This is a genomic window from Myxococcales bacterium (genome assembly GCA_023898405.1).
In the GTDB taxonomy this organism is placed as follows: domain Bacteria; phylum Myxococcota; class UBA727; order UBA727; family JABDBI01.
This window is the reverse complement of the sequence record CP060221.1, coordinates 1,432,844-1,490,514: the sequence shown is the minus strand read 5'-3', so window position 1 is coordinate 1,490,514 and position 57,671 is coordinate 1,432,844. Positions and strand designations below refer to the sequence as shown.

Here is a 57,671-nt window from a genome sequence, read left to right as displayed (position 1 = left end):
AATCGAAAAAAGTCCCGCCAGTTGGTAGGTTTTTTTGACCTCTGCGTAAACGAAGGAACAGCATCGCAACAGCAAACGATAAAAATTGCAGCCACTCCAACCGCTCCTCTCTCGCCACTAAAGCTACCTGATCTATCACAAGAAAGCCTTAAAAGCATCGACGTGCTATTTCTTGTCAATTGCGATGATGAAAACAAGGCCTTAGAATTTCAGGCAACAGTGCCTGCAATAGCAGATTGGATCAATAAAGGTGGCCGCTTGGTGTTTCATGATCAATTGAAGGATAGCGCTAAAACAGCTCTTCCCAACTTAGCTCAGCTTGATTTAAGTTCTGATATTGAAGAAATTCGTAACATTGAGATTGCTACATCGGATACCCGTATCACCAAAGGGCCTCGGGGAGTCCTCACAAGCGAAAGCCTCGATGGCTCCAATCTAGCTCAAGGTTTTGCTTATAAGAACACGCTTCCTCAAAACTCCAAAAGCATTCTTACCACGAGCGATCCTGAACATGTGATTACCTTTTCCTATTGCTCTGGTCTGGGCGGGGTTGTCTATTCCACAATTCCTCTTGATATGACGCTTGCCGAAGATACTAAAGAGGAGGGAGACTCTGTTTTCGATACTATAAAAAATGTATACGCTCCAAATGTGGTAGCTTATGCTGCTCATGACAAATTGTGCCTCTAACTCAGGACTAGTGGCTTAACAGGCTTGCTGTAGCTAGTTGCGGAATACTTTTTTAAGATAGTTCCGCAGCAGTTTGCCGCTTTCAACTGTAGTGCAATAATGAGGGCCCAATAAACCAAAGCTTTATTCAAATGCAGACAATACTAAGGTTTTGAGTTGTGGCCCATGTTTTTTGTAGCGTGCCCAGCAGCTATGCTGCTTTTAAAAAAAACTTCAGACATTCCTTAGGGCGATACTAAAAAGAGTACCCCACGTCAAAATATAACGATGGCAAAATTATCGCCACAGAGCTCGTACTTATTTTTGAACCCTCAAGTTGGTGAGCAAACTGAGCCACATAGCCTTTAATTCCCGATTTAATAAACCAATTATTATCAAATAAATGTTGATAAAATATTTCAACCATCAAAGGAAAGAGCAAAAAGGTCCCTTTATTGTGCACATAGATGTCACCTTTTTTTTTCCATAAACATATTTTGATTAAAATCTGCCAAATAGTGAAAACCACCACCCAGACCTACACCAAATCCTTTAGAGAAATCTTTATTTCCAAAATTATAAAGCATAGCCTGCAAAGATATATCTAAGCCCCCTGAATGAGTTGGCCCTTGCCCTAAAAACATTACGCCAAAATTATAATTGCCATTAATTTCCAACGCAAAATTTCTATGAAACGCGAATTGATAGACCATGCCAGACGAAGCTCCACCACCACTAAGTAAAAATATGCCACCCAGTTGAGCACCAACCCTGTGAGCTAGTTCAGTATTAGCCTGAAAACTTAATATTATTGAGACCAATAAAGTGCCTAAAATTTTCTTCATGATATCAACAACCTTTTTAAAAAGTTAAAATCTAACAAAGCAATCTCCTGCTACCATAATGGATTAACAAATCCGAACATACAATAAATGCCTTAGTGGTTTTTGTCAGCGATGAGAAAAAGCAACTTCTTCTTTAAAGCTTTTGCCGAAGTCGCTAAAGGATGCTACAGGTAGCTGCTAAATAATATTTAGCAGCAATATCGTGGCTCGATTGCCTTGGACTTTAATATTGAAACAAAATTTTTTTTACAAAAAAACTGTCAAAAGTTTTTCAGTTAATATCAACAATTCAATCAATCATTAAAAATTGCCAAAAAATTTCAATAAGCTAGTTGTGACGAGCATCTTATTCACCAAAAACAGAAAAATTCAGCTCCTTTGGGCTTTAAATCTTAAAATCAAAAAAAATAGATTCTTGTACGGGTATTTAGTATTTGGTTTTTTTGTGCATATAAAATAGGGCGTAATTTCGCTGTAACAAACAAAGGTAGCAATACCCATCAAGCTGCCAGTTTTTAAGTGATTTAGTCAATGCATGAATAAACCGCAATTAAAGGGGTAAAAAATGGCAAAAAGCCCACTTAAAGATAAAGACTTCATTCCTGACGATGCCTCTTTATCCGCAATTTTAGGCAATCGTTGGCCCCGTTACCAAGAAACGGTCAAAGCTTTAGAAGAAAGAAAACTCTATCCAGAAATGTACTGGTATGGACCTTCAAGTGGCTGGGCTCCAAGGTTTTGCATTGGCGAAGTAACCGTATGCGGAATTTATTTGGCTCAAAACCCATTGATGGGACTTGTTGGTGTTGGAGATAAAGTCGGCAGCTACCTTGATAAGGACGACAAACTTTCTCCTCGAGCGCGAGCGCTCTACGAAATGACACCCAAAAAAGGTCCTCTGCGCTGGATAGAAGCCCAACTTGCCACTCGAGGCGACCTAGAGGCTTTTCTATCACTCGTAGACGGAAAGCTCAGAGCGCTTGCTAAAGAAGGAGTAAAACCAAAAGATGGCCCCCCTCCTCCGCGCATCAAAAAACGCGATCCTGGGCCTGCAAAGGCGCCTGGCAAACCAGGACGCAAGCCATTAAAAATTGCTCCCCCAAAAGAGCTCCCTACACAGATGGGGCCTCCAAAGCAATTTTCTCTCAGTGTTATTTTAAAAGGAGGAAGAGGTTGATAAACCCTTTATTCCTGGCTTCCCCTATCGTGGGGAGGCTCTAAGTTAAATAATTATCGTGAACCAAATTACTTTTATGATAAAGTCTTCTTCTATTTATTTCTGTGTAAAAACAGCATTAATGTTGCCTGGTAGATAGAAAAAACTCGACCTAGCCAATTCACCTCGAAGCCACACGGTGCAGTATTCTAACTAAGAGCAGATAGCCTTTAAGCTCTTTATTCCAAATCAAACGCTCACTAGATTTCATTCAAAACGGTCTCTAACAGACTGTTTTTTATTATCCCAAATCATGAGTAGGAATTTTTTCCACCGTAGCAATATCACCGCCAAAAATTTCTAAAGTTTTTTTAACGATTGGATGAGAACTCGCCTCATCATAAAGCGCCTGCTCCGCTGCCTTTATTTGCTGCTCTTCGTGTTGAGCTACAGTCTTTGCTGATTCTTTGGTTTGTGGTTCAGCACTTTTTAATAGCTCTAGAGATATTTCTAGAGATTGCTCGTAAATTTTTCTGACAAGTTTCAATAGCTGTGGATGACTTTTGTATTGCTGTGCAAACTCATAATGCAGCGACAAAGAAAAACTTAAATGCAAAACTCCATCTCGAACACTGGGCTGAGCATGGCGCAGATGGCTTGCAAGGCTTGGCGCAATTTCACTCAATTGATTAAGCAAAACACTAAAAAGCTCCAAAACATTAGCACTCTTCACTTCTGGCTTGGGAGTATCTTTTTTAGGTGGCTGAGCTTTCATCTGCTCCCCATGTTCCTTAGGCAACTCCAAAGGCACAGGGCGATTATGCAAAATGGCATCGAGTTTATTGAGGCAAAAATTGATGGTAGTGGCCTCGCTCATAGGCGGCCGCATAGCCAATCTCAAAACCAAAAGCTCCAAAGCCAAGAGAGGTTTTTTTGCTTGAAACACCTGAGCCATTCCATCGAGAGCCATGGCAAAAAGCCGTTTTAAGTCAGCTCGCTCAAAACTGTGGGCTTCATTAAATTCTTCTTCTTCAAGACCGGTAATTAAAGTTGATGCTTCTTTGAAATCATCCAGATGAGCCGATAAAGAAAGAACACGAAATCGAGCGGCAAGTGCATCACTCAGCTGACACAGATCAAGACCACTCTCATATACTTCTTTTACAATAGCAAGCGCAGGCCCGACTTCTTGCTCGATGAGGTGATAAGCTAACTGTCTAACAGCCTGATGACTTACCACCCCTAAAATCTCTGCTATAACTTTTGATGAATATACTTCTCGCTCGGAGGTAATAACTTGCTCCAAAATACTCAGAGCATCGCGCATGCCACCATCCGCCAACTCTGAGATCAACAGCAATGCATCATCGGCAAAGTTTAAAGCCTCTTTTTTGACAATATCTCTAAGCGCCTTTTGAATAACGGCAACAGCAACTCGCTTGAAATCATAACGCTGACACCGCGACAAAATAGTTTTTGGAATTTTATGAGCTTCGGTTGTTGCAAAAATGAAGATCACATGAGCCGGCGGTTCTTCAAGAATTTTTAATAGGGCATTGAATGCACTGATCGAAAGCATGTGCACTTCATCAATGATAAAAATTTTATATTTGGCAGACGTTGGCTGGTAGCGTGCGCTATCCCGAAGCTCTCGCACATCATCAACACCAGTATGCGAAGCTCCATCAATTTCAATCACATCCAAGGAAGAAAAATTATCGATCGCACTGCATTGAGCACATTTCCCGCAGGGTTCAGCCCCATCTCTCTGGGTACACACAAGGGCTTTAGCCACCAGACGAGCGATCGTTGTTTTTCCTACGCCTCTGCTGCCTGTGAACAACATAGCATGGGCAATGCGATTTTTTTCTATAGCTGCTTTAATGGTTGAAACAACAACTTCCTGACCCACCACTTGCTCAAAAAACTGTGGCCGATACTTGCGGGCTAAAACTAGGTGACTCACACTCATGCCTCAAAAAAAAATGCCGTGCACCCCTATTTGCTTTCTACCGTTGCTCCCTTCCGGGCCTGGCGGGGTTTGAAAGTAATAAGTCGCACAGCAATGGCGGAGAGAGAGGGATTCGAACCCTCGATACCTGTTACAGTATACACGATTTCCAATCGTGCGCCTTCAGCCTCTCGGCCACCTCTCCAAATACCACCAAAGGTGTGTTGGCGGACAGCGAGGGATTCGAACCCCCGAGACCCAAAAAGAGCCTGCCTGATTTCGAATCAGGTGCCTTCAACCGCTCGGCCAGCTGTCCAATACATCGATCGACAACTGCTCAAAAAAAAAACGATTAGGCAACCCCCTACGGAAATCATCCCAAATATTTCCTACGGAAATAACATCCTCGCACTCTACTTATCCAAACTATTCAACTCAACAAAATTTCTTTGTAGTTTGCACAAAAATTTTTTTCGAGCGAATTGAAACAGAAGGTGCAAACTTAACCAGCTATTCAAAGAATACAACTCCCTAAATAATCTTTTCATTTCCACAGGCGCTTAAACTCAAGGGTAGTAAAAGAGTCTTTGGCAATGATCAAAGAATTTCTGAAAGAGCGCTTCTTGCGAGGAGTTTTCTTAGGTCTTAAAATATTCGCTGCCTTTGGCTCATGCTCTACTTTACAAATAATATCTAATTCCCATTCTTCAGTGCTCATTTTTACGGGTTGAAAAATGTCTTCATGTAATGGATTAAAACGAAACGCACTAATAATTCTGCTATCAATACTACTATTTACTTTATAAATTTTAACCACCCAATCACCATCAAAATCTTTCACAATAACAAATGGCCCTATCTCTTTAATTTCTTTGTGTTTTTCTGAAGTTAATTCTTGAGCATGAGAAATTTGATAATTCCATTTTTTTTTCAAACGCTTCTCAAGATAAAAATCGGCCGAACAATAAAAATCGGCACGGGAAATCGGTGAAATAAATACTGCAACTAAGCAAAAATAAAAGGCAAATTGACACATAAGCAGATCTCCCACTCAATATTAGTAAGATTTAATTCGACCGTGAATTAAATTGGTTGTTTTAGCAGAAGCGATCACTCATCCTTCCTTTGGCCCAGCCTCACACGAGTTTGCAGCCATGATTGCGCTAGAAATTTGATTCATGAGCTCGCTTAAACTGCCTGGAGAGTGTGGCAAAAAAACTGTATTTGATTTACCTAATGTACCGATCTCTTTTAATGTATCTAAATACTGAATCATAATAACAAGCTTCATGACATCATCAGCACTTGATCCAGCAATAGCCTTTTGAAATAACTCTACCGACTGTTGAAGACCATCAATGATAGCACGTCTTTGATTGGCAATCCCTTTGCCCTGAAGCTCCTTACTCTGGGCTTCCCCTTCTGCTTTTTTCACAGCCAAAATTCGCTCTGCCTCTCCTCGTTCATTGGCGGCTATTCTTTCTCTTTGAGCAGCATTGATGTCATTCATGGCCAACTTAACTTTTTTATCAGGATCGATTTCCGTAATTAATGTCGTTTGGATTTCATAGCCAAATTGATTCATGGAATGGCTTAAATCATTTTTTACGGTTAACGCAATAATATCTTTATTCTCAAATACCAAATCAAGTTCCATCTTAGGAACTTGTCCTCGCACAATATCAAGCACATGAGACTGAATCTGAGAAACAGGATTGCTCAAACGATAAAAGGCATCGATAATATTATTCTCTAATACGTAATACTGCACAGCAATATGCATTCTCACAAAGACATTATCTTTGGTCTTGGTCTCAACCTCAACAACCATCTGCTGAATCCTAAGGTCGATCACCTTAGCAACTTTTTCGATCAAAGGAATCTTAAAATTTAAACCCGTACTGGCTGTTCTGACAAATCTACCAAAACGCTCTACCGAACCAATAGTCTGCTGCCTAACCGTAAAAAATGAATCATACAGTAAAACACATAAAATTAACGCAGCAATAATTAGTATAATAGTTCCCATCTTAACCTCTCACAAATAACACTATTGAATTCAAAGCGCGCTTTAGTCTGCACATTAATAACAAGCTTTTAATTTTCAAAACCATGTCTCCCCCAAAAAACCGGGGGTCGCATAATTAAATTTGCCTGTTAGAGTTGTCCTTACTTTTTATATAGTGGAGTATCAGATGCGCAACGACGGCCGCAGCAATGACCAACTTAGACCCATCAAATTTGAAATCGCTTATTTAAAACATCACCCTGGCTCAGTCATGGTGAGTATGGGCAACACAAAAGTCCTTGTGGTAGCAACCAGTGAAACTCGCGTACCTCACCATCGCCTTGACGCCGGTGGATGGCTTTCAGCTGAATACAATATGCTTCCAGGCTCGACCGTTCAAAGAAAACCGCGTGCCATAGCCAAGCTTAAAAATGATGGTCGTTCGGTTGAAATTTCTCGTCTCATCGGTCGCTCCCTGCGCCAAGCCGTAAATCTTGATGCCTTAGGTCAACGCTCCCTCCTTATAGACTGCGATGTTATTCAGGCTGATGCCGGCACACGGGCAGCTTCCATTACAGGAGCTTACGTGGCTGTATGTGCTCATGTGGCAAGTCTGCTAAAAAATGGGCAGCTTAAAATGAAAACCATGGAAGATATCATCGTGCGCCCGGTTGCAGCGGTTTCTTTAGGAATTGTCAAAGATCAAGTGCTGCTCGATCTCAACTATCAAGAAGATGTTCAAGCTGATACGGACTGTAACTTAGTGGGATCGAATGGTGAACAGGTCATTGAATTTCAATGTACTGCCGAGCGAACACCTATGAACAAAGCACACATTGATCAGATTTATGCTCTAGGACAAAGAGCTCTCAGCGAGATCATCGCTTTGCAAAATAAAGAGCTTTTAAAACAGTGCGGCATTATGTTTCATAGATAAGAATACTTTGCCTAATTTTTTGTTAGGCGAATATATTTAAGCTTTGAATAATCAAAATGCCCACGGGGTAAAGGAAAATTACCCTGTACAAATTTCATATCAATATTCATGAGCGAAAAACTCTTCTTTAAAAGTTCGCGTTTATTTTCATCGTACTCGGATACAACTTTCAGCCATTGTTCATCTTCAGCTGAAGAAAGTTTTTGGTAAAATTTAATATTAAAGTCTACAGCACTCAGAGTTGTAAATCCATATATTCCAGCAGGCCTATCACTGCTAAACTTAGCAAGCACAGTTTTTACTAGCCTTAGGCTTTCTTTGGCTCGAGCGAGAGCATCATTAAATTCATGATTTGTTTTAATTGTTGCGCCTATCTGAAATGGATTTTCATCATACCAAAGAGCCATATGCCCATTCTTTTTAAGCATTCTCAAAAGTTGAAAAATATGATTCCACCTAAAATCCCTAACCAATCGTGTAACCGAATAATCTATGGCAATAAGATTAAATCTATCACTTAGCTGATCAGCAAGTTTGGTCAAATGATAGAGGTCTCCCACGTCCATATGCAAAAAATCAGGTCCATTAGCCACACCGTTAATATCCAACAAAACCCAATCATGACACTCATTGTAAAATCTTCTTAGTTCTGCATTCCGATTGCTAACCCCTACAGCAAGTTTCAATTCTTTCTTGGTATTTTTTACATAATCAATAGTTTTTTGGGTTCTTTGATCGGGATAAGTTTGCGGGTTTCCAAGATCAAGCCCATCGACAAATTCTTTAACACAAAGAGGCGTATTTTTTTTCTCATCACTATTTTGCGTGGAGTTGTTCGCTTGTTTTGAACTTGGCAATGGAGAGTTTTCGTTACTTAAGACGCATGAAAAACATTGAAATAGGAATATTAAAAACAAAAATTTCATCGAAAACCTCTTAATAATATTTCCTAGAATCACCAACATAGCTTTACCCTCTGCTTTATACAAGAATTGCAGGAGATGAGACATTTTTTGGAAAAACTATGATTAATTATAATTTTTTGAACATCTCACATAAATTCATACATGAAAAACGGAAACCATGGTCGATAAGTTTTTGGGGAACCGCACGTGTCGAAGACAATAACAACGTGCTTTGTTCTCCTAAGCTTTTTAAGAACCATGTCGGAAGCGAAAGCCAATTTGAGCGATTAAATTTTTCACCCAACATGCGGGTAAATTCATTATTGGTAACGGACTCTGGTGCCACCACGTTTACTGGTCCTTCCATTTTTTTTTCGCTGAGGGCAAATATAATAGCGGAAATCACATCATCAAGATCGACCAAAGACATGTATTGATGCCCTGCTCCAAGCCTCCCACCCAAACCAAATTTAAAGAGTGGAATAATTTGCTTGAGCATGCCTCCTCGCGGACTTATCACTATACCAAAACGCAAGTTCACCACCCTTACTCCTGCTAAGCGTGCAGATGCTGTGGCTTTTTCCCATGCCTGGCACAAGGTGGATAAAAAACCTTTGCCAGGTTTTGCATGCTCATCGACCTCTTTCTCGCCACTGTCGCCATAAAATCCAACCGCAGACGCACATAAAAACACTCTTGGGCCATGCTCAATAATTGTTTTGGCAATCAACTGGGTAGATAAAACTCTGCTTTCAAAGATTTCTTTTTTAACACGAGGTGTCCAAATGCCCGACAAAATATTTTTACCCGCCAAATGAATAACCGCATCACACATTTTTAACTTATCTGCTTCGATAAAATTACTTTGATAATCGTAGGCAATTTGTCGCGGGCCCAGCCTTCCTTTACTTCTCACCAAGGGCCACACTTCATAGTCTTGCTCTTCTAATTTTTTTTTGAGCTGTGAGCCTATCAATCCATGTGCTCCTGAAAGAGCTATAATTTTAATCGCCACTTAGTCTCCTACAGCAAAATTAAAATCCCTTGAGACTCGATTTTTAATGACCTTAAATAGACCTTGGTCGGTCGCATAATACCAGTCATCACCATAAGCAGCTGCATCATAAAAATCAGTGCCATCATCGGGTACATCACCAACATTACCACCTTTGTAATTATTGATGTCAAAGGGCCGAGCTCTTTTCGTTTTCAGATCGATCCTATCCCTCAAAAGATTATTCGAACTCAACTCAACAGTAATTTTTCCATCTTTAAAACTGTAAATATTATGTGGGCTTATGATGCGCGCCTCATAAGCATTGGTCACAATCTTAAATGACTTGTGCATGGAATAATGAAAATTATTAATAAAGACAAAAGGTTTTTTGCTGGTATCTGCATAGCTAAGGAAGCTATTTCCTTTAGCATCACGTACAAGAATCAATAAAAATTGCTCTGCAACCAGGGCCATATCGACCACGCCCTCTAACTGCGTTCCCATGGCAAAATCTGCGCTCCATTGTTTTGGATGACTATTATCCAAAGCATCTCCTGCATCTTGCTCTATAAAAGCTTTTTTTCTTACTCTGATAGCGCGATCAGGAATGTTCATTAGAGCATCTGGTGCCGCCAAAAAAATTCCATAGTGCTGGTGCCAAGCTAAAGCTCCAATAAGATTCTTTGTTGAAAGGCGTACTCCATTTTTGTGAGTGATACGATTTCGTTCACGCTCACCCACCCCGTTAAAAAACATACTGCGTTCATGATGCAGGCTAGATATCACATAACGCTTGCCCTCATAACCTTGAGCCTTAAGCTCGACTACAGCGGTGATATGAGCTCCATCTGGGCTTGGCACTTCAATAATGTCGTGGAGTTTGGACGATTGCACTTGAACAAGATTGGGCTTAGCAAATGCCTTCGACCACATTGCTTGCGAGCTTTTTCCGTTGAAAAAAGCAACGCCTCCAAGCTTTGAAGCATGTGCTCTTTGTTCTTGGTCATCGCTTATAACCGCCAGCACTCCATCAACGCTGCAGCCAAGTTTCTCGATACGTCGCATTCCCAAATTCAAATTGTAGCGGGAGTAGTCATCTTTACCTTGAAAATTATCCAGCTTTATCCACGAACGCTCATGATTTGTGCTTGCCATATTCCAAGCATAAAAATGTTGTGGATCGCCATCAGAACAATAAAGCGTACTTCCACTAACTTGAAGCATGGTCGGTATATGATCATTAAAATTAAATTCTTGACCATCGATCTTATAAAAGCTTTTTATATCAACCGATTTTTGCACAACTCTTTCATTGGATTTAGTAATCTTGAGCGGGCTTTCAAATTTGGAACAGGCGTTCATCAAAATTACGAGAGTACACAGCAGCATTGTTTTATTGCTTTTAAAAACAGCCGTCATAAAAAAACCCAATCATCAAGCATGCGCAATAAAAAACACCAGCATGATACTGGTGTTTTTTGCATGATAAAAATATCAAGAGATATTATTTAGAACCGACAAAAAGTCCTTCTTGAGTAAGAGCAACAATCTTGTCACCTGCAAACTGAGCTTTTATAGCATTGTCAAGACCTTCAACTTCAAGTGCATCGCCCTTAGAACCATCAGCACCTACAGCAAGCAATCCTTCTTTAGTAACTGCGTAAACATTGCTGCCATTCACCGCCAAATCACGCACAAAGGTTCCAGTCCATGCTTCCAAAACTTTGGCATCAGCCATTACAAGACTTGCTGCTTTGCCTTCAGCTGCTGGAGTGTAACTATAGACAATCACGCCACCAGTAGCATCAGCGTTATCTTTGGTAGATCGCAGACCAATGTAAAGTTTACCGTCAGCAAATTTAACTGCGCTTACACTATTGTTCGTTTTACCTTTGAGATTCCAGGCTTTGACTGCTGCTGCTGGATTGAAAGTTTCAGTATTTGGATTGTTCGTATTGAACGAAGCCTTTGGAAACAAGCGTACCTCGAAGTTTGCATCAACGATCAAAGCATCTTCACCCGCCATTGTAGCAAAAACATTATTGCTAAAACTACTAGTACTCTTAAGACCGATCCATTTGTCAAGCTTAGCATCAGCCTTGCCATAGAGAAAATATCCATAGTCGCGTTTGAAAAGCAAAGGCATTTCATCTTCTCCGCTCACCAAAGTAGCAACTGCTTTCAGCGCTTTATTATAAGCATCTGATCTAGCTGTAGCACCACCAAAAGCGACATGGGCTCCAGCTTTGCTGTTATCCCAAGCAGCTACCCAGTTTCCGCCTTCAACCAGACCTACACCATTACCCTCGTTTGGGGTTCCCTTGGCATCAACAGCGACTTCAACCAAAGCACCGGTAGAAGTTGGCACCACCTTGTTCACTACAACAGCACCAGCCAGTTTTGACTTTCCTGGAGTTCCATCCAATCCAGTGTCACCAAGATTTACTTGAGCATATTTATCTGCTGCTGCTGCATCCGCGCCTGCAACCTTGAATAGTTTTGTGCCATCATTTGTTGCTACATAAACGTCGCCGTTGCCGCTTACAGCAAGACCCCTAAAATCTGCAGCGTCAGGAATTGCAACCTTATTAAATTTATATGATCCAGCGGCTTCATCACTCTTATTGCCCTTATCGCCACCTTCTTCTTTTTTACCTGGGCCGTCTGTTGGTGTATCTTTGCAACCACTTACCATAGAAACGGCAACTAAGCCTGCAATGACACAAGACCAAATGCTTTTATAAGTATTTCTCATTTTTTTTCTCCACTTTCAAAAATCTTTATTAACCGTGCGTTCAACCTAGAGCACTTAAGTGCGTCACATTTTTGCTGGTTAAACAGTCACCAATATTTTGCCTTCCCACGCGCGCAATCGTCGTTATTCTAAGACTTTGTGTGAGGCTGTCAACACAGGGTTTGAGAATATTTTTATAAAATAATGAGCCTGATCTTTTTTAGACTAAATTATTAGAGAGCTGAGCATATTGGTCATACATTTTGTTGCGCCCCTTACTAGAATTTTTTATACCAAACGATCTGGAATACGGGGCACAAAAAACTACACTCAGGCCGCAGCCTGCAATTCAGGGCTCAACTTACGATATGCGGCTAAATCTTTTGGACCATCGCCATAAACGCAGGCTGGCATCTTAATGACACCTTCCTTCACTGCATAATCGAAAAGCTGGTCTTGTAAAAGGCGCCTTCCCCGAAACAACCTACTCATTACTGTTCCAATAGGGATCTCTACTCGGCGCGCAATTTCCTTATATGAATACCCATAAATATCACTCAAAACCACCACTAAACGAAAATCAATGGGTACTTTTTCCAAAGCACGCAATACTTCGTCGGACAAAAACCGATCAGCAAGATCGCTTTCTGGAGTATGCCCCTTACCAAAATGCTCTGAGATATCCTGGGCTTTTTGTGTTATGGCGCGAAACTCATTGTCTAATATTTCACGCTCTTTGACTTTTCTTCGATATTTGTTGATGAAGGTGTTTGTCAAAATGCGAAACAACCACGCTTTACAATTAGTGCCGACTTCAAACTGCGCAAAAGAACGAAATGCTTTCAAATACGTCTCTTGCACTAAATCCTCGGCCTCAGAAGAAGATCTTGTTAAGCGTAGGGCAGCCCCAAATAGGGTATGAATGTGGGGCATTACCTCCTTTTCAAAAGGGGTTTCGTCAATAAACTTGGCGTCACAACCAGCAAAGCGGGCAGTTTGAGCCATAAGGCACACCTCGAATTGTCGTTTTTACATAAGCTTTTTGTTAAACGCCAAGCTTATGAAATTTATTTCGAGAAAACGCTCAACCCCGATCATTTTACGTCGCTATTTTTTAATTTCTATACCCGAATCTGTTGTTTATTTTTCTTAGTTTTTTTTTCGTGTTTTTTTTGAAATTGTTCCCTAAATATCGAAGATTTACTTGCCTCGATTTCATAGATAAGCCCTCGTATTTTTGGTTCCGCTCTTTCCATGAAACGTGCAGCAAGCTCTAAACGCTCATTTTTAATTTTTTGATCTTTAATTCTCAAAGCCTGCTGTAGCAATGCCTTAGACATCCAAAGTTTGGCAGTTATTTGGCAAAAACGTTCAGCATGCAATAATCCAAAAGAAAAATCAGTTTTTGGATCCCACGTTTTAAGAAAGGCACTTTTCCAATCGGCAAGCGGTTTATCTTTCAGGTCACCAAATTTATCGGCCACCATACGTGTCATTATGGTCTGCATACTCGAATAATAAAGCGACTCCAAACGAGCCAACTGTCTTTCTTGCGAAGATTTAGCACTTATTATCTCCAGTTTTACAGAAGCTAACTTAGAAATAAATTTAGCAGGATTACGCATCGCATATTGCAGATGATCTTTGAGCACCATCAATGCCTGAATCTGACTAGTTCCCTCATAGATCGGCAAAATTAATGAGTCGCGCATTAGCTTCTCGGCATAGTATTCCTGCATATAACCAACACCACCCATGATCTGCATGGTGAGCCTCGCTGCGCGTACAGCAAATTCCGATGCATGATATTTCACCAATGGAGTTGCAAGACGTGCTTGCCATTTATGTTTTTTAAGCTCTTCCTCTTTACGTTTAAGATCCTGGTCAGAAAGACTGGTATCAACCTTGAGATATGATTTCAGCCTGTTAGCCATTTCCTCATGAAAGCCTGCATTAAAAGCAAGGCATCTGAGTGCTTTTATCTCTACATCCATCTCATCGAGATAATCAGCTATAAGTTCATGGTCGGCAATTTTTTTGCCCATGGAGAAACGGTCTTCTGCAAATGCCTTAGCCATGCGATAGGCTTTTTCACTCAAACCTATGCCTTCATAACCGACTAAAAGCCTCGCATCATTCATAACCAGCAGCATATTGCGGAAGCCATGCCCTCTTTGTCCAACCAGCTCTCCTCGTGAGTCTTCGTAGTTCAGCGTTACCGTGACCGAAGAATGCTGCCCCATTTTTTTTTCTTGGCCACCGATCTCAAAATTACGCACCTTCGTGCCATTTTTCTCGATGTGAGCTGGAACATAAAATAGCGATAACCCTTTCAGCCCTGGTGAAACTGCAGAATCTTCAGAGCGTGCAAGCACCAAATGATGTTCGCCGTGCCCACAGGTAATCCAAATTTTTTGACCATTGAGGTACCAGTATCCATCTGAATCCAAACGAGCAGTTGTACGGATTTGCCCCAAATCCGATCCTGCCTGAGGTTCAGTTAAGCACATAGCACCACAAGTTTTGCCTGCTACCAAATCCTTGATAACATGATCAAATCGAGTAGAGGTTATTTTTTTACCATCTGCAGTAAAGCTTCCCTCATCCACGGCAAAAAATTGGAAGGCAAGACCAATACCAGAAAAAAAACCGTAATATGTCATCAAAGAAACATCAGCACGGGCTGTCATTTCACAAACCGCATTGGCCACCAGCCACGGTAAATTATAGCCCCCGACGTGGCGTGAGAATGGCATCGCCATTGCCCCCATGTCTGAAAGACCTTTGATAAATTCCTGCATCGCCGGAGCGTCAATCATCTCACCATTTTCTAGCGTTGGGTGCTGTTGATCGAGCAGGTGAGCTTTAGGATCGATTTGTTCGGCGATAAATTCTCCCAAGGATTGTAAAAATTCATGGTAGAGAACCTTAGCTTCTTTAACATTGCGTGGTGATTCAGGATCGGAAGTATCAGGCTCAACCAGAGCAAAAAGTTCATCCCAGCTTTGTTGTTCAATGTTAAGGCGTAGATCGTCGTTGTCGAGGTAAAAATTTGCCATATCACTCACCAAGTTTTATGTGTCATCAGATACAACAATAAATCATGCACTCTTTATTCAGGGATTTGTTAAAGATAAAAAGTCTTGTGCACACCAGAATGTATTATTTTAAGAATTTGAAGCTGTGTGAAAAAATAAATCTTATGAGACTGTTTTCTAAACAGCCTCTGAGAACATATCGAGCTCAAGCCCACTCTACGGAACTTAAGGGAGGAAGTTTAGGCCACTGTGCACCTGCTTGCCACTGAGCACGGTAATAATACAAAAATGCTTTATCTGAAGTACTTAACATTTTTTCTTCGATCAAACGCTCATCAAAAGGACAAAAGGTGAGAGGCAAAACCCTAACAAAACGCTCATCTTCAGGATCCGGAACAATGGTAGCTAAATTTTCGATTCTAACTCCGCCAAGATCTTCGAAATACAACCCAGGCTCGATAGAAAAAACATGACCGGGTTCAAGCACACTGGTTGAAGAGGGAGCAACACGAGGAGGAAATTCGTGCACATTAATACCCACACCATGGCCAGTTCCGTGAGCAAAATCCAAACCTTGCTGCCACAGTGGTTGGCGCACAATGGCATCAAGCTGCATTCCTAAAGTTCCTCGTCTTATTCGTGCAGAAAGCCCTCGAATACTAGCCATCAAAACTAGTGTGAACATTTCACGCTGCCAATCCTTGGCAGATTCATTTTGTGAGGCAGCTAAAAAAGTGCGGGTCAAGTCCGTGGCATATCCGCCTTGATAATAAGCTCCGCAGTCAAGTAAGAAGAGCGATCCCCTTTCAATGTAATTTTTAGAATCGGGAGTGCCGTAGTGAATGATCGCACCATTTTTTCCGCTGGCACAAATCGGACGAAAGGATAACTCGGTGGCTTTTGATGCAAAGAATGATTTTTGAACGTACGCGTCAACGTCACTTTCGCAAATGGCTTGCTCTTTTTCAAAACATTCGACGACATAACGGTGCGTTTGATCGACCACTTGATCGGCCTTGTAAAAGGCTTCACGCATGTGCGCAAGCTCCCTTTCATTCTTCACCGCCTTTAAATCCATGATGGGATTCATGACGCTTCTAAAGCTTATTTCCTTCTCACGCAAGCCGCCTTCATGGGCCTGTGATGTTTCTCTCTCATCAATAGCTATCACCGAATCCTTGGTAAGCTCACTCTTAAGGCGCTGAAAGAATTCACTTTCTTTTACAAGTTCACATTTCGGCAAAGTTATGTCTAGAGTTTTAAGACCTTCGGGTAACCCCAATATAATTTTTTTGTTGACCACTGCAGCAATGCCAGGAACAGAACTTTGAAATGGATAGCGGTTGCTTCTGATATTGAGCAACCATGCAATATCATCAAGTTTTACTATCAATAATGCGTTTAAGTTCATGGCATCAAGAGCCAAATGTATCCTGTCAATTTTTTCTTCAGTACCCAAGCCTGTAATATCTTGTGAAATGGCGTTGATTTCCCAAGCTTTTGGCTCAACATTCACTAAAACGCCCTCAATAATCGAGCGGCCAGCAGAACTGAGAGAAAACCCACTATCATTTGAAATATCGCGAAGTTTCTTAAATAGTTTCAGATCGATAGTAGCGGGATCAAAGGCTAAGGCTTGGCCAGGCAAGATAATTTTATTCAGAGCACTAAGCCAGTTATTTTCTATACTTTGGTTATGGCTGCAAACATGAACGCTATAATCTGAAGCCTGCGATTTTGCTTGCAAATTATAACGTCCATCAACAAAAAGATAAGCTCCTTCAAGCGTAATTATTGCGTCACCAACAGAACCATCAAAACCAGTAATTAAAGCCCTAGGACTCTCATTTTTTGGAATATACTCATTAAAGTAACGATCGGTAGAACGGATAAGAACGCCACTTAATTCTCTTTTTTTTAACTCGTTTCTAATGTGTGATAATGATAAAGATGAGCTTTCAGCCATGATTTTTCGCCTTATTGCCTAGCTTTGATGGAAAATATATATGGAGCTTGACCGTCTTTGCAACAACTGGGAATAAGCGAATATGTCAAAGAATTTATTTTTCATTCGTCTTGCGTTAGGGTTTCTTTTTTTAGCTCTGCTGATGAATGTGATTGCTTGCGACCCATGTTATGAACTTGGTCGATCATTGTGTGAGTGTGAAGAGACCGAAGAAAAAAGAAAGGAATGTTTAGCCGGCCTTTCTCTGGCAAAGTCCGATAATTTTTTCAAAAAAGCGAGTAACCCGAAACTGTGCCAAGCGGCTTTAGAAGAATGTGGTTCGTGCAAGGCGGTCAAAGAAGGAAAAGACGGTAAGTGCGGATCTTATAGCATAAGCTTGACCGGCCAAGAAGGAAAATAGGATGACTGAGATACAAAAACCTAGCGTTCTCAAAAGATTTCGCAAATTTGAGCTAAGACGTGCCTTATTTATACTTCCCAACGCTTTTACCATGGCAAGTATTTTTTGCGGAATTTACGCTATTCTCCATACAGTTTTGCACTCAGACCCTGAAGCGCTTTACCACGCAGCAATGGCGATATTTTTTGCAGGTTTTTTTGATATGTGCGACGGCCGCGTAGCCCGCCTCACTAAAACTCAAAGCGAATTTGGTATTGAATTTGACTCCTTGGCCGACATCATCAGTTTTGGCGTGGCACCTGCAGTCATCGTCTATCGTTGGGCCCTTTGGTCAATCGGTCCTATTGGAATTTTAGCAGCCATTTGTTTTGCATCCTGCGGAGCTATCAGATTGGCTCGTTTCAACGTGCTAGCCCGAAGAGCAGGTGCTAGTTCTGGCGATTTTTTTATGGGACTACCCATTCCTATCGCGGCTAGCATGGTGGTGGCTTTGGTTATCGCTCACTTTCGCATTTTTGAGGGCATGCCGGTCACCCGCAATGCATTGGTGCTTGGGCTTGTGATCACTCTTGCCCTCTTAATGGTGAGCAGCGTATCTTTTTGGACTTTTAAAAATGTTAAGTTTGGCAAAAAAACTATCTACATAATGTTCATCTCTGCCATTGGTTTTTTTATTGCTGGCATGAAATTTCCGGTCAGCGTGATTTTAGTTCTTGTGATTGGCTCTTATATTCTGGCTGGCATTGCCCGTGAAATTATTCATATGACAAAAAAAATCCACTCATAAAAAGTGGAATTTTTGGCAACCAGTACAGTCTGTTAAAAGATTAAAAAGATCCCAGTATTTTTCTAACCATCGTGGAGAGCGATTGGTGATTGAGTGTACGAAGCGCTCTAGTGGAAAGTGCCAATCTAACAAAACGCCCGGTTTCCATGTCAAAAACGCGTTTTTTCTTTATGTTAGGCTTACAGGCGCGCTTGGTCTTGATGTTCGAGTGAGAAACCTTGTGACCTTTCATCTGTTTTTTGCCGGTCAATGCACAAATTGCCATAACTAACTCCAAAAATAACTTTTTCAGCCCAGCTCTACTCCATTCATTAGGGCCATGCAAGAGCGCCCAGGCTTTGATTAACCATTTTTTTGGCCAAAAATAACTCAATTACAGAGTGGAGCTGAAAAAAACTTGGCTTTCCTTACTTGCTGCTTGATTTTAATACACCTATGAAACACTAAAATACTACCAGAATATGTTGTTCTAAGTTTTTGCTCTGGCGGCTTAACATAAAGTTTCAAATGTATTGAGGCGAATTCTTAAATAAAATTAGCAAATTATTTTAAGACTTTTGACTCATCAAAAAGCATAGAGCAGGGCTATGATTCGCTCAAACCAGGCAAAAGCCCGTAATATTTTTCTAAACTATTTCTGGCTAAAATTTTGCATACAAGGCAACAAGTGAGGTTCTTTGGTGTCAGATAATCGACCCATTGCTATTTTGGATACGGGCGCAGGTGGACTAAGTGTAGTCACTGCTTTAAGAAATATTGCTCCTCATGAACAAATTCATTATTTTGCAGATTATGCCCATCTTCCCTACGGGCTTAAGAGCCCAAAGCTCATTCAAAAGCTTGCCCTTAAGGCGGTACAAAATTTTCTAGAACTATCCGATTACAAAATTCTTGTCATCGCCTGTCACACCATATCGGTATGGCATCTCAAAGAAATTCAACAAAGCCTTTCAATTCCTGTGATTGGTATGTTTGAACCGAGCGTTATGGGGCTAAAAAATTATTTATTACAAAACGACATAAAAACTTTGGGAATTATTTCCACCAAAGCGACGCTCGACTCAGGCGCTTACCATAATTTTTGGCCAGCAATAGATCCACATAGAAAAACTACCCTGGTTGAACAGGCCTGTAGCTCCCTTGTAAGCCTAATAGAAGAAAATAACCTGGCCAAACCACAACTGCAAATAATCATTGAACAGCTTCTTCATGACAAAATCAAAAATGCAGATGGAGTAATGCTAGGCTGCACTCACTTTAAAGCCCTGGTTCCTGTACTAAAAAATGTACTCAAAGAAAATTGTCATATTATTGACGCGGCCCAATTTGTTGCGACACAAGTTCATCAGAATCTAAAAGCTAGCAATCAACTTACAGACATCACACGCTCAGAACCAATTAAGGTGGTTGTCAGTGATAATCCACAACGCTTCCTAAATGTCGCACAAAGCTTTATGAGTGAAACACCAGAAGTAGAAGAGTTGATGATCGCACAGGAATGAGGACACTATGTTTTTTTTCAAATTAGTTACGCTTAGTGCTTTACTGATCACGATTAATTCGTGCGTAACCACTCAAAGCCTGCGCAAACACGAAGGCAGTTATCTTGAGAGTGTAAAACTTAATTTTGATGCGGGTGAAAAAGCTTTGAAAGATGGCGAATTTGAAAAAGCGATTGGTTATTTTCAATTCGTGAGAAGCAAATATCCTTTTTCGAAATTTGCGGCCTTAAGTGATTTAAGAATAGCCGACACTAAATACGCTCAAAAAAAATGGCTTGATTCTGCTTCAGCTTATGAAATCTTTGTGCGTCTTCACCCTCGACATCCAGAAGTTCCCTATGCAACTTATCGAATCGGTATAAGCTATTTTTACGCGGTTCCCACAGATTTTTTTCTTCTCCCAAGCTCAACTACGCGAGATCAAACTTTTACCAAAGAGGCACTATCGGCACTCGATCGATTTTTGTTAAAATTTCCAAACTCTGAGCAGGCAAAAGATGCACTGGATAAACGAGCATTACTATTTTCATATTTGGCCAAACACAGCATGAATATCGCTGATTACTATGAGCGCCGCAGTCTATACCAAGCCGCAGTCCAAAGATTTTTAAATATCAATAATGATTTCCCCAACAGCGATATCTCAGCAGAAGCCCTATGGCGTGCTGCAAATATTTTTAGTTACAAAATCAAAGACTTGAACAAGGCAGAAGAAATCTACCAACAAATTGTTGAGCAAAAAAATAATTCAAATTTTTTTGAAGCGGCAAAAGAAAAGCTTAAAGAGATAAAAAAGAAGTTAAACAGCGTTCATGATTTAACTGGCGGCAATAAAATTTCTTAGCTGGAGCTTCTAAAAATAAAACTTACGCTTCGAGAATATAAGCTATTTCATGGAGCATTGCGCTTGCTATTAGGTCTTTGATGTCGCTTTTTTTACAAGCAAGATTCTCAATATTTTTTTGAAAGAGATAGATAGTATTAAGCTCTGATTTTTCTTCAAACCAAACACAGGCCAACGGCGATAGCAAAGATTTTTTTTCTTCCAATATTTTCTGAGGCACTATTTGCTCGATTCGCACCGAACTCTTATAGACAAAATCGCGTATTTCTTTTGGTAAAACTAAAATAGCCTGTTCAAAATAATTAAAGAATTGACTTTGTGATAAGCGAACCGGCCGGTGATAGCGTCTATCAATTTTATTTGCTTCGGCAAAATAGCTATCAGCCTTTTCAAAAGAGCCCATAGCGCAATAAAGCTGCCCCAATACCCACAAAAAATCGCTTTTTTCGTGATCTTTACTAGGGTCAAGTAAATCCATGGCCTTAGAAAAATTACCCAGCTCCAGCAAAGCAGTGGCAAAAGATAAAATAGCCGCTTCGTCTTTTGAATTAATATCGATAGCATGCTGCGCATGCTCAAGAGCTTGGTTAAAATTATTTTTCAGACGGAAACAATCGCTCAACAAGAGATATACATCCACCAAAAGAGCCTCATCGTAGTCCTTCTTTAACTGCGAAAGTGGGCTATCCTTAAATTTTTTCTTGATTTGTTTAAGAATGGCAAATGCTTCATCAACATCTTCAAAGTTATCAAGCAAAATAGATGCTTTTTTTAATAAAAGAGCTTCATCATCTGGATGATATTTGAGCCCTTGTTCGATCCAGTTGAGAGACTGTTCAAAAAGAGCTTTTTCTTCAAAAACTTCAGAAAGAAGCAAAAAAGATTCAACATCTTTAGGGGCTTTGGCTAAAATATCCATTGCCCGCAATACCGCCACATCGGCATCGGCTTCATCAAGAGTAGCGTAAACTTCATCGGCTAAAGCACGGATCTCACTTCTTTTCAAAATAAGCCTCTTTAATTTTTCGAACTAAATATTACTTCACCAACGGACACTTCGCTACTTGAAGCTTTCTTTCGAGCAGACTCAAGAGCTTTTAATTCAGCTTCAATCATTTCAAAACGATAATTAAGCTCGGCATCATTTGTATCAAGCTCGCCTCCAAGACGAATTATTTCTTTGGTAAATTCCCTATCATCAACCTGAGCCCGAGCTTGTTCAACCCACGCTTTCTTAAGCTCTTCTTCTTTAACCCCACGTCTTCCCATTTTGCTCAAAATAGCGCGCAAAATACCTCGTTTGCCATTTTTTACATTGACTTGATGCTTTTTCATTGGACGGTTGAGAGCGCGAAAGAGCGGAATTAAAAAAAGTGTAGCAGAAAAAATCAGAGGCACCCATCCTAGGAGCAGCGGTACCCCTTGAGGTGGCGGAGTGAGCAGTTCAGGCACCATGTGACTCTTGGCAAGCGTCAAATAATAGCTCAGTTTTTCAACAGTCCACCCATTAGAAATAGCTACTGAGCTCATGATCATATTGAATCCATTGAGCCCTGCAATCAACATATTGGATCCAGCAGGATTACCGGTAAATTCAGGAACAACTTCTCGTTTCTGCCAAATAGGCGGCACCGAGACATTGATCTCGCTTTGGGAACTTTTACGCATCGAAACAAATTCGTAAAAAATTCCTCCCTCTTCGCTTACGATCACATCCCCATCATAATCAAGCATAAGCTTGGCCATAAAAGGATCTGCCTCTTCTTTGCTAAAGCCTGTCACACGCATGACATCAAGAATACCAATACGACCTTTTTGCGCCCGTATTTCCTGTAAAACAAGTTTGCTAACATCCTCTTTACTTAATTGTTTTTCTTCAGGACCAAAGAAAAATCGATTGACCCGTTCATAAAAAGGCATTTTTTTCGCCCTGGGCCGGTAATAATAATCGTAGGGATCATAAACAACACTAAAGGGTGAAAAAGGATGAAAGGTCCAAAACAAAGAATCAAAAATTAATCTAAGCAGCGTATGAAACATTAACGTGCCAGAAAAACTTGATGAATTATCGTCGCGATCATTGCCCTTAGAAAACGTAAGAGCCAATAAAATGAGTGCAAAAATCACCACATAGGCGATCATGACAATGCTTATCCAAGCTCGAACAATAAATTTTAATGCACCAAGACCAGCCTTTTTTATTTTTGCTCCCCACTCTTCAAGCAACTCTTTTTTGTGCCATGGTTTGGTAAAACCGGTGGGAAAGGAATATAAAATTTCACCTTCAGATGTCACTGAAAGCGCGCCCCGATATTCGGCAGTCAAATAATTAAGACCAAGTTTTGCATCGTTGAGTGAAAGTCCACTTTTGGTAGATGCGTCTGCCAAGCTAAAGGGCTTTTGCACAGCATTAAGCGAATCCATCAATTTTTCAATTATGCTGGTCTTTGGAGTGCTACTCATATGAAAAACCCCTTAATTGGTTTTATTTGGCCCTAGGTATATTTAAAAATTCTTTGGCAATTATTAGCGTAAATACTGCGCTATGCCACCCATTATTTTAGCCTAATAGCAGCAATTCAACCGATTTTGAAACATAAAAACACAAGAAAAATATTTTCACAAGGATAGATAACTTGGGCTATACATGATTTTTTATGCATCGCATCTTCTAAAAACAGCCCGGCCTATTTATAAGCCGGATTTACATATTTTTAGCTGGATCAATGGAGATTATTATTGGGGTTAAACATGGAGTATCTACTTTTTATATTATGCTTAATCTCATCTTCCTTAGGTAAAAACTTGCCCCCGCTAATGGAGATAACTTTAGATCTTTCCTTATTTCTTAAGCTTATTGCTTTATTTTCCCGTAAAATTCTTACAATTTCATTATCTTCAGCCAAATCCAAAGCTGTTTGACTATGGCTATTAACCGCATTTATCAGTGGGTTAAATTTAAGCAGTAGTTGAACAATGTCCGCATTTTTTGTCAGCGTAGCAAACATAAGTGGAGTTGCCTCTTCAGCATCAAGATTGTCAACATCAGCTCTGGACATTAGCAAAAACTCTATCATTTCATAAGCTTTTTTTGGCGATAGAGTATCCCTCACAGAATTACTGTTCATTTCATCATTTATTTGAGTTTTTATTATTAAACTCAAAGCGGAATTACCAAAATTATCTTTTTCATCAAGTAAAGCTCCGCTCCCTATGAGCAGCTGAACAATTTCTATATTTCCTGCTAAAGCAGCTTTCATGAGAGGCGTTAGTCCTGTTTTATCTTTTACATTTGTATCAGCTCCCCATTTTATAAGTCCTTTAATCACATCCAAAATATTCTCGTGTTGTATCAACTCACCTAAATCTCTCACATACTTATTTTGTATTTGAGTTCCTATAGCTAAGCTTAAAGCAGTCTTGCCATTCGCATCTTTCTCGTTGATATCAAGTTGATGAGCGCAAGATAAATCTTCGAAACTCAATAATTCTTGAAGAGCGTCTTTATTTCCTAGAATAGAGGCAACCATAAGTGGTGTTAACCCGAAAGGGCTGAAAGAAGGGTCTGCTCCCGCTTTCAAAAGTATATTTATAAGCCTCGGTGAACAACGTTCCTGGATTGCTAAAACAAGCAAGGTAGTCCCCTCATTAACCATCAAATTTGGCTCAGCTTTATTAGCTAATAAAACACTGGTTAATTCTTCATTATCATTGATTACCGCAATACTAAGAGGAGTACCTCCTTCTTCATTTTTCTTGTTTACATCATATCCATTTTTAATTTCTTCTTTGACCCATTCTAAGATTTTAGTCTTAATTGGCTTCTGTTCTGAGCAAAAATTGCTCTTAGCCAACTGCCCAAAGCAAAAAGTTTCTTTGGCAAATTTTAGCGTTTGAAGTCCTTTTGACATTGCCAAAACTTCACTGGAAAAAACTGAGGTTAAAAATAAAGCAAGGAGTAGGCATGTCTTTGTGGATTTTTTCATTTGGCCTCCTAAAGTGCATCGAAGGATAGCTGTGATTTTGCAATGATCAAGCAGTCCTTTGCAGCTATAGAGGTGAGTGCAAGACTGAAAGCATTAAAAAAATGCACCAGATCTCTTGGACTTTTTAAAACAACAGGTATAAGGGGTGAAGTATTGATATGCCGTGGTGGCGGAATGGTAGACGCAGGCGACTTAAAATCGCCCGGGTTATCCCGTGCGGGTTCGAGTCCCGCCCTCGGCATTATTTTTTGAATGCTTATGAGCTTACCGTACGTGCTCTGCTCAAATTTCACGAACGTTTTTTTACTGTATCAAGCACCGCATTAACATGGGTTTTTACGCGCACTTTATACCAGGACTTGATAATATCGCCCTTTTCATCGATAAAAAAGGTGCTGCGTATCACTCCCACAGAAGTTTTACCATACATAACTTTCGTTCCGTAGGCTCCATACTGTTGATGCACTGCTAAATCTGGATCACTCAATAAAAGCATTCTAAGATTGTGAGCACTTTTAAAACGCAAATGAGAGGCCAAGGGATCTTTTGAAATGCCTACTATGGATACTGAATATTTAGAGAATTCTTCAAAGGCTGCGCTAAAGTCACATGCTTCAGTCGTGCAACCTGGGGTGAGATCTTTTGGATAAAAAAATAGTACCAAAGGTTTATTTTTAAAATTTGCCAAACTATAAAGTTGCCCATCATCACCGCGCAAAGAAAAATTTGGCGCTTTATCTCCACTTACCAACACAATTTGCTCTCCCATAGTAATCACCGCGATATTACTACTCGACTTTAAGAAACCTACGATAGGGCTCTCTCTGCTCAAGTATTTTTTTGCGCTTTGCTTCTATATTTTTTTGATCAAAAAGCCAAAGAGGCTTTTCTGATACGCCTATCTCCAAACTTTGTCCAAGGGGAAGCAACAGTGATTTATGGGGGCCATCGATAAATAATCGAGCATCACTCATGTTACTGGTAATTTTTAGAGTTTGCTCTTGAGTTATTGTGCCTGACAACAAAGAAGGTGCATCGCTATTGCTCCAGTATGGTTCACGAACTCGAAAAACAGCTTTTTTCTTTGAAAAGTCAAACGCTTGTGCTCCCGATGAATATATACCGCCGGTTGATCCAGCACCCGTTGCTACCCAAATCCCGCTTGAACGATGAGACTCTATAATATTTCCCAGACTTAGATAAAAACGCGATAAAGCCGCTGGGTTTTTGTGACAATAAAGAATGTCATTGAGTGGCTTTAAAAGTTTTTTTTGGCCATTTAAGCGCAAAGATAATCGCGTCACCGGCATCGGAATTATTTTTTCATCATAGATATCTTGCATTATGGATAAAAAATTATTTGCAGTTGCTGCACACAGTGCACCAATAGAGTTTTTTGGATCGGAGTTAACACCTAAAACAGGTGTATCCACACAATAGTGACTAGCATCAAGCAAAGTTCCATCACCACCAACACAAATCACAAAGCTATTTTTTAAATCCGAAGGCTTTACTTCAGAACGGCAAAAAATCGAATAATCAACAGCAAGTTTTTTTAGATCGTCTTCCACTTTTTTAATGCAAAAAATATTTTCCTCATGTGCTCTGAAAAGTTCTTTGCTTATAATATCGGAATGTTTTTTTAAATAATTTTTCTGTTTGTTTGAGCGTTGCTGCGCAGCATAAACATATCGTGAATGTTTGTAGACAACGCTAACCCTAAGGCTACCGATATCTTTAATGGGTGATATTTTTTTCATAATGCCTTTCCTATTCACCATATTTACTGTTTCGGAAAAAGAGCGTAGTTTTGACTTCTTGCTTAGCTTATTAATTTTCGTCAGTCATGTCTCTCTAAAAGCAGTGAAAACAAAAAGGGAAATAGTTGGTCAGTTTTATGAAAGTTCGCGGCGAAAATAATCTACTCGGAACAAAAAATATTCGTAGAACGAATTGTCTTGCCTTATCATTTATCTTGCATATCACTATGCTCGCCGTGTTTTCATATTTCATGAAAGATACTCCCATTTACTCTAACCACTACAAGCCTCAACACTCGGTAAGCATCTCCTTTTCTAAAAAAAAGTTCGATAAGGAAAGTAATCAGGCATCTTTTCCTGTCAAAAAACAGGCACCCATAAAACTTGTTACAACTGACAAAGCAAAAAATAATAATAAAAATCACCAAGGCCTACAAAGCCAAAAAAGCTCTCAAAATAGTATAGTGCCCTCTCAAAACTTGCCAACTAATCTTGTTTCCGAACAAAACACAAAGAATAATTCTTATGGGACTCGCAGCAAACCTTTCTTGCTCAATGCTCAAGACATAAAGGTTCCATACCCAGAACAAGCTCGCATAAAACGAATTGAAGGAACAGTTAAAATAAAATTAACTGTCGCTCAAAGCGGCAAAGTAATCAAAGCCGATATCATCAGTGGACCAGCGTATGGACTCCGACAGGCTGCATTAATTGTGGCAAGAAAATTATTTTTCTTACCTGCCACCGATGATCTTGGAAGAGCACAAGTAGCTCAAATTGAACATGAAGTTATTTTTAAACTGACTCAGTCGTCTTAGAGACTGCGCGATTCAACAACAAAATCACGATCCATAACTGTTTTTCGATTGTCACTTTGAGCTCTACAGATGGCCTTATCACAATGAAGGCGAATAATATCAGACAATCGCTCTAAAACATTAGCCGATGTGTTCATTCCTGATTTTGCTCGGATATAATCTTTTAGTTTTGAAGCTACCACCAAAATATCGTGAGGAATATGTTCTGACTGCGATTTGGGATCAACCAAGCGGGAACTTGAAATTTTTTGTACTTCTTCTTCAGCCACTGCTGGAGCGAGTCGCTCTTCGGCCCATGCATCTTTATGCCGCATAACCGGCACGTGTTCATCAAAACAGGGCATAGAGCAATAAGCAGATTTTCTACACGTTGATATGGCACATGCATAATATTTTTGTTTGAGATGAATAGCTCTTTTACAGCTACCGCAATGACGCCAGACATTTTGTTCGGACATGACTTTACCTCATCAATCAATATGAGCTGTGGCCTACTCCAAAAATTTTCTTGAGCAAAGAGAGTGTTGACAGGAGAATTGAGTATTTGAAAGATAAGTGATTGGGTTAAATATAATTCAACTTTTAATTAAATGAGTGCCACTACTTAAACCTTCTGGACCCAAGAAACTTTTTGTAATATTTTTTTGAAGGAGTGTTTCTGCAAAATTACTATTCCTATAACATTTCACTAAAAACTTTGGCTTCAAGGTGAGCACATGCGTTGGTATAAAAAAGCCCCGAATACAGCTTTAGTTTTATCAGGAGGTGGCGCTAGAGGAGCTTACGAAGCTGGTGTTATTCGCTACCTGAGAGATGAACTTCCTCACCGAATACGCCCCCATGTTCGCTTTGAAATTTTATGCGGTACATCGGTGGGCGCAATCAATTGCTGCTATTTAGCAGCAACAAGCCACGCCCCAGAAGCTCAAGGACAAGGTCTGCTTAAATTATGGCAAAACCTACAGATCGATCGTGTATATCAACTAGGGCTTAGAGAAATTTTAAACCTGCCACGTTTTTTGCTTGGATCGCGAGGGAGAGGAGAGCTTGATGATGTAATTGGCCCAGGGCGCTTAGGCGGTCTCTTCAACACTTCACCCATGGAACACATGGTTAAAAATGAAATTCCATGGTCAAGAATACGAACTAATATCGAAGAAGGATTCTATAAAGCGCTGGCTGTCAACGCTACTCATGTTCGCTCAGGAAGAACTCATGTGTTTGTGGAAAGAGAAGGCGGTGGACTCCCACCGTGGAGCACTGACCCACAGATTGAAGCTCGAGCCGTTGAAATAGGTCCTAATCACGCTCTTGCATCTGCTGCAATTCCTTGGGTCTTTCCTGCTGTCGCAATCGATGGCGATATTTATAGCGATGGCAGTATCAAACTTAATACTCCAATTTCTCCTGCACTTCGCCTTGGGGCAGACCGTTTGTTTGTTGTTGGACTTAAAAGCGAAGATATTGGCGATTGGCGCGTCTCTCAGGAACCTCACCGAATCGATACATTTCCTTCTGCTGCATATCTTTTAGGAAAAGTTCTCAATGCGCTATTAGTTGATAAAACCGAATATGACCTAAAAAGGTTGCGCCGTTATAATGCTCTTATCAGCGAAGGTATTCAAGAATTCGGAGAGAAGTTTGCTCATCATCTTGATGGACTCATGACCAAAACGAGGGGAGCACCTTACAGAGAAATTGACACGATAGATATTAGGCCAACAGTTGATATTGCTGAAATAGCGAGCCGCCATCTACAGCGCGGATCCATCGCAGCACGTGCAGGCTCTTTGGTTGGACCCTTGCTTCATCGCTTAGGCGACATTGGTGTTGGACAGGCGAGCGATTTATTGAGCTACTTACTTTTTGATCATGAATTTGCTTCTGAGTTAATTCGGCTCGGCATGCATGATGCAGATGTAAAACGACAGCAGATTATCGAATTTTTTAGTATCTAAGAAATTTTTCAAAAATATTTTTAGGCGACCTTCAACTATTCTTGCTTAAAACCAAGCCTGGCAAAGCTATTGGATCCTTCACATCCCTCTCCTTGTCCTTCCACTTCGACAGATAAGGGTTGAAAGGATGTCCGCCTGTCACGTTCTATTAAACTTGGCTTATCGCTTCCATAATGAGAAACGATGAACATTCTGCGATTATTTGGACAGTGGGTCTTTTTATCGATTGAGCTATCCTGAATTACGGTACCACCAATAATTTTTCCTATCTGCAAAAAGCTTAAAAACATATTGTGTTTGGATTTCAAATCAACAACTTCTGACTCTTGCTTCAAACTAAGACTACCGCCTTCTTTATTTACAGCTAAGTAATAGAGACTCCCATTGACCCCTGCCACTGCTAGCCAATTTTTTTTCCCTCCACAGCAGCTTTCACTCTTACTGTCAGGAAAATATATCGCTTCTGGGTATTCTTTTAGTTGAAAACGTGTTTCCACTTTCATATCAGAGATATTTGCCAAAGCTATTTCATCTTTAATAGCATTGATTGCAATCAAATAAATCTTTTTTCCAAAACCAAAGTCACGGCTAGATAGAAAAATTCTATCGGTCATCATTCCCACATTGAGCATATTTATTTGTGTTTGTTGACTGCCACCTAAAACGCGATCGATGTTTGCAAGATTAACAACCGCAATATTTTGCGAATCTTCATCGGAAATAACTGCTTTTGAAGCATTTTCATCGATTTCTATATGGCTTGGCTTAACTCCAACAGCAATTTTTTGGATTTGACCTTTTGCTTGCCCCGTCACTTTATCAAAGGCAATGATATCGATGCTGCTTTCATTTGGATCACTCAAAAGTACAACAGCCATAGTACCATGCTCAAAAGCTGCCATCTTGTAATACTTTTTCTTCAGTTGAACAAAGTGAGGAGTTGAAAAACTTTGGGTTTTCCCGTCTGAACTAGGAAAAGTTCTTACAATAAAAAGCCCAGGTCTCGCTCGATCGAGCACAAAAAAATAAGGAAATTTTTTATTTGGGCTTTTCACTACAGCAAGATTATTGCTCGAAGATCCAACTTTGACAGCCAAAGGAAAATAGTTAGGAGCAAATACAGTTGACTCGGTAGTAGCATCGTAGATAAGCAGCTTTCCTCTGAATGATGCGGAATAAACAATACAGCTGTGCTCCACCCCTTGATTGTAGGGATCGCAATTTGTCATGATAGCATCTGAGGCTCTGCGAATATGGCCACTGAGATAGGCTCCCTTATCAGCACAGCCCGTCAAAAAAACAAAAAGTAGAATATAAAAATGAGCCACAATTTTCATAGTTAAAGGCCTATGCCATCAGGGCTTGTAGTTGAAAAAACTTTTCCGAGATACTTTAGATTAAAATCAAAAATTCCTAAGGTACCATCATCGAAAAATGAAACATAAATCAATTTCTTTTTTTCATCGAGCACCGCTTTAGCCGGACCTTGACCATGAATCTCAGAAACCACATCAAGCGATAATGGAGATTTGGTAAACGATGCGATGCGACTATCTTTATAACACGGTATAAAAATACGGTTTTGCTCCTTCGAAACACTCATGGAAGTTGCCGATTCACAGACAGAAGTTGTATCAAGCAGTGTTTTTGATTTCAGACTGAATTTAAATATGCTCTCAGGTTTTTCGGCAAGAATATAGACTGACTGCTCAGCTTCATCGATATGCATATCATGAGCGCTATCGATGAAAAATTTATCTTTGAAATCCCAAAAATTGACACGCGATGGAGAAATTTTTTCATTATTCAATAAATCTGAAAGATTGATAGAGAGCAAATAAATTCCCTGAGGTTGACTCTTGTCTTCTTTGAACTGACGTTCAAGCAAGAAATACACTAATGATTTTTCGTTGTTTTTTTCTACTTGAATTTTTTTAGTGACAATAATTTCGTCTGCAGAAATTTTTATATTTTTAGATTTAAGCGTGTCGACAAAATTAAAAGACCGAACATGCTTCATCTTTGTTCCCAAAGAAATCAGCTCTATTTGGCTTGAAGTTCGATACGAAATTAAAAGATTTTTTTCATTATTATTGGTGGCTATAAGTTGAAGATATCCAGGTTCGCTTTGTTTTAATGAGAGCGATTGCGTATCTTTACAATCTACAATGGATTTTTGAGCGTTCTCACATGAAAGCACTCCCGAACGAATGGAAAATCTATACAACCTGCTACTGCTATCACTGGCAAAGGTAACAGTATTACTATCAAGCGCGATCATACTTGATGCCGATGGAATGAGAACATTCGATGTCACGACAGAATTCCAAGCAATAGGATTCTTAGGGACACCACTTTTAATCACTCGATCAACAGCCGTCGTATCAATAACAACCAATTTTCCATCGCTAAAATGATCGTCGGTATTTGCTCCAACTACCAACAACGCATCACCTTCAAGCGCCATATGCAGGGGAAAAGGTACGCTATGATCAGGGGGGGGTACTTTGACCGGGGCAGAAGTACAGCCAACCCATGAAAACAAAGCAATTAATTTAATGGCATATGATAAAACTTTTCTTTTTGACAAAATTTTTAAACTCCAAGATGCCTTTTTCGAAATGAACAATGCATCCTAAGTACACTACCGTCAAGTTGGCTTCTACAGGGCTTGACCAAGCTCATACAGTTGATTAGATACTAAAGAGATTAATAGCCCAGATGGCGGAATTGGTAGACGCGCTAGGTTCAGGTCTTAGTGAGGTTTTCTTCGTGGAGGTTCGAGTCCTCTTCTGGGCACCAGCATTTTTTTATCACACTCAGTATTTTGCCAACTCCCCACGAGCCCGCGAGTACTATAAAAACAAGTTTTTTCTCTGAAAAATAAAAATGCCCTAAAACCATTGAAAAAAATATTGCCATAAATGCTAGCGCTATGCTCGTTCTCATCAGATAAAGACCAATACCTTGCCCATTCCATAAAAAGTTTAGAGGACATTTGCCTTTTTTTATTGTCATAAAATTTCTCTATGCTCCAAAAAACTTAATACCCAAAAGACCAATGCTTATACAATAAAATGAAAACCATATCAGGCGATGGGTGCCAAGAAATTTCATAAACCACTTTATAACGATATAACCACTGATCGCCGCCGATATAAAACCCACCAATAAGGGCATTGCCATACGAGCAACAAGTTCGGCATCTTTAAAAAGCTCTATAGACGCAACTAAAGAAGCCCCCAACATTACCGGTATCGACATTAAAAATGAAAAACGGGCAGCGTCAGTACGGGAAAATCCTCGCGCTATCCCAGCAGCGATGGTCGAACCTGAGCGGCTCACCCCTGGTAATAAAGCAAGTGTTTGAGCAAAACCAATAGAGAGCGCATCTATCTGATTCATGTTGCGTTCAAACTTTTTGGCGAATTTTTCGGCAAGCATCATAGCAAAGCCTGTAAATATCAAACAATAACATGCTGCTAATGGCGAAGAAAAATAGCCTGAAATACTATCTTTGAACAAAATACCGATCAATGCAGCAGGCATGGTTGCGATCACTACCAACCACCCCATGCGCGAATCAGAATTTGACCACGGATCTTTAGCTACAAGACCAGCAATAACCCCCACAACTACTCGACGAATGACGGGAGCAAAAAATATCATTACTCCAAATAAAGTACCGAGCTGTACAAGGACATCAAAGATGAAAGACTCTTTTTCACAAAACTGCCACCCTAAAATATTAGGCACCAAGACAAGATGCGCACTGGAAGATACGGGAACATATTCAGTCAATCCTTGAACAATTCCTAAAAGTAGTGCCTGCAGCAATGTCATACAAACTATTCTCCACCCAAAAAATCTCTCACAAAAATATTCATAATCAAAAAGTTACTAAGTGCCAACCATCAACTGTTTTAGCTTTTGTTAAAAACCGGTTTAATATTACCTATTGAAAACTAATAATCCCTCCGATTAAAACAGTAAAAATAAAACTTAATTAAAATCCATAGACATAAATCCAAACATCCTAGCTGATTGATATCACTCATCAACGGTTCATAGGAGATTTTATGTCTAAAATACTTTCGGCAAGTGTGTTATCGCTCATCTTTTGTTTGCACAGCGCACAGGCATCACACAATTTTAGCACAACTATTTACTGTAGCGATCCCACCGAAGCCTCTAAGGCAAGAGTAGAAATTGGTCTGGACCTTATCAATAACGCGGCTACTTTTATGTATCATGCTGCGAATGGTGAAGTAATCAACCTGAATATTGGCACGCCTTATGGTTATGGCTCTTCTTCTCACGTCACCATGAAAAGCAGCTTTAATAATCGATTGCGCGGCGAACAGAGCATCACCATCTCTGCACACAGCGATATAATCACAAGAATTCTTCATTACACACGCTTCGAACTTACTTTGAGCAAACGCATGAATGCCATAAGCATAAGGGAGTTGAGCTACAGTAAAGGAATTGATGCATTTCCCGAACAAAATATCGAAGCCCACATCAGCGATCTTCCTTTGAGCTGCCAAATAAATCTCTAAGCTAATTTACGGTTAAGGATATTTTTCAACCAATAATTCACCATAAAAAATTATTTATTTAGCCAATAATAAAAGGATAATAATAGATAGCTATAAAGGGTGATAGTGTGAAAAATGCAAACATTTTTTTTATCAGATTATCAAACGTTTTTTTATGTTAGCAATCTCATTTCTAACAGCGGCGTGCCAAACATCCGATAGTCCAAAAAAAGAGAATAATACCATGATGAGTAGGAGCGAGATGGTAGTGGGTGAAAGCTGTTCTTGTTTAGAGCAAGACAAACACTCTAAACGCCAAATAAGAGCGTGCGATACTGATGAAAAAGACAAAAAAATAGGCTTGCACAAATAAAAGTTTTAGGGGGGCTTAACTACTTTTATTTTTAGGCTTTATTTTGCTGTCGGGCGTTGAAGAGTGTTTTTACTCTTCAACGTTTTTTATAAAATAAAACAAGAAAAAAATCAGACTTACTAAAAAATCCCAGCGCGCACCATTTCACCCCTTTATTACTCATTATCAATCGAATTAAAAATAATATTACGACATACTGATAATTACTATTTCTTGTCTCTTGCAATACTATCCGCAATCAAAAGCGCACTAGTATTAGTGCCCCCCACCGCTAGCTCATTTTTTTTTACGCGCTTCTATCCAATTACCTTTAGTCGTTTTGATGCTCGTTCATCAAATATTTTCTCTCCATCCAAATAACGAGGATCAAGCAAGTGGCTTGCTTTTACATTTTTTATGGCATGCAACATGACCGAACGAACATCGGACTTCTCTTGCTCTAAACTATCAAGCAATTCTTTCATGCGCTTACGCTTAAGACCTTCTTGTGATCCACACAGGTTGCAAGGTAAAATGGGGAATTCTTTTTGTTTGGCATAAGAGATAATGTCTCTTTCAGCTACTTCGATCAGCGGACGAATGACAAAGAATTGTCCATCATCGGTGCGGTATTTGGGAGGCATCGCTTGAAGTTTTCCCGCATAGATCAAATTCAGCAGCAATGTTTCAATCGCATCATCACGGTGATGGCCCAAAGCTATTTTGTTAGCTTTGATTCGGCTGGCCACTTTATAAAGCACTCCCCTGCGCATACGGGAGCACAGCGAGCAATACGTCCCCCCCGGTTTAGTTTTTTCTTTAACAACGCTGTAGGTATCTTCTCTGATGATCTCGTGATCGATGTTATGTTCCATAAGCCAATTTTCCAGCGGTTTTCCATCATAACCTGGCTGCACTTGATCAACATGCACCGCAGTAACTTTAAAGGAAAAAGGTGCTCGGGCCTGAGCTGAAAGCAGCAGGTCAAGCAGAGTATAACTGTCCTTGCCACCTGAAATAGCAACCATGATGTGATCATTTTCTTCGATCAATTGGTAATCAACAACCGTGTTGAGCATGGTGCGCATAAGTCTTTTACGTCGTAAACTTGTTTGTTGACTCACAGCAAAACCGGCCCAGTGGCGCTCATTTGGAGCTCTTTCGTTCATAATTATTCTATTCCAATCTTACAAATGTTTTAGGTATCCCTATTGACGCTTTTGACATAAGACATTTTTATGCCCAGTCAATGGTGGGTGTAGCTCAGCTGGTTAGAGCACCAGGTTGTGGCCCTGGGGGTCGAGGGTTCAAATCCCTTCACTCACCCCATTTTTTTATCACTTGATCTTTTATCACTATGCGTCCGTAGCTCAGTTGGATAGAGCACCGGACTTCGGTTCCGGGGGTCGTGGGTTCGAATCCTTCCGGGCGCGCCAATCGTTTTTCTTGCTACATAATTTTTCATGAGATGTTGATGGAAATTACCATCAATCTCATACCTATCGCCCTTGGTGCTGGCATTCCGCTTTTTAGAAAAATGAGCGAGTCTTTTAACCTCAAGCTTTATACAACAAAGTTAAAAGATATTAGATTGCGAATTGGTTCAGATAAATCTTAAAAACATAGCAAAACTAGAAAAATAAGAATATTAAAATTTGATAATTATATAAAAATAAAACTACACTTCACATGATAAAATCACCAACAAGGGTATCATCATGAGAGCCATTCATATTTTATTGGCAGTAATCTTCTTCCACCTTTTTGCGTATTCCTATCACGAAAATTTAGAGACAAACTCCTTGTTTGATGGAAACACTGTACTCCATTTGGCTGCAGCAAATGGCAATCTTCCAATGGTCGAATTGCTTCTAAATAATGGTGCTGACATCAATGCTATTAATCTTGATGGACAAACGCCGCTTCATTTTGCAAGCGTTCATGGACATATCGCTGTAGTTGAACTGTTGCTCATGTATGGAGCTAATGCCTCAATCATCGATAACGATGGGAATATCGCTCTTCACATGTCTGCAAAAATAAATAATTTCTATATCAGCAGTATGTTGCTCTATGCTGGTTCAAACATAAACGCAAGAAATGTTGATGGCCGCTCTCCGGTTCACTATGCTGCAGAGAATGGCTCTTTTGATCAAGTGGAACTCTTCATAAATTTCGGTGCGAATATCAACGCTGCTGATAATGAAGGAAACACACCTCTTCACCTCGCTACCGCCAACAATTTTTATGCTATTGTAGCTCTGCTCCTTGCCAATGGAGCGACTCCTTACTAAACAGTACTTTTTCTAAATCAATAAAGCGTTTACAACATCATGTTGAAGATTATAAACTCAGCATGATGTTTTTAATTTTTATCAACATCAGACCAAGCATAATTTTCCTGAGGGATTGGCACTTGGAATTTCGGCTTAGATTTTTTCTAAGATTATTTTAAGATTTTATTGCCTCGCTTAGAGGCTATATTTTTAAAATCAAGATGGCGTTGTTAAGCCGTGTTAGCAAAATATTTGCAATTGTTAAATGAATATAAAAAATTAGTAGAAGCAAGCGGCTGCTCTTAGTAGTCAAAAAAATATTCATCCAAGTCAAGGCTATACAGCCCAATAATTTATTTAAACAACAAATATTAAATAAAAACAGATAAGAGATGGTTAAACGAACCGCTATAGATTCTTAAGGATCAATGAAAAATCCTTCTTTTTGTCAATCTAAAAATACCTTAGTGAGGACATTATGCTCAAATTCGCCATACTTTTTCTCTTAAACTTTATGTGCGTCTGTATTCTTAACGCGGATAATTCAAGTTCATCTCATAGCAAACTTAATTTATTAGATCAGGATTTAATCAATGAAGGCTATGAATTCATTGAAAACATCAAACAAAAAAAATTTAGAGAAACTAGCTACGAGCCAGGCTTTGTATTTAGATTTTATCCTCCACTCGTTTCATACCAAAATGACCAGGGCAATTTAGTACAAGAACAAGATGAGGAAGCCACCTATATATTTGTTTATAAAAACTGCAGTTCCTCTACATCGATCAAGATAAAAGAAGATGCAAAAAAATTCGTAACCATAAAACCCGACAACCCAAACTATACGAGCGAAGCAGTAAAGATTCCCAAATTTCACACGCTAAAAATTCAAAAAATACCTCTGAGCTCAGAAGAAAAAGAAGCTTTGGGAGAACAAAAAGAGTTGTCTAAAACATGTTGTTTTCTGCCATCTAAAAAGACTTATAAACACTGCTGGAGCGTAGATATCTACAGAAAATCTTTTTTGAAAGAAAATCCAATTCTTGACACTTAATTAATAACTATAAAATAAACAAGACCAGCATTCTTTGCTGGCCTTTTATTTATAGATATTATGCTAAAGCATCAAAGAAATAATTTTTTGCATCGTAGATTTAGATATTTAGCTAATCCCATCAACAAAAGCACCATCCATAGATTTAATGCATTTCCCTTGGTTGTAGAACATCCAGAGGCCTGCAATGCCGATTTGCTATCTAGCCCTTTCTCGGCTGACTCAGCTAAACCATTTTGCTTTAAGTCAAGAGCACCGCGAGCCGCTTCAGAAGATGGAGCTTTTTCAGCAGCTGCCACAACTGCTGGAGCTGGCACTATGGGCACAAGAGGTGGCGGAAGATCAACATATGCATGAGCATTTGCTTGGTTGCCACGATTGTGATTGTTAGTGCGCCCTCCAATCAGACGAGACAGAGAAGTCGAATAATTATTTTCGTTGTTGAGATCCATGGTATCGGAAGAAACCACCGCTTCATTCCTTAGGATCGATAAGTTCTGTGCATCTTCGCTGACTTTCATAATAAAAGTAATTGCTACACTTTCTTCAGAAAGAAGTGTGCCAATACCGCACGTCACTTTGTTTTCAATCTCTGCGATTGCACAGTTAACGCCTGCTGGTGTGCTTTGAGGAGCACTTACAAAAGAAAGTAGATCTGGCAATCTATCAACCAACAAAACATTTACTGCCGCCGATGGTCCATTGTTAGTTACCGTAAGCGTATACCTGAGATTTAAACCCGCCTTTACATCGTGAGGCAGAGGCTGCGTTGCCAACCAGTTGGTATCATAACCAGGTATATTATCTGTTTCACCTTCCGCTTGCTTAATAACCGCAAGATCTGCTAAAGCTCCCACATCACCAGAAATGAGCACTTCATTATTTTTTAGATCAGGATCAATTCCCATGTGCGTTAGTGTTGCATCATTGGTCAGCGTAATTCCATCATCAGCATTTATTTCCATGGTGAGGGTCCACGCTCCACCGCCAGGAGCTTGAGGTACGGGTTCTAAAGGTTGATCGAGCGTGCATGCAAAATAAAAATCTTGGATTTCCGTATTAAGTGGAGCCATTGGACTGCAACTCATCGCTCGATCGCTGTTAAGACTTTCGATAGTAAAATTTCCATCGGCAATTCCGGTATCGCTCAGTGTCACCATACGTGCGGTACAGGGGCCCAAATTTTGTACCAAGATTTTATAAGTCAGTGCATCTCCTGCTTTTTCTTGAGATGAGGTTTGAAACTTAGTGACCTTTAAATCCGCAGTTGAGCCTTCTACCAAAGCAGAAATAAATGCAGCATTGTTGCTATTATCCAAATCCATAGAATCGCTGGAAGCCCAGGCACTGTTATTAAGAATTGATCCACATGTCTTTGCATCAATCGGAAAATCAGAATCAACATTGATAGTAATTTCTACCGTTTTAGTTGCAGTATCGCCCTCGCCTTCTTCTGGATGACCTGTTGGAGTCAGCGTACCTAGTTTACATAAAATGGGATCCTCTGGATTACCAGGAGTTCCAGACAAGCAGCTTCCTGTGTCACCATTCAAAACAGAAATATCAACGATACTTACACCTTTTGGTAAAAAATCTTTTAGCACTACATTTTCGGCTCGGCTGATGCCCAAATTTGTTACCGTTACCTGATAGATCACCTGCGATGCTCCAGCAATCCAAGGCTGACCTGGGTCTGAAGAAATTATTTTAGTAACTTGCAAATCCGATGAAGCATCAAAAGGAGTTACTGTAGTTGCTATATTATTCTCTGGATTAGGATCTGTAGAAATATTATCGCCTGCAAAAACTTCTACAATATTATTTAACGCGCCATCTTCGTATGCCTGCAAATTTATAGTCATCACAATTCTGCCATTAACCGTAGGTTCATAGCCAGGATCCCCTGGTAAATCTCCATCGCAATCGTAATAACCGGTCGGATGAAGTGTTGTTGCACCTATAGTGGCAAGATCAAAAACTCCCGTTGCGAGAGCAAAGTTACATTGAAACTCTTGTGTTAATCCTCCGCAGTCTCGAACAGATAAACTACATCCATTAGCCCTCACCCACTGGGCATTAGATACTGTCTGCATGAACAATGTGTCCCGTATTACCGGATGAAATGCCGTAGATGGACCGTTATTTTCCACAACCATAAGATAATCAAATTGCTGCCCCGCTTTGGCACGAATTTTCGATGCGAATTTTTGAACTTTTAAATCACTGACAGATTGAACCGTGATGTCATCAGGAAAACTATTTACTGAATACGTTGCATTATCCAAAGTCACCGTGGCTTGATTGCTTACTACGCCGATTATTTGCGGCTCTATCGAAACCAAGAGCTCAAATGTAACTATTTCCCCTACGGCCAACTGATATTGAGGAGCAGTAAATGCATTTCCAGCAGCTCTGCATTCAACCACATCAGGATTTGTTGAGGTTACACTACATGGAGTTTCACTCTGTTGATAATGAAAACCAGCAGGAAGCGTATCTGAAAACAGCAAATTTTCCGCTATTTCATCTCCGATATTTCTAAGGGTAAAGGAATAACTGAAAACTTCTCCTGCAATAGGAAGTTGAGGTTGACCACGTTTGATAACTTCAATTACAGCTTCTGAAAAAGCAAATGTGCCGTGTAGTATACTTAGCAAAAAAATTAAATTAACAAGCTTAGTCCTGCGAAATAATATGAGTGATAAAAACATTGTCCCCCCTGATAATTATTTTTTGCTTTCTTAATTCACAAGAAATATTCAAAAAATACTTTTCACTCAAATATTAAATTAATTAACATATGTAAAAATACATTTTGTTTTTCAAATTTTAGAGATCAAAATAAAACAATAACTTAGTCAAAAAACAACTACCAACACTGATAAACTTACATAGGCTCAGGTTAGGATTAAAACGCAGATATAAACAGTGAAATTAAGCCCCTTCTGAAGGCCCATAATGAAACAAGCTCATAATCGCCTTTAGGCTTCTTGAAATTTTGGTTGTGTCCAGAAAATGTTGAAAGGCTTCTTAATAAATTTTTGAACGATTCCGCAGCGCACGCGAGGACTTAGTGAAAAAATTTATTAAGAAGCCTTTCAACATTTTCTGGACACAACCAAAGTGTTTAGGAAATGTCAGCATAAATTTGTGATGACATCTCACAGTCTGTAAGCCTTGTTCCCATGGAATCTGTGGTCAATAATTTTCCGCTCATGTCTTCATCGATATAAGCATCACCAGCTACCTCATCGGGATATCCACCGTCATGATAGACAATCCATACTCTGTTAGTTTTCTTATCTTTATAAAAATAAAAAGCATCCCAATGGTCAGAAAGATCCTTATTGTTAGCATCATAAAAAGCCATCTCGCCACTACCCGGGTTATATTTCATCATTTTCCAAGTTTCATGACCTTCAATGCGACAGTTTAAGCTTTCTACACTTAAAGCTTGAAAGCCTTCGATTTCAGGCACCCATGAAAATGCTCCCATGCTTAAAAGCAGCATTAATCCCAATGATTTAATCATTTTTGTTAACCTCATACTTTAATCGTATGATGTTTATTTCTGAAAATTGCTTGTTTTGGATAAGCTCATGATGTCAAATAAGTGCCACGCTTTTAAATTATTTTTTCTTTTGGATATAACCAAAGCCTTTGAATGTTTTTGTGGCACTTCTCATAAAAAATCGAGGAATAGTAACTATGAAAGGTATCGACCAAATTGCTAGCAAAAAATATGCGGGATCATTCGCTTGGCCCACTTTGATATTAGCGCTGAGCTTGGCCATTTCTCTAATAGCCAGCATAAGCCTATGCTACCTTGGCCTTATCCCCCTGTGGTTCTCATCAATCACCAATTTTATTTTATGTTATGTAGCTTTCACACCTCTGCACGAAGCAGTGCATAACAATATCAGAGGCTCATTTAAACATCTGCAGTGGATAGAAAACCTAGTTGGCCATCTCTCTGGAACAATGCTGCTCGGCCCTTTTAGATGTTTTGGCTTTCTTCATTTAAGTCATCATGCTCACACTAATGATAGTGCTGAAGATCCTGACGCATGGGTTAAAGGAAAAAATTTTTGGTCTGTTTTTTGGCGCTGTCTAACGATAATCCCTCACTACTATGTTTATTTCTTCACCAGTAAAAAATCTTTTGCCAAAAAATTATTTTTGCCCACCGTAGCAAATTTTATTTTTCTTATTTTGCTTATTATTTTCTTAGCTTCTATTTTTTCTTACAAAATTATATTTTTTGGATGGGTTATACCTTCACTATTGGCAAATTCAGCTCTAGCATTTTTCCTTGACTATCTACCTCATGCCCCTCATAGCACACAGGATAGATACAAAAACACCAACATAATCTTTGGGAAAATTATTTACATTATCAGTATGGGCCATAGCCTTCATATTATTCATCATCTTTGGCCGCGCATTCCGTTTTATCGTTATGGGCAGGCCTTCAATGAATACGCTTACTTAATAGAAAAAAATAAAACCCCTGTTTTTTATTCGCTCACTCACTTCTTTTATGAAATAAAAAAACATAATTCGTAGTAAGGAGAATTCATGGGCATCGTAGATGAACCACGCATTGTTCAGAGTGAAAATTTTGAAATACTGTCCTTAGCCACAGAAACAGTACCTCCTTACACGACTACCAATACAATCTTGTATGGAAAAAATAATTTTTGGGTTATTGATCCTGCTACCAAAGATCCCCATCATCAGGAATTTTTAATTCGACATATTCAGATGCGCTTAAATAAAAAGCAAAAGATGTTAGGAATTCTTCTTAGCCATCATCATAGTGACCATATCGGAGCTGTATCCCTTTTAAGCTCTAACTTTAAAAGTCCCATCCTGGCACATAAATTTTTATGCGGCAAAGTTGATTTTTCTGTAGACCGCACGGTAGAAGAAGGTGAGCATTTAGCCCTAGATGAAAAAAATTCTCTAGAGGTAATTTATACTCCGGGCCATGCAGAAAGCCATGTGGTATTTTTTGATCGGAGCGATGGTTGCCTCATTGCTGGGGATATGATCACAAGTCGCGGAACTATTTTGATTCCTCCCAATAGCGGTTCACTTAAATTATATCTTTTTCATCTTGAGCGCATAGCTTCACTGCCAATAAAAACTATAATTCCTGCTCATGGTGAAGCTATCGTAGAACAACCACATTTTTTTTTGCTCAATGCCATTAAACATCGTTTAGAGCGCATAGAACAAATCTATCGCGTACTTGAAAACAGCCAACAGCTCATCGATGCAAGCGATATTACCAACACTATCTACCAAAGAAAAATTGAAGATAGATTGATGTTTTTTGCCCAGCTATCGGTAGAATCGGGCCTTTACTGGCTTAAAGAAAATAATCTTGCATTACAGGAAAACTACCGTTGGAAACTAAGCATGCATACCTATACAAGTAAAGAAAAAATCTTATTGAATCCCTTGAAAGAGATCAATGAGCGATTGCGATACACCTAAGTGGCGACTGCCGTCCCATTCATAAAATCCCGTGCCAGATTTTTTACCTAAAAATCCAACTCGAACCATTCGCCTCAACAGATTTGGTGGTTCAAACACGTGAGAATCGAGGGAACGATAGAGATGCTCGCTTATCGCTAATCTCACATCGAGCCCGACCCAATCAGAAAGCATCAAAGGCCCCATAGGGTGACCATAACCGAGCTTCATAGCCCGGTCTAGTTCTTCTACTCCGGCGACTCCTTGTTCAAGCATGCGTATAGCTTCGAGACAGAAACTAATTCCCAAACGCGATGTTGCAAAACCCGGACTGTCATTAACTACGATACATTCTTTGCGCAAGGAAAGAGCGAGTTCTTTAGCAAGCTCAACAGCATCAAGACTATTATCAGCGTGCACAACAATTTCTAATAATTTCATGATGTGAGCAGGATTAAAAAAATGCAGCCCCAAAACTCGTTCTTTATTCAATGTTGCACTTGCAATATCGCTAATGGATAGACTTGAAGTATTAGACGCAAGCAATCCTTCTTCGCTGATAAGTCTATCTGCAATAGAAAATATGTGGCGCTTAATCTTGATATCTTCGCTCACAGCCTCGATCATCAGGTCACAACCTGCAAGCGCTTCAAGATCTCTAGATTGGGAAATGCAATCACTTATAGCTTCAGCCTCGAAATTATTTATTTTTTGTTTTTCAATGCTTGTTTCCAAAAGGCGATCAATAGCGTTTAAGCCATTTTCAAGGGCAAAAGGATCATTATCGATCAAACATACGTCTATTCCAGCTTGAGCCAACACATAGGCGATGCCACGCCCCATTGTACCAGCCCCAACTACGCCTGCTCTAGTAAAATGATTCATTCTATGTCCTTCTTATGAAAGTGCCTCAATGGCCATGCTAACTCCCTGCCCCACTCCAACGCAAAGAGTTGCTAAACCTAATTTCTTTTTGCTTTTATGCAGATGGTTCAGAAGCGTAATTAAAATCCTTGCTCCCGAACACCCTAAAGGGTGGCCTAAGGCAATCGCGCCTCCATGAGGATTGACTTTGGCTTCATTGATCTTGAGTAAATCTACAACACTGAGCACTTGAGCTGCGAAAGCTTCATTTATTTCTATCGCGTCAAAATCGCTCAGCTTCATTCCAAGTCGATCGAGCAATTTTATGGTAGCCGGAACTGGACCGATTCCCATGGTAGTCGGTGCAACTCCACATGATTGAAAACCTAAAATTCTTGCCAATGGCTTTAGTCCATGAGCTTTTGCATAGTCGATCGAAGAAATCAGCAGTGCTGCTGCTCCATCATTAAGGGATGAACTGTTCCCTGCCGTCACCGATCCTCCTTCTTTAAATGCTGCTTTGAGCTGCGCTAGTCTATCGAGACTTGTATCGCTGCGAGGACCTTCATCTTGATCTATGATGGAGCTTTCATTTTTTTTGTTTTTGATAACTACATCAACAATTTCATTTTTAAAAAATCCCGAGTGTTGCGATTCGATCGCTTTTTGATGGCTCCACAAAGCAAATTGATCCTGACGCACACGGCTGATGTCATATTGTTGCGCTAAGCGCTCGGCTGTGAGCCCATTAGATTCAGGGGGAGTTATCTCACGCATTTTTTCATTGAAGAAACGCCAGCCCAAAGATGAATCATAGATTTCCGGTATTCCGATTTTAAAAGCTGCCGAAGCTTTAGCCATAACGTAAGGCGCACGCGACATGCTCTCAACACCGCCCGCAATCATGACTTGATTTTCATTCAAAGCAATTTTTCGTGCCGCATCTGCTACGGCATCAAGCCCAGAAGCGCAGAGCCTGTTGATTGTCACAGCACTCGCATTAACCTCAAATCCAGCCAAGAGCTGAGCCATCCGAGCAACATTACGATTGTCTTCGCCCGCTTGATTGGCACAGCCTGCACTCAATTCCTCTACATCTTTTATTTCGACTCCAGCTCTTTGTACGGCCTTTTTAAAAACCAATGAGAGCAAATCGTCAGGTCGACAATCTCTAAGGATTCCTGCATATTTTCCGATAGGTGTACGTGCAAAACCGAGAATTACAGGAGTTTTTGGAAGCTTCACGATAAAGCTCCTTTGCCGTTAAGGTAACAAAGTCTTAACAAAACAAAACTAATAAAAAATTGTTTTGCTTGTAAATTGAATTAAAAACTTTAGGATTGAGTTTTTTTATTCTTTTCGTTTTAAGGCCGCGTGATAATGCATAAATGCAATGTAGGTGCTTACCCCCCACAGTGTGAACAAAATAACGAAGGTTATTAAAGCAACCTTTATTCCCCAAAATAAAGCTCCACCTCCAAAAATAAACGCCAGAAACAAAACATATTTGGTCAGTGAAAGATTCTTTTTAGTATCGATTATATCTTGTTCGATCTCATTTTGAGGCTGTTTGTTTTTTTTCTTCATATACAGCACCTTACATCATAAATCTTTTGAAGAAATTAGTACAGTTATGCCCTGCCAATTCAAATTTCAACGGCTTTCTTAAAAATTGAATTAAGCTTAGCCAAGCGCTTGCTATTGATAGCTCGCTCAAAATAATTTAGATATTGGCAGATGAGTATGAACCTATTATTTGGACTTTTGCCGCTTGTGGCATTCGTGATTATCGACAACTTTTTGGGACTAAAATCAGGTCTCATTGCGGCTATAATATTAGCCTTTCTTGAGGCAGGCTACAGTATCTTTGTGTTTGGCAGTCTTGATGCTCTCAGCATCGCCTCCCTTGTCTTGGTGCTTGCTTTTGGATTTTGGTCTCTCAAATCCCAAAAGCCTATTTATATAAAACTTCAGCCAGTAATTTTTGGTCTCATATTCTCTGTCGTGATATTGGTTCTGCAGTACTTAAATAAACCTCTCTTGCCATTATTTCTGGATAAATACGGTGAACAATTTCCTAAAGAAATTATGTATGCTTTTGCTCACCAAAATATGCGCGGCTTGTTATCTCAGCTTTCACTTAATCTTGGCATCGGAATATTGATTCATGCGGTTTTGGTAGCATACGCAGCTTTCCGATTAAATAATTGGTGGTGGCTTTTGATTCGCGGTATTGGCTTCTATCTTATGATGGCACTATGCATTCTTAGTGCGCGGCTTTAAGAATTAAGTGATTAACTTAAGGCTCACAGCAGGAACTAGTTTTACCAAAAGCACTACGCCCAAAGTCAAAAGCAAAAGCCCTCCTAAAATTACCAGCATGAGCTTGCGGTAACGGCCTTGCGCCAAGAAAGCAGTTAGAGCTATTTTTGATACCATGGTTGCTGTAACGGCTAGAATAATTGTGTTGGTAGCAGCGATAATGCTGACATTTTTATTGGCTACCATATTGGCGTTACCAATGACAACTCCATGCAACTCAAAAAGAGCCGCAAAAAAACTTACGAGTGTAGTAAAAAAATCTCCCAAAAAACGTTCACTTAAATCAACAATAAAAATAAGTGCCGTAAGCAGTGTGCCAATTTTTATTGCACTTCTTAAATTCAAAGGATTTGAATGTGTAACTCGTGCCAAATCTGACTTTTGTTTACGCACCAAAATTATACCAACGCTTATACACACAAGCAGAATTATTCCTAATGGAATGATAAGTGCTGCTAAAAGCGGCAGAGAAATTGGAGCCACCAGTACAAATACCTGAAACAACATGGCTGTAATGGCAAAGAGAGCTGCCGATGCAATGCTCATGTAATTTTCTGGTGTTATTCGTGCAAGGCGAGGATAGGAGGCAAAAGCTGCTGTTGATGAAATATTTCCTGCCAAAAAACCAGCTAAGGGAAGCCCTATTTTTTCTCCAAAGATTCGTGAAATCACATAACCAATAAACTGAATTCCTGCAATCATGGCTATAAGCAAGGCAAGCTTAAATGGATTAAAGATATGCAAGGGATCAATAGTACGGTTAGGAATCAGAGGAATGACTCCCACTGATAACAGTATCAAAACTGCTGCAGCCTGAATTTCATCAGGACGTAAATATCTTCTGATAAAACTATGTAGAGCGGTTTTGTTGTGTAAAATCAACACCATTGTTACGCCTACAAGCAAACATAAAATCGGCTCTATGTGGGAAAAATAGCCCAAACAAAATGTAGCCAGCGCAGCAATTTCAGTGGTAATGCCTGCAGGCCTACTTGATTTTTCACTTTGTTGACGAGCGCTCAACATATAGTTGATCAATACAGCAGCAGCCAAAAAAATAACTAAAGCCAAGGCTATCAAAGGCTGATCAATTCCTCCCGCGATAGCTCCAAGAATAGACAACAGCAAAAATGTCCGAACACCCATACTCTTGGTGCCATGGATAGATTGGCGTTCTCGTTCAATTCCAATTAACAATCCGATAAGTATTGCAATAAGATATGGTGAAAGCTTGACCAACATTTTTTCCCCACAAGCTTAACAATGCTGGTATGAGGTGACACCTAAATCCTAGCACAATCAGATACCCCAGAAGCAAAACTCTTGACGGTTCGCCATGTTGCTCGTGGAAGACGTATGCCAACAGCATACAGGGTATTCTTCAATAATTTCAAAGCTGCATGAGGTAGAGCTATAATGCAATTTGTGCCACTGACATGAGGTTCATCAAGCACATAAGCTTCAATCTCAGAATCTTCTGACCAGCTTTTCAATGCATGATGGAGATTATTTTGATTACCATCTATGCTGTGCGAATCACTCAAAAATAGTTCTATGTCATGGGCCATGCCCTTGATGAAATCTTTGGTAGTTCTAAAACAAAAGCGCGTCGCTTTAAATGGAGCTTTAATAACTTGCTTAGAGTGAAAGCTAATACGCCTTCTAATTTGGTCATAATTATTTCCCTCTATATCAAACTCATAATACTCGCCAATTTGTTTTTCACTGAAATGATCATGCTTTGCCAAAACACAATTCGCACACATAAATATCGCTAAGAGAAAAAATCGATAATTCATAGAGCAACCTCATTATCTTTCAATTCACCCGCTGGTAGAACTTCGTTTATATTATCTATTTCATAAAGCAGAATTATTGTTTCGTAATGCTCATAAACTTCCTTATCAAGTACACTTTTAATACCAACAACAACTTGATGTTCAAACCCTCTAAGATCAATAATAGAGATGAGTTTTTTCTTCATATTTTTAAGCTGATCAATAAAATTTTCTACATAATCTTTATCCATAGCAATCATCACGTGATCTTCGCTCACTCGATTAATTCGATCATTAATTTTTTCGATAAGATCGATTGATTTTTCAAAGCGTTTTTTTATTCTTTTATTTTTTTTCTCTTCAGCTAAACTCATATTTTCATACTTGAGCATTAGTTTATCGACCAACGCTTCAAGCGATAGATGTCTCCTGCCAGCCATTTTATAGATCGATTTACGTTCTTGCTCAGAGTAGCCTTGATTTTCTAAATCAAGCATATTTTTGATCGTTTTTCTGGCAGAAACGAGCAATAATTTTGTTTCACTTTTATCCTGCCGAAATCCCTTTTCGATTATTTTGTCTACTCTTTCTTTTCCGTAGATATGCACCAAATCGCTATTCTCATCCAAAAGATATTTATCGTCATAAAGCAGACGCAATTGCTGATCGATATTCCGCAAATTATTTCTTGACTGATCATAGAATTTTTTAGTAGCCCTTTTGTTTTTCCATTGTCTCAAGGTATGAGCACTCTTCATAGGGTTGAGTAAAGCAATGGGCTCATTTTCTTCGTTATACTCTTTGGTATGAGTGATAATAAATTTTTTGGCTTGATCGATCGTATTTGCATATCCACTTTCTGCGCGAATAACGAGATCTTCTGGCTTTGCTCCTAAAAGCTGATGGATTGCAGCAAAGCCATTCAACCCAGACTGCACTTGTATAAATTGCTTAAGTATCAAAGCTTGTTTATCTGGGTGCTTTCCTCGAATAGTCTCTAACAAATAATAAATTTCTATTTGAGGGATACCGCTTACTTGGCTTGCAACATAAATTCTTTCCCTGCATTCATCTTGAGATAAAAGCTCTAAGTGAGCGACACTAAGTTCACGTTCAATATTAACTTTGCGAATTTGTCGTGAATCCTTTGCCTCAAAAGAGCCTATAGCGGTACCAAAAAGATCGTTAATTTCGCGTACGATATCATTCTCTTGATCGTCAGTAATAAGATTATCCTCAAATTGCCCATGAATCAGCAAACTATCAAACTGCCATTTATTTACACTGAAATTCATTTTTGAATCATCGATAGTATAAATTCTTCGATGTGAAAGATAGAGATCCCTATTGAACCTTCCGCTAAAACCTTGACCAACGCTTTTTCTAAAGGCAGAGGTAAAATTGCTTATTGCAATGATACCATCGCTTGATGTGCTTGCTGCATCCGCTTGCATATACTGCCAATCAATGCCTGCAAATTGTAGATTCAACCTATCGTGAGTCGGCCTAAGTTTCTTATGTGCAATAGAAACAGCCTCCATTACTCCTTTGAGTAAGCGTGAATTAAAACCAGCAGATAATTTTTGTGAGGATACCTCTACATGTTCAACAAAACTAAGTGCCACACCTCGATTTTTCAGCTGTTCATTTTGATATCTAAATTCACTCAAAAGATATTCTGGTCCTCTGTTTTCCGAGTAAATTTGAATTTCATGAGGAGATGGCAAACGCCCATTTTCGACAAGATCATAATAGGCAACAACCGAATCAGGATTATCAAAATCAAAGATAAAACTCTGCTTTTTGTAAATTGACATCGAATCGATGTATCCCACTCCCAAGGTATTAAGAGCGCTGCTGATAATACCTATTTCATAGATACGCTTAGGTTTTATACTCACTTCAAATTTATTTGCGGGCAATCGCCTTAAGGCTAACTCAAATTCAGCTGTAAGATCGATCGTTGCCCCAAAACGAACAGCCCCTATCGGGATCTGTGACTGCAAACCCGCCACAAATGCACCTGATAATTTCCCAGTCTTTGTCTCAATAAACTCATCTCCGACGTTTAAATTTCGCGGATCGTCAAATTTAGGTATTTTACTTTCTTTAATTTGTTTTCCCAAAAGAAACAGCACTCCAGGAATTTCCGATTCCGTAAGCATTCGCTGAGCATCAGGAAGATCGACATGCGTTCTATAAATTCTTCGTGAAGTAAACTCCGGCCCTGCCCTAAAAGCTACTAAAATTGGAACTTTAAGATTCGAAAAATTTACAGCAACAGCAACTTTTCCAGAGACACCCTTTCGATCATCAATTTCAATTTTGTGTTTTCCTCTAATTTCAGCAAAGCGCCCGTCGAGCGGATATATCCCCTGATAATTAACATCATGATCACGTGTGAGAGTTCCCCAGATACTTGCTCCTGCACCTATCGTGCTACTCATCATCGTCATGAGTGAAATACCTGCAGATAAATTATTTCTCCACCCTGAGATCATGCCTCCTATCATCAAATAGGTAGGCGCGCCGTGCGACCAAAAAGTCCCATTGGAAAAATTAGCGGTATAGCTTGCTCCTGCACCGAGATAACGAGTTGTATAACTGAGCCACCAGCCAACTCCACCTGCTGTCCAATTATATGATCCCCAATAGGTTGCAGCAAAAGGCGCAATCATGACGGAATTGGTTAATGATGTATTGTGATTGGCAAAATAATGATTAGAAGAAAACACAGCATTAAGATTTCTCAATGAAGCCCAAACAATAGCATTTGAATTGACAGGATTTACCACTGGAGCAGATGTAGTGAGAGCATTGAGACGGAAATCTGTCGTGCCTGGTCGAAAACTTATGGGAACATTTAAGCTCGACAAAAATACAAAGTGTCTTCTAATCTCGCTAATGACTCGCGCATCTGAAACTATATCCAAAGCCCTAGGACTCAAGTCACGTAAACTTCTTTCAGTATCTGGGGAAAGCGAATGAAACAAAAGACTTTCAGAATTATTTTCTCTCTCACTATCAACAATAGTAATTTCATTGGCGATTGTATGAAATTCTTCAAAAAGTTCTATCGGATCACCAAATTTTTCTCCAGTCTTTAACTGAACTAAAAATCCACTCTGGGTTTTCGAAGCCCCCAAATCAAATAATTTTAAAATCTCTGGCCATGTCATGGGAGCTGTACTTAAAATTAATTCATAAAGCTTCACCTCATCAATAATTTTCATTTTATAAAGCTCTCTAAGAGCGTTTACTAAATTTATATTATTGATACTGGTGATTCTTTTAATCTCTTTGTTTTTTAAATTTATTTTACAATCTTTTTTAATAATTTCTTTAATCGTATCAACATCACTTGTACCGCTCAAAAACAAGTAAAGATTGCTCACCAATTCTGGTCCAAGCTCATGTTTGTCATTTATTTTTTGGATTTTAACCTTTGTTTTTTTGTAGAGCTTATCAAGTTTGGTAAAAATTTTTTTTGCACGCTTTAATTCATCGCCATAAGCTTTTTTATCCTGCTCATGCAAAGTACGATGATGTTTCCTATTGTCCGAGCGTTGTGAATAATCATGGTCTAAGTGCCCAAGCCCTTCTAGCTCATTGACCATTGGTAATGTTGATATCAAAGAGCTAGAAAACATCGTGCAGATAATAAAAATTGAAATAAAAAATAATTCAGAATTTTTTCCAATAAAAAATTTTTTTTCTGTATTCATAATAATTACCCACACCATATTTCTATGGTTCGAATTATTTTTCGGTTGGATATTTTTAGGGGTGCTTTTTAATATTTTTTTGCATTTTTTAGCTTCAAAATTTTTAAACTAATAAATTTTTCCTAATACTACATGTTTTATCCACTAGGATTAAAATCAGCTCATCAAGAGATTTAATTTGTTGCACAGCAAATTTTTTTCATGTCTCAAAGGAAAATTGACTAAAATGACGGGCACGTCCTAATGGAGATTCGATATGTCAAAGACATTGATCATTGAGCAAAACCAAAGATTGGCTAAAATTTTCATTGTAAAGAAATATGGATATCTATGCGTTCCTCTCCTGGCTCTCGTGCCATTATTAACCATGTGGTTGATGCACAGCACAGATTATCCAAATCTTAGCAGCTATTTTCCTTTATTTTTTGTGTTTGTCATTGTGCCTATTCTCGACTTACAATTCGGGCAGGATACCTATAATCCAGATGAACTCAGAGACGTCCCAAATATTGAGAAAGAATATTACTATCGCATACTCACATGGCTGAGTTTCCCTTTTTATGCGAGCTTGCTTGTTTTGGCTCTTTATACTTTTACCAAAGTAAATTTGAATTTTTTTGGCCAGTTGGGTTGGCTTCTTTCTATGGGAGTATTCGCTAGCGTTTTTACCATCAATGTCGCTCATGAATTGATGCATAAAACCAATAAAATAGAACCATTTTTTTCAGGCCTTCTTTTGAGCCTGGTATGTTTTGCCACCTTTAAAGTCGAACATATTAGAGGACATCATGTACATGTTTCAACTCCAAACGATCACTCTTCTGCTCGCTTACACCAATCACTTTATTCATTCTTGGCTCAGGCTTTAAAACACAACACACTTGCAGGATTCACGCTGGAGAAAAAATGGCTCAATAAAAAAGGACGCAGTGCTTGGCATTGGCAAAATGAACTGATTTGGTGGAGTTTGTTGAGCATTTTTTGGATTGTATGTACGGGAATTTTTTTTGGAACAATGGGAGTACTATTTTTTCTAGGACAAAGTCTATGCGCAATCATATTTCTTGAAATAATCAATTATGTTGAACACTATGGTCTGGAAAGAAAACTTCTAAAAAATGGTAAATATGAACCGGTAAGCCATCGCCACTCTTGGAATTCAAGTTTTTTATTCACCAATCTTTTACTCTTTCAACTTCAACGCCACTCCGATCATCATGCCTACCCAAAGCGTCGTTATCAGGTCTTACGCCATTTCGATGATAGCCCTCAACTTCCTTTTGGATATGCCACTATGATTCTTATAGCCCTCATTCCACCATTGTGGAAAAGGATCATGGACCCTTTAGCCACATCTTATGTACGATCAACCAAAAAGTGCATCTGATTTACTCAACTTCTATTCCATAAAAATAGCGGATAGTGATAATAAATTTTGCTTTTTATCGCTGGGATAAAAATTTTTCACTACCGCTATACACAATCTCTATCGCCATCTTTTCTACGTTAATGAACCCAAAGAAACGCAAAAAATATTAGAAAAATTACTATCTTGGGAAAATTATTCAAGGCACACTTGTTAGCAGGGAAAATATCGATCCCATTTGCAGTAACAGCGTTCCAATCCATTCCTTAGAACTTGTCGCTCGATATTTGGATTTTTAAAATCTATATTAAGAGGCCATACAGACATGTTAAAACTTATAAGTTTATTACTCGCTATCGGCTTTGGAAGCATTTTATATTCTCAAAACTATCAGCATGAAATTCCATTATTTAACGGTGGCATTCGTTTATTTTCCATTAATGAAGCTAAAGTAAAAATAAGAAAACTTGTTGAAAAAGATTTATTTGGATTTGAATTTGTTTTTACGGGGATCGAATTCTCACAAGACACAAGCGCACAAAAAATATTGGAAGAATTAGTTGTGCAAAAAGGGCATTCCTTCTGTAAACGATTTTATTGTCATGAAAAAATACCGTGCATGACTGTAGCCAAAAGAAATTCGGAACTAATTCATTTTGAATCTCAATACAGAAACTCATCAGATTACCAATTGGATTGGGAAATAGATGAAGAAGAAATTTTTATAAAAAAAATTATATGCAGCACTGAAGCTGAAGAGATAAATGATTTGATAATGGTTGAAAAACCATTGTCAAATTCGCCAAAAGTCTCTCGTTCCTACTTAGGTTCTTGGTTTAGCAGGTCAGATCAAGGCCAAGATATATCTGTTCAATCGCAAGCTATTTCGCCTCTACGCTCATGGTGGTATCAAGCAAGTTCAGAACCAATAGTGCCTGAGCCCTCACCAAAAGTTCTTGAAAAGGCTCAACAAGATCAATCATCAGGAGAAAGCTATCTGACAACCTTGTGGGGATACAGCAAGGCTCTAGTTGGAACCTTTAAACCTGCGGTCGAAACCTTTATTGAGTCAAAAAAAGATGCTGACCTCTTGGATCCCAACACTTGGAATTTGTGGGGGCAAGTTTATGAGCTTGGTAAAATTTGGGCGGTTCAAGCTGCTGCCGCTGGAGTAGAAGCCTGGAAAAAAGAAGACAATGGAGTAGAGGATGAAAGAGAAAAAATATACTTAGACGACATTCTAAGAATGGCTGATGAATTAGTAAAAAATGAACGGCAGGATTTAACTGATAGTCAAGTCAGCATTCTAAGAAACCTTACTAATGAAGCCCGACTAGAACTCAATAAATTTAAAGAACAGAAATCAGCGAGCGTAAATCGTATGCTCTCTGCCGTAAGTCAGGCGATGCCCAATACACAATCCGAAGAGAAAATACAAGAAAAGAGCCCAAAAGAACAAAATCATGCTGGATATTCGCCAGATCCATTATTCGCACCAAATGTAACCAATTATCCTCGACATATTTCGGTATCATCTCTCAAGCAAAAATTTGCTCCACCTGCTAAATCTAAACTCACTATTCGCCAGGCTACCGCTTCCACTGAACAACTAAAGGCTGCCGGCCGCCCTACTCTGCTTGACCTTAAAGATGAAATATTTCTAAATATGCGTTTTGATTATTTACGACAGATATTGGAATTTCCTTTTCACAAATGGCCCATTCAGAAAGAGGCTATGAGACAGCGTAGAGAAATTATCGAAAAACGCGGATCCAGTGAATATGAAAATAAACTGTGGGCATTAGCTCAAAATGTGATGGATGACTCCAACGCTAAAGAGTCAAAAAGAACCCTAAAATATTTTTATGCTGAACCAGGAAATGGAAAAACCAGTGGCATAGAGGAAATGTTTACAGGGTGGTTAGATCTTCCTCTATGCAAAATAAATTATAGCGAAGTGTCTTCGAGAAATATGGAAAAATTTCCTGCGGTGACCGGCTATATAAGGCACAGAATTATCGACTGCCTCAAAACCGTTTTTATGGAAAAATCAAGCGGTGTAAAAATTCGTAATGGAGTTGTTTTACTAGATGATTTTGATCGAGTTTTACAAGGTGAGTTAGCCGCTAACTCAATGGAAAAAGTAAAAGATAGAGAAAATTTCTTTTTACTTTTGAAAGATCTTGGAGATCCTTCACAAAAAACTATTGATGCAAAACTTGAATTTGAACTTCGAAAAGATTTACAAAAAGTATTAGAATTTCCTGTACGAATATCTGATCTTTATTTTTTTATCACAGCAAATAGCCTGCCTGTTGAATTTGAAAAAGACAGCAAAAAATCAGAAATGATTAATACACTTTTATCTCGGATAGAAATTTATCAGGTTCCTTATGCTGACAGAAAACAGCGATTAACCATGCTGCTTGAAGCATGGAAACCCGTGGAAGAAGAACTAAATTCTGAAGCCAAGGGTGTATTTCTTATAAATCATGAACTGTGCGAACAATCCATTATGGCTATTGTAGAAAAGGATGGAGAAGCATTGGATAAAATGAATGGAAAAATGGGTGTTCGTGGGCTGATTGAGTTTTTTAAAAGATTTAAGGGAACCATACAGACACGCAAACTGCACCCCGATATCTGCAAGCTTGAAGGGAATTACCCAAGCGACAGCCCATTCAATATAATTCTCGAAGCCAAATCTATCGGAGAATACCAAAAGGAACAAACCACAAACCTCCGACAGGATGCATTTAATAATGAAGTAGGCGAATTTCTAAGAGAGATGGAAGAAGAAATTAGCAAAATTTCCGAATCTGATACAGCGCTTTTAGAATTACAAACACTTAAAGACAACACAAAAGCAATTGAGCTAAGGGAGCAATCTCTAGCACAAATACAAGAAATGATTACTGCGTTGAATCCACCAACTCCTATAATCATGGACGGTGATGAAAAACAAAGGATATCGAAAGCTATTAGTGAACAACTTTACTACTTAGGTGAACATAACCTACAAAATATTTTTGATATCGCTAATGCCGTTCTAAAAAACCTAACCTTCGGAGGAAACGAAAATTATCAAACTCCGTTGATATTTCTCAGACAAGACAGTGCAACCGATTTAGGGATTATTTCAAACCTGGCTGAAATTTTAAACATTCCTTACTGCAAAATAGATGGAAACATAGAATCACTTGCAGTAAAGACGCCCTTGATATGGAAAAAATATCAGACTGAAAAAAAGGAGGGGACGGTATATCTTAGGACAAGCAACAGCAATAATAATATTCCTGCTGCATGGGATGAAGTAAAAAAAATCTATACGGCCCATCACAGCAACAAAATTTATATTGCAACGACCCCTTACTCAGGAACAACTTATTATTCACTTGAAACAAATGACTTTGAATTAAGCAGGGTAACCTCAACCGACTCGAAGTGGATAGATCTCTGTGCGCGTCAGTTGAAAAAAGATCAACTCAAAAATCTTTCTCAAGTTTTGGTGTTGTTTGATCGCACTAAGATGAATAGCTTTAATGAAGAGTTAGCTGAAGCATTCATGGAAAGCCTGGAGGGATTAACAAGAAGAGAGTCAGGACAAAAAATTGATATGAGAAAATCATCCCTTGTAATAGGAATGAATACCAATAATCTAACCGACTTTCAGATGACAAAAATCGATAAATATGGCCAGGAAGAAAAATCAGTAAATATCAACATTCATCCGCTCAATACTCATGACCGCCTTCTATTTGCAGAGGCTTATTTAAAAATAAAGCTACAAAAAAGAATTCAAGAGCTCAATTTACGTTCTGCACCAGAGCTCAACCTCAGCGACCGAGTGGCATTACAATTTATTTCGTATTTAGATCTGAGTTCATACTGGCAAACCCAAGAAAAGCAGCAAAAAAACATTGTTATCGATCCTCTTAGAGAAATGCTAAATCATCTAAGCAGCAAAATTATCGCCAGAACAACCGCATTCTTAAGCCTTGAAAAAGAGCTCAAAAACTACACACACTTGTTTAATGAATACTTAGAAAAATGGAAAATTTATTACAATAAAGGTCATGCTTATTCTACCGACGCCCCTCAAGCATATGAATCTTATCAACAAAAAGATTTAGAAGCCGATAACTGGCAGGAAGTTATTTTGTCTTGGATAGAAAAAGACAAAGAAATTTATTTTGAACAAAAAAGGCGTGAGGAAGAAGAAAAACGCATTGCTGAAGAAAAACGTCTTGCTGAAGAGCAAAGAATTGCTGAAGAAAAACGTCTTGCCGAAGAGCAGAGAATTGCTGAAGAAAAACGTCTTGCCGAAGAAGAAAAAAATAAAGAGGAAAGCAATGAAGAGTGATGATGCTTGCTGAAAATTATTTTTAAAATAGTTTCCAAAGATTTTAAGAATATTTGTTGCAGAATTAAGCAGCCAATTCAAAAAGCCAAGAAATATACTTAATACTTTTTGGAGGATTCTTGATGCCATCCTTTAAAATTCTTGGTTTGTCGCCTTCCTTCTGCTTAAAATGGAATTTTGCTCTTGCTTTATTTTTTTTTAGCAGCCAAAAACTTATTTCTTTTGAAGAACCAAGTACAAAACTTATAGCCAATGAGTTCAGGAAAAAAAAACTCTTAAATGTTACTA

At 39.2% G+C, this 57,671-nt stretch carries 51 protein-coding genes, 6 tRNA genes and 1 other RNA gene (2 of these 58 running past the window's edge); 24 read left to right on the top strand and 34 right to left on the bottom strand.

All coding sequences use genetic code 11. From position 1 onward, the window contains the following. A protein-coding gene (locus H6731_06770; protein USN49971.1) for a hypothetical protein crosses the window boundary here: on the top strand, window positions 1-690 show its 3' portion. 300 nt of this gene lie to the left of the window's left edge; the window shows 690 of its 990 coding nt (coding positions 301-990); its start codon lies off the left edge, out of view; the stop codon is at window positions 688-690. A 235-nt stretch (window positions 691-925) separates the two neighbouring features. On the opposite strand, the gene H6731_06765 is transcribed toward H6731_06770, so the two are convergent. Together H6731_06765 and H6731_06760 are read right to left on the bottom strand one after the other, a co-directional pair. Further along, on the bottom strand, window positions 926-1,132 hold the full coding sequence (locus H6731_06765; GenBank protein USN49970.1) for a hypothetical protein: 207 nt from the start codon (window positions 1,130-1,132) through the stop codon (window positions 926-928). Between the two features lie 7 nt (window positions 1,133-1,139). Beyond that, the gene (locus tag H6731_06760; GenBank protein USN49969.1) at window positions 1,140-1,514 is read right to left on the bottom strand and encodes a hypothetical protein; all 375 of its coding nucleotides are present in this window, start codon (window positions 1,512-1,514) and stop codon (window positions 1,140-1,142) included. A 565-nt stretch (window positions 1,515-2,079) separates the two neighbouring features. On the opposite strand from H6731_06760, the gene H6731_06755 reads away from it, so the two are divergent. Beyond that, window positions 2,080-2,691 carry a DUF3788 family protein gene (locus tag H6731_06755; GenBank protein ID USN49968.1) on the top strand — a complete coding sequence of 204 codons (612 nt, stop codon included), beginning with the start codon at window positions 2,080-2,082 and terminating at the stop codon, window positions 2,689-2,691. Between the two features lie 280 nt (window positions 2,692-2,971). Here the strand turns inward: H6731_06755 and dnaX are convergent, their stop codons facing one another. The 6 genes from dnaX to H6731_06725 all read right to left on the bottom strand — a co-directional run bounded on the left by dnaX (window position 2,972) and on the right by H6731_06725 (window position 6,650). Continuing rightward, window positions 2,972-4,636, bottom strand: coding sequence for a DNA polymerase III subunit gamma/tau (gene dnaX, locus H6731_06750; GenBank protein ID USN49967.1), 1,665 nt, complete (start codon window positions 4,634-4,636; stop codon window positions 2,972-2,974). Between the two features lie 15 nt (window positions 4,637-4,651). Next, window positions 4,652-4,737, bottom strand: an RNA gene (gene ffs / locus H6731_06745) — signal recognition particle sRNA small type. Further along, window positions 4,737-4,826 (bottom strand) — tRNA-Ser (locus tag H6731_06740). Before H6731_06740 ends, ffs begins: the two co-directional genes overlap by 1 nt. Before the next feature lie 20 nt (window positions 4,827-4,846). Further along, window positions 4,847-4,937 (bottom strand) — tRNA-Ser (locus tag H6731_06735). A gap of 228 nt (window positions 4,938-5,165) precedes the next feature. Next, complete coding sequence (locus tag H6731_06730; protein USN49966.1) at window positions 5,166-5,657, bottom strand: hypothetical protein; 492 nt, start codon at window positions 5,655-5,657, stop codon at window positions 5,166-5,168. 78 nt (window positions 5,658-5,735) lie between these two features. Then, window positions 5,736-6,650, bottom strand: coding sequence for an SPFH domain-containing protein (locus H6731_06725; GenBank protein ID USN49965.1), 915 nt, complete (start codon window positions 6,648-6,650; stop codon window positions 5,736-5,738). 166 nt (window positions 6,651-6,816) lie between these two features. Between H6731_06725 and rph the strand changes: the two genes are divergently transcribed. Beyond that, a complete protein-coding gene (gene rph / locus H6731_06720; GenBank protein USN49964.1) occupies window positions 6,817-7,566 on the top strand; it encodes a ribonuclease PH in 750 nt (249 codons plus the stop codon). 11 nt (window positions 7,567-7,577) lie between these two features. Here the strand turns inward: rph and H6731_06715 are convergent, their stop codons facing one another. The 7 genes from H6731_06715 to H6731_06685 form a co-directional block, all read right to left on the bottom strand. Next, window positions 7,578-8,492, bottom strand: a complete 915-nt coding sequence (locus H6731_06715; GenBank protein ID USN49963.1) for a hypothetical protein — start codon at window positions 8,490-8,492, stop codon at window positions 7,578-7,580. Between the two features lie 106 nt (window positions 8,493-8,598). Then, window positions 8,599-9,486 (bottom strand): TIGR01777 family protein, encoded by an 888-nt coding sequence (locus tag H6731_06710; protein ID USN49962.1) that lies wholly within the window; start codon window positions 9,484-9,486, stop codon window positions 8,599-8,601. Continuing rightward, entirely contained in the window at window positions 9,487-10,887 is a 1,401-nt protein-coding gene (locus tag H6731_06705) for a hypothetical protein (GenBank protein USN49961.1), read from the bottom strand. Window positions 10,888-10,972: 85 nt separating this feature from the next. Next, window positions 10,973-12,223, bottom strand: coding sequence for a hypothetical protein (locus H6731_06700; GenBank protein USN49960.1), 1,251 nt, complete (start codon window positions 12,221-12,223; stop codon window positions 10,973-10,975). Window positions 12,224-12,532: 309 nt separating this feature from the next. Next, entirely contained in the window at window positions 12,533-13,207 is a 675-nt protein-coding gene (locus H6731_06695) for a sigma-70 family RNA polymerase sigma factor (GenBank protein USN49959.1), read from the bottom strand. A gap of 116 nt (window positions 13,208-13,323) precedes the next feature. Further along, window positions 13,324-15,261, bottom strand: coding sequence for an acyl-CoA dehydrogenase family protein (locus tag H6731_06690; protein USN49958.1), 1,938 nt, complete (start codon window positions 15,259-15,261; stop codon window positions 13,324-13,326). A gap of 184 nt (window positions 15,262-15,445) precedes the next feature. Then, complete coding sequence (locus H6731_06685; GenBank protein USN49957.1) at window positions 15,446-17,206, bottom strand: M24 family metallopeptidase; 1,761 nt, start codon at window positions 17,204-17,206, stop codon at window positions 15,446-15,448. 82 nt (window positions 17,207-17,288) lie between these two features. On the opposite strand from H6731_06685, the gene H6731_06680 reads away from it, so the two are divergent. Both H6731_06680 and pssA read left to right on the top strand, forming a co-directional pair. Beyond that, window positions 17,289-17,606: a hypothetical protein gene (locus H6731_06680; GenBank protein USN49956.1), complete on the top strand. Its 318-nt coding sequence runs from the start codon at window positions 17,289-17,291 to the stop codon at window positions 17,604-17,606. Window position 17,607: 1 nt separating this feature from the next. Beyond that, a complete protein-coding gene (gene pssA / locus H6731_06675) occupies window positions 17,608-18,393 on the top strand; it encodes a CDP-diacylglycerol--serine O-phosphatidyltransferase (GenBank protein ID USN49955.1) in 786 nt (261 codons plus the stop codon). A 40-nt stretch (window positions 18,394-18,433) separates the two neighbouring features. On the opposite strand, the gene rpmB is transcribed toward pssA, so the two are convergent. Continuing rightward, on the bottom strand, window positions 18,434-18,658 hold the full coding sequence (rpmB, locus tag H6731_06670; GenBank protein ID USN49954.1) for a 50S ribosomal protein L28: 225 nt from the start codon (window positions 18,656-18,658) through the stop codon (window positions 18,434-18,436). Window positions 18,659-19,073: 415 nt separating this feature from the next. On the opposite strand from rpmB, the gene murI reads away from it, so the two are divergent. Both murI and bamD read left to right on the top strand, forming a co-directional pair. Next, window positions 19,074-19,895, top strand: coding sequence for a glutamate racemase (gene murI / locus H6731_06665; protein ID USN49953.1), 822 nt, complete (start codon window positions 19,074-19,076; stop codon window positions 19,893-19,895). A gap of 7 nt (window positions 19,896-19,902) precedes the next feature. Then, window positions 19,903-20,739, top strand: a complete 837-nt coding sequence (gene bamD / locus H6731_06660; protein ID USN49952.1) for an outer membrane protein assembly factor BamD — start codon at window positions 19,903-19,905, stop codon at window positions 20,737-20,739. A gap of 22 nt (window positions 20,740-20,761) precedes the next feature. Here the strand turns inward: bamD and H6731_06655 are convergent, their stop codons facing one another. The 3 genes from H6731_06655 to H6731_06645 all read right to left on the bottom strand — a co-directional run bounded on the left by H6731_06655 (window position 20,762) and on the right by H6731_06645 (window position 24,650). After that, the gene (locus tag H6731_06655; GenBank protein ID USN49951.1) at window positions 20,762-21,745 is read right to left on the bottom strand and encodes a tetratricopeptide repeat protein; all 984 of its coding nucleotides are present in this window, start codon (window positions 21,743-21,745) and stop codon (window positions 20,762-20,764) included. An 11-nt stretch (window positions 21,746-21,756) separates the two neighbouring features. After that, a complete protein-coding gene (locus H6731_06650; protein ID USN49950.1) occupies window positions 21,757-23,202 on the bottom strand; it encodes a hypothetical protein in 1,446 nt (481 codons plus the stop codon). A gap of 260 nt (window positions 23,203-23,462) precedes the next feature. Beyond that, entirely contained in the window at window positions 23,463-24,650 is a 1,188-nt protein-coding gene (locus H6731_06645; GenBank protein USN49949.1) for an ankyrin repeat domain-containing protein, read from the bottom strand. A 235-nt stretch (window positions 24,651-24,885) separates the two neighbouring features. On the opposite strand from H6731_06645, the gene H6731_06640 reads away from it, so the two are divergent. Then, window positions 24,886-24,966: transfer RNA gene (locus H6731_06640), tRNA-Leu, on the top strand. A gap of 48 nt (window positions 24,967-25,014) precedes the next feature. Here the strand turns inward: H6731_06640 and H6731_06635 are convergent. Together H6731_06635 and H6731_06630 are read right to left on the bottom strand one after the other, a co-directional pair. Then, window positions 25,015-25,479, bottom strand: a complete 465-nt coding sequence (locus H6731_06635; GenBank protein ID USN51953.1) for a peroxiredoxin — start codon at window positions 25,477-25,479, stop codon at window positions 25,015-25,017. Between the two features lie 34 nt (window positions 25,480-25,513). After that, entirely contained in the window at window positions 25,514-26,485 is a 972-nt protein-coding gene (locus H6731_06630) for an NAD(+)/NADH kinase (protein USN49948.1), read from the bottom strand. A gap of 137 nt (window positions 26,486-26,622) precedes the next feature. Here H6731_06630 and H6731_06625 point away from each other — a divergent pair, with 137 nt between their 5' ends. Next, the gene (locus tag H6731_06625; GenBank protein USN49947.1) at window positions 26,623-27,303 is read left to right on the top strand and encodes a TonB family protein; all 681 of its coding nucleotides are present in this window, start codon (window positions 26,623-26,625) and stop codon (window positions 27,301-27,303) included. Here H6731_06625 and H6731_06620 read toward each other — a convergent pair. After that, a complete protein-coding gene (locus H6731_06620) occupies window positions 27,300-27,503 on the bottom strand; it encodes a hypothetical protein (GenBank protein ID USN51952.1) in 204 nt (67 codons plus the stop codon). The two genes, H6731_06625 and H6731_06620, sit on opposite strands and share 4 nt — an antisense overlap. Before the next feature lie 516 nt (window positions 27,504-28,019). Between H6731_06620 and H6731_06615 the strand changes: the two genes are divergently transcribed. Continuing rightward, complete coding sequence (locus tag H6731_06615) at window positions 28,020-29,261, top strand: patatin-like phospholipase family protein (protein ID USN49946.1); 1,242 nt, start codon at window positions 28,020-28,022, stop codon at window positions 29,259-29,261. Between the two features lie 35 nt (window positions 29,262-29,296). On the opposite strand, the gene H6731_06610 is transcribed toward H6731_06615, so the two are convergent. Further along, a complete protein-coding gene (locus H6731_06610; GenBank protein ID USN49945.1) occupies window positions 29,297-30,598 on the bottom strand; it encodes a hypothetical protein in 1,302 nt (433 codons plus the stop codon). A 2-nt stretch (window positions 30,599-30,600) separates the two neighbouring features. Continuing rightward, window positions 30,601-31,851 carry a hypothetical protein gene (locus tag H6731_06605; protein ID USN49944.1) on the bottom strand — a complete coding sequence of 417 codons (1,251 nt, stop codon included), beginning with the start codon at window positions 31,849-31,851 and terminating at the stop codon, window positions 30,601-30,603. Window positions 31,852-31,976: 125 nt separating this feature from the next. Here H6731_06605 and H6731_06600 point away from each other — a divergent pair. Beyond that, window positions 31,977-32,063, top strand: a tRNA-Leu gene (locus H6731_06600). Window positions 32,064-32,288: 225 nt separating this feature from the next. Here the strand turns inward: H6731_06600 and uppP are convergent. Further along, complete coding sequence (gene uppP / locus H6731_06595; protein USN49943.1) at window positions 32,289-33,104, bottom strand: undecaprenyl-diphosphatase UppP; 816 nt, start codon at window positions 33,102-33,104, stop codon at window positions 32,289-32,291. Between the two features lie 236 nt (window positions 33,105-33,340). On the opposite strand from uppP, the gene H6731_06590 reads away from it, so the two are divergent. Continuing rightward, window positions 33,341-33,823 (top strand): hypothetical protein, encoded by a 483-nt coding sequence (locus H6731_06590; GenBank protein USN49942.1) that lies wholly within the window; start codon window positions 33,341-33,343, stop codon window positions 33,821-33,823. 154 nt (window positions 33,824-33,977) lie between these two features. Beyond that, a complete protein-coding gene (locus tag H6731_06585; GenBank protein USN49941.1) occupies window positions 33,978-34,175 on the top strand; it encodes a hypothetical protein in 198 nt (65 codons plus the stop codon). A gap of 296 nt (window positions 34,176-34,471) precedes the next feature. Here H6731_06585 and ttcA read toward each other — a convergent pair whose 3' ends face one another. Next, a complete protein-coding gene (gene ttcA / locus H6731_06580) occupies window positions 34,472-35,323 on the bottom strand; it encodes a tRNA 2-thiocytidine(32) synthetase TtcA (GenBank protein ID USN49940.1) in 852 nt (283 codons plus the stop codon). Between the two features lie 83 nt (window positions 35,324-35,406). Here ttcA and H6731_06575 point away from each other — a divergent pair. From H6731_06575 to H6731_06555, 5 genes are all read left to right on the top strand, one after another. Further along, window positions 35,407-35,483 (top strand) — tRNA-His (locus tag H6731_06575). A gap of 30 nt (window positions 35,484-35,513) precedes the next feature. Beyond that, window positions 35,514-35,590 (top strand) — tRNA-Arg (locus tag H6731_06570). Beyond that, complete coding sequence (locus H6731_06565) at window positions 35,563-35,772, top strand: hypothetical protein (protein ID USN49939.1); 210 nt, start codon at window positions 35,563-35,565, stop codon at window positions 35,770-35,772. The genes H6731_06570 and H6731_06565 overlap by 28 nt, the downstream gene beginning before the upstream one ends. Window positions 35,773-35,872: 100 nt before the next feature. Then, window positions 35,873-36,448, top strand: coding sequence for an ankyrin repeat domain-containing protein (locus H6731_06560; GenBank protein USN49938.1), 576 nt, complete (start codon window positions 35,873-35,875; stop codon window positions 36,446-36,448). A gap of 460 nt (window positions 36,449-36,908) precedes the next feature. Continuing rightward, window positions 36,909-37,484 carry a hypothetical protein gene (locus H6731_06555; protein ID USN49937.1) on the top strand — a complete coding sequence of 192 codons (576 nt, stop codon included), beginning with the start codon at window positions 36,909-36,911 and terminating at the stop codon, window positions 37,482-37,484. 71 nt (window positions 37,485-37,555) lie between these two features. On the opposite strand, the gene H6731_06550 is transcribed toward H6731_06555, so the two are convergent. Both H6731_06550 and H6731_06545 read right to left on the bottom strand, forming a co-directional pair. Beyond that, window positions 37,556-40,195, bottom strand: a complete 2,640-nt coding sequence (locus tag H6731_06550; protein USN49936.1) for a DUF11 domain-containing protein — start codon at window positions 40,193-40,195, stop codon at window positions 37,556-37,558. A gap of 416 nt (window positions 40,196-40,611) precedes the next feature. Next, window positions 40,612-41,016, bottom strand: a complete 405-nt coding sequence (locus H6731_06545) for a hypothetical protein (GenBank protein ID USN49935.1) — start codon at window positions 41,014-41,016, stop codon at window positions 40,612-40,614. A gap of 176 nt (window positions 41,017-41,192) precedes the next feature. Between H6731_06545 and H6731_06540 the strand changes: the two genes are divergently transcribed. Both H6731_06540 and H6731_06535 read left to right on the top strand, forming a co-directional pair. After that, entirely contained in the window at window positions 41,193-42,050 is an 858-nt protein-coding gene (locus H6731_06540; GenBank protein USN49934.1) for a fatty acid desaturase, read from the top strand. 12 nt (window positions 42,051-42,062) lie between these two features. Beyond that, window positions 42,063-42,986 (top strand): MBL fold metallo-hydrolase, encoded by a 924-nt coding sequence (locus H6731_06535; protein USN49933.1) that lies wholly within the window; start codon window positions 42,063-42,065, stop codon window positions 42,984-42,986. Here the strand turns inward: H6731_06535 and H6731_06530 are convergent. The 3 genes from H6731_06530 to H6731_06520 form a co-directional block, all read right to left on the bottom strand. Then, on the bottom strand, window positions 42,939-43,850 hold the full coding sequence (locus H6731_06530) for a 3-hydroxyacyl-CoA dehydrogenase family protein (protein USN49932.1): 912 nt from the start codon (window positions 43,848-43,850) through the stop codon (window positions 42,939-42,941). The genes H6731_06535 and H6731_06530 overlap by 48 nt on opposite strands. Before the next feature lie 12 nt (window positions 43,851-43,862). Continuing rightward, the gene (locus H6731_06525) at window positions 43,863-45,050 is read right to left on the bottom strand and encodes an acetyl-CoA C-acyltransferase (protein USN51951.1); all 1,188 of its coding nucleotides are present in this window, start codon (window positions 45,048-45,050) and stop codon (window positions 43,863-43,865) included. 129 nt (window positions 45,051-45,179) lie between these two features. Next, entirely contained in the window at window positions 45,180-45,416 is a 237-nt protein-coding gene (locus H6731_06520) for a hypothetical protein (GenBank protein USN49931.1), read from the bottom strand. A 156-nt stretch (window positions 45,417-45,572) separates the two neighbouring features. Between H6731_06520 and H6731_06515 the strand changes: the two genes are divergently transcribed. Next, entirely contained in the window at window positions 45,573-46,112 is a 540-nt protein-coding gene (locus H6731_06515; protein USN49930.1) for a septation protein IspZ, read from the top strand. Window positions 46,113-46,115: 3 nt separating this feature from the next. Here the strand turns inward: H6731_06515 and H6731_06510 are convergent, their stop codons facing one another. The 3 genes from H6731_06510 to H6731_06500 are packed head-to-tail and all read right to left on the bottom strand — an operon-like array spanning window position 46,116 to window position 51,654. Next, on the bottom strand, window positions 46,116-47,393 hold the full coding sequence (locus tag H6731_06510) for a DUF4010 domain-containing protein (protein USN49929.1): 1,278 nt from the start codon (window positions 47,391-47,393) through the stop codon (window positions 46,116-46,118). Window positions 47,394-47,434: 41 nt separating this feature from the next. Continuing rightward, entirely contained in the window at window positions 47,435-47,950 is a 516-nt protein-coding gene (locus H6731_06505; protein USN49928.1) for a hypothetical protein, read from the bottom strand. After that, window positions 47,947-51,654 (bottom strand): hypothetical protein, encoded by a 3,708-nt coding sequence (locus H6731_06500; protein USN49927.1) that lies wholly within the window; start codon window positions 51,652-51,654, stop codon window positions 47,947-47,949. The genes H6731_06505 and H6731_06500 overlap by 4 nt, the downstream gene beginning before the upstream one ends. 256 nt (window positions 51,655-51,910) lie before the next feature. On the opposite strand from H6731_06500, the gene H6731_06495 reads away from it, so the two are divergent. From H6731_06495 to H6731_06485, 3 genes are all read left to right on the top strand, one after another. Then, window positions 51,911-53,041 (top strand): alkane 1-monooxygenase, encoded by a 1,131-nt coding sequence (locus H6731_06495; GenBank protein USN49926.1) that lies wholly within the window; start codon window positions 51,911-51,913, stop codon window positions 53,039-53,041. A gap of 304 nt (window positions 53,042-53,345) precedes the next feature. Continuing rightward, a complete protein-coding gene (locus tag H6731_06490) occupies window positions 53,346-57,383 on the top strand; it encodes a hypothetical protein (GenBank protein USN49925.1) in 4,038 nt (1,345 codons plus the stop codon). A 122-nt stretch (window positions 57,384-57,505) separates the two neighbouring features. Next, a protein-coding gene (locus H6731_06485) for a hypothetical protein (protein ID USN49924.1) crosses the window boundary here: on the top strand, window positions 57,506-57,671 show its 5' end (the start). 563 nt of this gene lie beyond the right edge of the window; only the first 166 of its 729 coding nucleotides appear in the window; it begins with the start codon at window positions 57,506-57,508; its stop codon lies off the right edge, out of view.

Excerpts from the sequence above, each read along its gene's own strand:
- H6731_06760 (USN49969.1), bottom strand. The coding sequence starts at position 1,514 with ATGAAGAAAATTTTAGGCACTTTATTGGTCTCAATAATATTAAGTTTT.
- H6731_06755 (USN49968.1), top strand. The coding sequence starts at position 2,080 with ATGGCAAAAAGCCCACTTAAAGATAAAGACTTCATTCCTGACGATGCC.
- H6731_06730 (USN49966.1), bottom strand. The coding sequence starts at position 5,657 with ATGTGTCAATTTGCCTTTTATTTTTGCTTAGTTGCAGTATTTATTTCA.
- H6731_06725 (USN49965.1), bottom strand. The coding sequence starts at position 6,650 with ATGGGAACTATTATACTAATTATTGCTGCGTTAATTTTATGTGTTTTA.
- rph (USN49964.1), top strand. The coding sequence starts at position 6,817 with ATGCGCAACGACGGCCGCAGCAATGACCAACTTAGACCCATCAAATTT.
- H6731_06715 (USN49963.1), bottom strand. The coding sequence starts at position 8,492 with ATGAAATTTTTGTTTTTAATATTCCTATTTCAATGTTTTTCATGCGTC.
- H6731_06705 (USN49961.1), bottom strand. The coding sequence starts at position 10,887 with ATGACGGCTGTTTTTAAAAGCAATAAAACAATGCTGCTGTGTACTCTC.
- H6731_06700 (USN49960.1), bottom strand. The coding sequence starts at position 12,223 with ATGAGAAATACTTATAAAAGCATTTGGTCTTGTGTCATTGCAGGCTTA.
- H6731_06695 (USN49959.1), bottom strand. The coding sequence starts at position 13,207 with ATGGCTCAAACTGCCCGCTTTGCTGGTTGTGACGCCAAGTTTATTGAC.
- H6731_06690 (USN49958.1), bottom strand. The coding sequence starts at position 15,261 with ATGGCAAATTTTTACCTCGACAACGACGATCTACGCCTTAACATTGAA.
- H6731_06685 (USN49957.1), bottom strand. The coding sequence starts at position 17,206 with ATGGCTGAAAGCTCATCTTTATCATTATCACACATTAGAAACGAGTTA.
- H6731_06680 (USN49956.1), top strand. The coding sequence starts at position 17,289 with ATGTCAAAGAATTTATTTTTCATTCGTCTTGCGTTAGGGTTTCTTTTT.
- pssA (USN49955.1), top strand. The coding sequence starts at position 17,608 with ATGACTGAGATACAAAAACCTAGCGTTCTCAAAAGATTTCGCAAATTT.
- rpmB (USN49954.1), bottom strand. The coding sequence starts at position 18,658 with ATGGCAATTTGTGCATTGACCGGCAAAAAACAGATGAAAGGTCACAAG.
- bamD (USN49952.1), top strand. The coding sequence starts at position 19,903 with ATGTTTTTTTTCAAATTAGTTACGCTTAGTGCTTTACTGATCACGATT.
- H6731_06650 (USN49950.1), bottom strand. The coding sequence starts at position 23,202 with ATGAGTAGCACTCCAAAGACCAGCATAATTGAAAAATTGATGGATTCG.
- H6731_06645 (USN49949.1), bottom strand. The coding sequence starts at position 24,650 with ATGTCAAAAGGACTTCAAACGCTAAAATTTGCCAAAGAAACTTTTTGC.
- H6731_06630 (USN49948.1), bottom strand. The coding sequence starts at position 26,485 with ATGAAAAAAATATCACCCATTAAAGATATCGGTAGCCTTAGGGTTAGC.
- H6731_06625 (USN49947.1), top strand. The coding sequence starts at position 26,623 with ATGAAAGTTCGCGGCGAAAATAATCTACTCGGAACAAAAAATATTCGT.
- H6731_06615 (USN49946.1), top strand. The coding sequence starts at position 28,020 with ATGCGTTGGTATAAAAAAGCCCCGAATACAGCTTTAGTTTTATCAGGA.
- H6731_06610 (USN49945.1), bottom strand. The coding sequence starts at position 30,598 with ATGAAAATTGTGGCTCATTTTTATATTCTACTTTTTGTTTTTTTGACG.
- uppP (USN49943.1), bottom strand. The coding sequence starts at position 33,104 with ATGACATTGCTGCAGGCACTACTTTTAGGAATTGTTCAAGGATTGACT.
- H6731_06590 (USN49942.1), top strand. The coding sequence starts at position 33,341 with ATGTCTAAAATACTTTCGGCAAGTGTGTTATCGCTCATCTTTTGTTTG.
- H6731_06585 (USN49941.1), top strand. The coding sequence starts at position 33,978 with ATGTTAGCAATCTCATTTCTAACAGCGGCGTGCCAAACATCCGATAGT.
- ttcA (USN49940.1), bottom strand. The coding sequence starts at position 35,323 with ATGAACGAAAGAGCTCCAAATGAGCGCCACTGGGCCGGTTTTGCTGTG.
- H6731_06560 (USN49938.1), top strand. The coding sequence starts at position 35,873 with ATGAGAGCCATTCATATTTTATTGGCAGTAATCTTCTTCCACCTTTTT.
- H6731_06555 (USN49937.1), top strand. The coding sequence starts at position 36,909 with ATGCTCAAATTCGCCATACTTTTTCTCTTAAACTTTATGTGCGTCTGT.
- H6731_06550 (USN49936.1), bottom strand. The coding sequence starts at position 40,195 with ATGTTTTTATCACTCATATTATTTCGCAGGACTAAGCTTGTTAATTTA.
- H6731_06545 (USN49935.1), bottom strand. The coding sequence starts at position 41,016 with ATGATTAAATCATTGGGATTAATGCTGCTTTTAAGCATGGGAGCATTT.
- H6731_06540 (USN49934.1), top strand. The coding sequence starts at position 41,193 with ATGAAAGGTATCGACCAAATTGCTAGCAAAAAATATGCGGGATCATTC.
- H6731_06535 (USN49933.1), top strand. The coding sequence starts at position 42,063 with ATGGGCATCGTAGATGAACCACGCATTGTTCAGAGTGAAAATTTTGAA.
- H6731_06530 (USN49932.1), bottom strand. The coding sequence starts at position 43,850 with ATGAATCATTTTACTAGAGCAGGCGTAGTTGGGGCTGGTACAATGGGG.
- H6731_06520 (USN49931.1), bottom strand. The coding sequence starts at position 45,416 with ATGAAGAAAAAAAACAAACAGCCTCAAAATGAGATCGAACAAGATATA.
- H6731_06515 (USN49930.1), top strand. The coding sequence starts at position 45,573 with ATGAACCTATTATTTGGACTTTTGCCGCTTGTGGCATTCGTGATTATC.
- H6731_06510 (USN49929.1), bottom strand. The coding sequence starts at position 47,393 with ATGTTGGTCAAGCTTTCACCATATCTTATTGCAATACTTATCGGATTG.
- H6731_06505 (USN49928.1), bottom strand. The coding sequence starts at position 47,950 with ATGAATTATCGATTTTTTCTCTTAGCGATATTTATGTGTGCGAATTGT.
- H6731_06500 (USN49927.1), bottom strand. The coding sequence starts at position 51,654 with ATGAATACAGAAAAAAAATTTTTTATTGGAAAAAATTCTGAATTATTT.
- H6731_06495 (USN49926.1), top strand. The coding sequence starts at position 51,911 with ATGTCAAAGACATTGATCATTGAGCAAAACCAAAGATTGGCTAAAATT.
- H6731_06490 (USN49925.1), top strand. The coding sequence starts at position 53,346 with ATGTTAAAACTTATAAGTTTATTACTCGCTATCGGCTTTGGAAGCATT.